54 protein-coding genes and 1 pseudogene (1 of these 55 running past the window's edge) are annotated in these 55,746 nt (G+C 63.6%); 27 read left to right on the top strand and 28 right to left on the bottom strand.

The genetic code is table 11. From position 1 onward, the window contains the following. A protein-coding gene (locus UP06_RS16755) for an indolepyruvate ferredoxin oxidoreductase family protein (protein ID WP_045004247.1) crosses the window boundary here: on the bottom strand, positions 1-610 show its 5' end (the start). It extends 2,840 nt beyond the left edge of the window; only the first 610 of its 3,450 coding nucleotides appear in the window; it begins with the start codon at positions 608-610; its stop codon lies off the left edge, out of view. A 152-nt stretch (positions 611-762) separates the two neighbouring features. Between UP06_RS16755 and UP06_RS16750 the strand changes: the two genes are divergently transcribed. After that, a complete protein-coding gene (locus UP06_RS16750; protein ID WP_045003947.1) occupies positions 763-1,218 on the top strand; it encodes an Lrp/AsnC family transcriptional regulator in 456 nt (151 codons plus the stop codon). Between the two features lie 115 nt (positions 1,219-1,333). On the opposite strand, the gene UP06_RS16745 is transcribed toward UP06_RS16750, so the two are convergent. From UP06_RS16745 to UP06_RS16735, 3 genes are read right to left on the bottom strand one after another with little or no spacing between them, the layout of a single operon-like run. Continuing rightward, positions 1,334-2,119 (bottom strand): fumarylacetoacetate hydrolase family protein, encoded by a 786-nt coding sequence (locus UP06_RS16745; protein ID WP_045003946.1) that lies wholly within the window; start codon positions 2,117-2,119, stop codon positions 1,334-1,336. Between the two features lie 16 nt (positions 2,120-2,135). Beyond that, positions 2,136-3,503 carry an LLM class flavin-dependent oxidoreductase gene (locus UP06_RS16740; RefSeq protein ID WP_045003945.1) on the bottom strand — a complete coding sequence of 456 codons (1,368 nt, stop codon included), beginning with the start codon at positions 3,501-3,503 and terminating at the stop codon, positions 2,136-2,138. An 18-nt stretch (positions 3,504-3,521) separates the two neighbouring features. Beyond that, positions 3,522-4,574: an Ldh family oxidoreductase gene (locus UP06_RS16735; protein WP_045003943.1), complete on the bottom strand. Its 1,053-nt coding sequence runs from the start codon at positions 4,572-4,574 to the stop codon at positions 3,522-3,524. A gap of 306 nt (positions 4,575-4,880) precedes the next feature. Here UP06_RS16735 and UP06_RS16730 point away from each other — a divergent pair, with 306 nt between their 5' ends. Next, positions 4,881-8,996, top strand: coding sequence for a bifunctional diguanylate cyclase/phosphodiesterase (locus UP06_RS16730; protein WP_045003942.1), 4,116 nt, complete (start codon positions 4,881-4,883; stop codon positions 8,994-8,996). On the opposite strand, the gene UP06_RS16725 is transcribed toward UP06_RS16730, so the two are convergent. The 5 genes from UP06_RS16725 to UP06_RS16705 all read right to left on the bottom strand — a co-directional run bounded on the left by UP06_RS16725 (position 8,970) and on the right by UP06_RS16705 (position 14,711). Then, positions 8,970-9,311 (bottom strand): hypothetical protein, encoded by a 342-nt coding sequence (locus UP06_RS16725; RefSeq protein ID WP_045003941.1) that lies wholly within the window; start codon positions 9,309-9,311, stop codon positions 8,970-8,972. The two genes, UP06_RS16730 and UP06_RS16725, sit on opposite strands and share 27 nt — an antisense overlap. 222 nt (positions 9,312-9,533) lie before the next feature. Next, positions 9,534-10,526 (bottom strand): UDP-glucose 4-epimerase GalE, encoded by a 993-nt coding sequence (galE, locus tag UP06_RS16720; RefSeq protein WP_045003940.1) that lies wholly within the window; start codon positions 10,524-10,526, stop codon positions 9,534-9,536. Positions 10,527-10,543: 17 nt separating this feature from the next. After that, on the bottom strand, positions 10,544-11,350 hold the full coding sequence (locus UP06_RS16715; RefSeq protein WP_045003939.1) for a WecB/TagA/CpsF family glycosyltransferase: 807 nt from the start codon (positions 11,348-11,350) through the stop codon (positions 10,544-10,546). Continuing rightward, on the bottom strand, positions 11,343-13,625 hold the full coding sequence (locus UP06_RS16710; RefSeq protein ID WP_045003938.1) for a GumC family protein: 2,283 nt from the start codon (positions 13,623-13,625) through the stop codon (positions 11,343-11,345). The genes UP06_RS16715 and UP06_RS16710 overlap by 8 nt, the downstream gene beginning before the upstream one ends. 297 nt (positions 13,626-13,922) lie before the next feature. Continuing rightward, positions 13,923-14,711 carry a class I SAM-dependent methyltransferase gene (locus UP06_RS16705; protein ID WP_045003937.1) on the bottom strand — a complete coding sequence of 263 codons (789 nt, stop codon included), beginning with the start codon at positions 14,709-14,711 and terminating at the stop codon, positions 13,923-13,925. A 418-nt stretch (positions 14,712-15,129) separates the two neighbouring features. On the opposite strand from UP06_RS16705, the gene UP06_RS16700 reads away from it, so the two are divergent. After that, the gene (locus UP06_RS16700) at positions 15,130-16,158 is read left to right on the top strand and encodes a glycosyltransferase family 2 protein (RefSeq protein WP_045003936.1); all 1,029 of its coding nucleotides are present in this window, start codon (positions 15,130-15,132) and stop codon (positions 16,156-16,158) included. 18 nt (positions 16,159-16,176) lie between these two features. Here UP06_RS16700 and UP06_RS16695 read toward each other — a convergent pair whose 3' ends face one another. Beyond that, positions 16,177-17,148: a glycosyltransferase gene (locus UP06_RS16695; RefSeq protein WP_502691558.1), complete on the bottom strand. Its 972-nt coding sequence runs from the start codon at positions 17,146-17,148 to the stop codon at positions 16,177-16,179. A 237-nt stretch (positions 17,149-17,385) separates the two neighbouring features. On the opposite strand from UP06_RS16695, the gene UP06_RS16690 reads away from it, so the two are divergent. The 4 genes from UP06_RS16690 (at position 17,386) to UP06_RS16675 (ending at position 22,110) form a co-directional block, all read left to right on the top strand. Further along, entirely contained in the window at positions 17,386-18,453 is a 1,068-nt protein-coding gene (locus UP06_RS16690; RefSeq protein ID WP_045004245.1) for a glycosyltransferase, read from the top strand. A gap of 39 nt (positions 18,454-18,492) precedes the next feature. Further along, positions 18,493-19,845, top strand: a complete 1,353-nt coding sequence (locus UP06_RS16685; protein WP_045003934.1) for an O-antigen ligase family protein — start codon at positions 18,493-18,495, stop codon at positions 19,843-19,845. Positions 19,846-19,995: 150 nt separating this feature from the next. Then, positions 19,996-21,144 (top strand): GNAT family N-acetyltransferase, encoded by a 1,149-nt coding sequence (locus tag UP06_RS41550; protein ID WP_045003933.1) that lies wholly within the window; start codon positions 19,996-19,998, stop codon positions 21,142-21,144. Positions 21,145-21,225: 81 nt separating this feature from the next. Continuing rightward, positions 21,226-22,110, top strand: coding sequence for a protein-L-isoaspartate O-methyltransferase family protein (locus tag UP06_RS16675; RefSeq protein ID WP_045003932.1), 885 nt, complete (start codon positions 21,226-21,228; stop codon positions 22,108-22,110). A 61-nt stretch (positions 22,111-22,171) separates the two neighbouring features. On the opposite strand, the gene UP06_RS42435 is transcribed toward UP06_RS16675, so the two are convergent. From UP06_RS42435 to UP06_RS16665, 3 genes are all read right to left on the bottom strand, one after another. Beyond that, positions 22,172-22,306: a hypothetical protein gene (locus tag UP06_RS42435; protein WP_283806033.1), complete on the bottom strand. Its 135-nt coding sequence runs from the start codon at positions 22,304-22,306 to the stop codon at positions 22,172-22,174. A gap of 115 nt (positions 22,307-22,421) precedes the next feature. After that, entirely contained in the window at positions 22,422-23,021 is a 600-nt protein-coding gene (gene wrbA, locus UP06_RS16670) for an NAD(P)H:quinone oxidoreductase (RefSeq protein ID WP_045004243.1), read from the bottom strand. Between the two features lie 46 nt (positions 23,022-23,067). Beyond that, the gene (locus tag UP06_RS16665) at positions 23,068-23,766 is read right to left on the bottom strand and encodes a pirin family protein (RefSeq protein WP_045003931.1); all 699 of its coding nucleotides are present in this window, start codon (positions 23,764-23,766) and stop codon (positions 23,068-23,070) included. A gap of 111 nt (positions 23,767-23,877) precedes the next feature. Between UP06_RS16665 and UP06_RS16660 the strand changes: the two genes are divergently transcribed. After that, positions 23,878-24,813: a LysR family transcriptional regulator gene (locus UP06_RS16660; RefSeq protein WP_045003930.1), complete on the top strand. Its 936-nt coding sequence runs from the start codon at positions 23,878-23,880 to the stop codon at positions 24,811-24,813. Between the two features lie 130 nt (positions 24,814-24,943). After that, a complete protein-coding gene (locus UP06_RS16655; RefSeq protein WP_197087277.1) occupies positions 24,944-25,438 on the top strand; it encodes an REP-associated tyrosine transposase in 495 nt (164 codons plus the stop codon). Between the two features lie 104 nt (positions 25,439-25,542). Here the strand turns inward: UP06_RS16655 and UP06_RS16650 are convergent, their stop codons facing one another. Beyond that, positions 25,543-25,800 carry a hypothetical protein gene (locus tag UP06_RS16650; RefSeq protein ID WP_045004242.1) on the bottom strand — a complete coding sequence of 86 codons (258 nt, stop codon included), beginning with the start codon at positions 25,798-25,800 and terminating at the stop codon, positions 25,543-25,545. A gap of 162 nt (positions 25,801-25,962) precedes the next feature. Here UP06_RS16650 and UP06_RS16645 point away from each other — a divergent pair, with 162 nt between their 5' ends. Then, positions 25,963-26,946: a tripartite tricarboxylate transporter substrate binding protein gene (locus tag UP06_RS16645; RefSeq protein WP_045003928.1), complete on the top strand. Its 984-nt coding sequence runs from the start codon at positions 25,963-25,965 to the stop codon at positions 26,944-26,946. A 95-nt stretch (positions 26,947-27,041) separates the two neighbouring features. Then, complete coding sequence (locus UP06_RS16640; RefSeq protein WP_045003927.1) at positions 27,042-27,380, top strand: hypothetical protein; 339 nt, start codon at positions 27,042-27,044, stop codon at positions 27,378-27,380. Positions 27,381-27,459: 79 nt separating this feature from the next. Here UP06_RS16640 and UP06_RS16635 read toward each other — a convergent pair whose 3' ends face one another. Genes UP06_RS16635 through UP06_RS16625 form a run of 3 tightly spaced genes read right to left on the bottom strand, consistent with a single transcriptional unit; the run spans position 27,460 to position 29,605 of the window. Then, complete coding sequence (locus tag UP06_RS16635; protein WP_045003926.1) at positions 27,460-28,296, bottom strand: adenylate/guanylate cyclase domain-containing protein; 837 nt, start codon at positions 28,294-28,296, stop codon at positions 27,460-27,462. A gap of 55 nt (positions 28,297-28,351) precedes the next feature. Next, positions 28,352-28,819, bottom strand: a complete 468-nt coding sequence (locus UP06_RS16630; protein WP_045003924.1) for a YbaK/EbsC family protein — start codon at positions 28,817-28,819, stop codon at positions 28,352-28,354. 21 nt (positions 28,820-28,840) lie between these two features. Then, positions 28,841-29,605: a haloacid dehalogenase type II gene (locus UP06_RS16625; protein ID WP_045003922.1), complete on the bottom strand. Its 765-nt coding sequence runs from the start codon at positions 29,603-29,605 to the stop codon at positions 28,841-28,843. A 535-nt stretch (positions 29,606-30,140) separates the two neighbouring features. Between UP06_RS16625 and UP06_RS16620 the strand changes: the two genes are divergently transcribed. Together UP06_RS16620 and UP06_RS16615 are read left to right on the top strand one after the other, a co-directional pair. Beyond that, a complete protein-coding gene (locus UP06_RS16620; RefSeq protein ID WP_045003920.1) occupies positions 30,141-30,737 on the top strand; it encodes a superoxide dismutase in 597 nt (198 codons plus the stop codon). Between the two features lie 14 nt (positions 30,738-30,751). Beyond that, positions 30,752-31,396 carry a hypothetical protein gene (locus UP06_RS16615; RefSeq protein ID WP_045003918.1) on the top strand — a complete coding sequence of 215 codons (645 nt, stop codon included), beginning with the start codon at positions 30,752-30,754 and terminating at the stop codon, positions 31,394-31,396. Between the two features lie 58 nt (positions 31,397-31,454). On the opposite strand, the gene UP06_RS16610 is transcribed toward UP06_RS16615, so the two are convergent. Beyond that, the gene (locus UP06_RS16610) at positions 31,455-32,339 is read right to left on the bottom strand and encodes an amidohydrolase family protein (RefSeq protein WP_045003916.1); all 885 of its coding nucleotides are present in this window, start codon (positions 32,337-32,339) and stop codon (positions 31,455-31,457) included. Positions 32,340-32,637: 298 nt separating this feature from the next. On the opposite strand from UP06_RS16610, the gene ykgO reads away from it, so the two are divergent. The 3 genes from ykgO to UP06_RS16595 all read left to right on the top strand — a co-directional run bounded on the left by ykgO (position 32,638) and on the right by UP06_RS16595 (position 33,950). Beyond that, positions 32,638-32,763, top strand: a complete 126-nt coding sequence (gene ykgO, locus UP06_RS16605) for a type B 50S ribosomal protein L36 (protein WP_006611362.1) — start codon at positions 32,638-32,640, stop codon at positions 32,761-32,763. Positions 32,764-32,868: 105 nt separating this feature from the next. Continuing rightward, complete coding sequence (locus tag UP06_RS16600) at positions 32,869-33,507, top strand: tetratricopeptide repeat protein (protein ID WP_045003910.1); 639 nt, start codon at positions 32,869-32,871, stop codon at positions 33,505-33,507. A gap of 182 nt (positions 33,508-33,689) precedes the next feature. Continuing rightward, on the top strand, positions 33,690-33,950 hold the full coding sequence (locus UP06_RS16595; RefSeq protein WP_045003908.1) for a hypothetical protein: 261 nt from the start codon (positions 33,690-33,692) through the stop codon (positions 33,948-33,950). On the opposite strand, the gene UP06_RS16590 is transcribed toward UP06_RS16595, so the two are convergent. Continuing rightward, positions 33,947-34,129, bottom strand: a complete 183-nt coding sequence (locus UP06_RS16590; RefSeq protein ID WP_045003906.1) for a hypothetical protein — start codon at positions 34,127-34,129, stop codon at positions 33,947-33,949. The genes UP06_RS16595 and UP06_RS16590 overlap by 4 nt on opposite strands. 318 nt (positions 34,130-34,447) lie before the next feature. On the opposite strand from UP06_RS16590, the gene UP06_RS16585 reads away from it, so the two are divergent. Then, positions 34,448-35,404, top strand: a complete 957-nt coding sequence (locus UP06_RS16585) for an alpha/beta fold hydrolase (RefSeq protein ID WP_045003904.1) — start codon at positions 34,448-34,450, stop codon at positions 35,402-35,404. On the opposite strand, the gene UP06_RS16580 is transcribed toward UP06_RS16585, so the two are convergent. Beyond that, positions 35,401-35,712: a HigA family addiction module antitoxin gene (locus UP06_RS16580; protein WP_045003902.1), complete on the bottom strand. Its 312-nt coding sequence runs from the start codon at positions 35,710-35,712 to the stop codon at positions 35,401-35,403. The genes UP06_RS16585 and UP06_RS16580 overlap by 4 nt on opposite strands. A gap of 79 nt (positions 35,713-35,791) precedes the next feature. After that, positions 35,792-36,187 carry a cytochrome c-550 CycA gene (cycA, locus tag UP06_RS16575; RefSeq protein WP_045003900.1) on the bottom strand — a complete coding sequence of 132 codons (396 nt, stop codon included), beginning with the start codon at positions 36,185-36,187 and terminating at the stop codon, positions 35,792-35,794. 253 nt (positions 36,188-36,440) lie between these two features. On the opposite strand from cycA, the gene UP06_RS16570 reads away from it, so the two are divergent. Further along, complete coding sequence (locus tag UP06_RS16570) at positions 36,441-37,934, top strand: FAD-linked oxidase C-terminal domain-containing protein (protein WP_045004241.1); 1,494 nt, start codon at positions 36,441-36,443, stop codon at positions 37,932-37,934. Between the two features lie 8 nt (positions 37,935-37,942). After that, positions 37,943-39,115 carry an acyltransferase family protein gene (locus tag UP06_RS16565; protein WP_045003898.1) on the top strand — a complete coding sequence of 391 codons (1,173 nt, stop codon included), beginning with the start codon at positions 37,943-37,945 and terminating at the stop codon, positions 39,113-39,115. Between the two features lie 59 nt (positions 39,116-39,174). Here UP06_RS16565 and UP06_RS16560 read toward each other — a convergent pair whose 3' ends face one another. Next, positions 39,175-39,507, bottom strand: a complete 333-nt coding sequence (locus tag UP06_RS16560) for a putative quinol monooxygenase (RefSeq protein WP_045003895.1) — start codon at positions 39,505-39,507, stop codon at positions 39,175-39,177. A gap of 211 nt (positions 39,508-39,718) precedes the next feature. Here UP06_RS16560 and UP06_RS16555 point away from each other — a divergent pair, with 211 nt between their 5' ends. The 4 genes from UP06_RS16555 (at position 39,719) to UP06_RS16540 (ending at position 44,152) form a co-directional block, all read left to right on the top strand. Continuing rightward, entirely contained in the window at positions 39,719-40,969 is a 1,251-nt protein-coding gene (locus tag UP06_RS16555) for an FAD-binding protein (RefSeq protein ID WP_045003893.1), read from the top strand. Continuing rightward, positions 40,966-42,288 (top strand): glycolate oxidase subunit GlcF, encoded by a 1,323-nt coding sequence (glcF, locus tag UP06_RS16550; RefSeq protein ID WP_045003891.1) that lies wholly within the window; start codon positions 40,966-40,968, stop codon positions 42,286-42,288. Before UP06_RS16555 ends, glcF begins: the two co-directional genes overlap by 4 nt. Positions 42,289-42,357: 69 nt before the next feature. Next, positions 42,358-42,726, top strand: coding sequence for a hypothetical protein (locus UP06_RS16545; RefSeq protein ID WP_045003889.1), 369 nt, complete (start codon positions 42,358-42,360; stop codon positions 42,724-42,726). 418 nt (positions 42,727-43,144) lie between these two features. Beyond that, complete coding sequence (locus UP06_RS16540) at positions 43,145-44,152, top strand: TorF family putative porin (RefSeq protein ID WP_045004240.1); 1,008 nt, start codon at positions 43,145-43,147, stop codon at positions 44,150-44,152. Positions 44,153-44,435: 283 nt separating this feature from the next. Here the strand turns inward: UP06_RS16540 and UP06_RS16535 are convergent, their stop codons facing one another. Beyond that, a complete protein-coding gene (locus UP06_RS16535; RefSeq protein ID WP_045003888.1) occupies positions 44,436-46,199 on the bottom strand; it encodes an ABC transporter ATP-binding protein/permease in 1,764 nt (587 codons plus the stop codon). 317 nt (positions 46,200-46,516) lie between these two features. On the opposite strand from UP06_RS16535, the gene UP06_RS16530 reads away from it, so the two are divergent. Together UP06_RS16530 and UP06_RS16525 are read left to right on the top strand one after the other, a co-directional pair. Then, a complete protein-coding gene (locus tag UP06_RS16530) occupies positions 46,517-48,181 on the top strand; it encodes an L-lactate permease (RefSeq protein WP_045003887.1) in 1,665 nt (554 codons plus the stop codon). A gap of 141 nt (positions 48,182-48,322) precedes the next feature. Beyond that, entirely contained in the window at positions 48,323-48,721 is a 399-nt protein-coding gene (locus UP06_RS16525; protein WP_045003886.1) for an META domain-containing protein, read from the top strand. Between the two features lie 152 nt (positions 48,722-48,873). Here the strand turns inward: UP06_RS16525 and UP06_RS16520 are convergent, their stop codons facing one another. The 3 genes from UP06_RS16520 to UP06_RS16510 all read right to left on the bottom strand — a co-directional run bounded on the left by UP06_RS16520 (position 48,874) and on the right by UP06_RS16510 (position 52,425). Continuing rightward, complete coding sequence (locus tag UP06_RS16520; protein ID WP_045003885.1) at positions 48,874-50,085, bottom strand: hypothetical protein; 1,212 nt, start codon at positions 50,083-50,085, stop codon at positions 48,874-48,876. A 252-nt stretch (positions 50,086-50,337) separates the two neighbouring features. Then, entirely contained in the window at positions 50,338-51,966 is a 1,629-nt protein-coding gene (groL, locus tag UP06_RS16515; protein WP_045003883.1) for a chaperonin GroEL, read from the bottom strand. Positions 51,967-52,128: 162 nt separating this feature from the next. After that, a complete protein-coding gene (locus UP06_RS16510; RefSeq protein ID WP_045003881.1) occupies positions 52,129-52,425 on the bottom strand; it encodes a co-chaperone GroES in 297 nt (98 codons plus the stop codon). A gap of 319 nt (positions 52,426-52,744) precedes the next feature. On the opposite strand from UP06_RS16510, the gene UP06_RS16505 reads away from it, so the two are divergent. Beyond that, the gene (locus tag UP06_RS16505; protein ID WP_045003879.1) at positions 52,745-53,266 is read left to right on the top strand and encodes a hypothetical protein; all 522 of its coding nucleotides are present in this window, start codon (positions 52,745-52,747) and stop codon (positions 53,264-53,266) included. Between the two features lie 164 nt (positions 53,267-53,430). Here UP06_RS16505 and UP06_RS16500 read toward each other — a convergent pair whose 3' ends face one another. Then, a complete protein-coding gene (locus UP06_RS16500) occupies positions 53,431-54,216 on the bottom strand; it encodes a protein phosphatase CheZ (RefSeq protein WP_045003878.1) in 786 nt (261 codons plus the stop codon). A gap of 313 nt (positions 54,217-54,529) precedes the next feature. Here UP06_RS16500 and UP06_RS16495 point away from each other — a divergent pair, with 313 nt between their 5' ends. Beyond that, positions 54,530-55,330: a L,D-transpeptidase gene (locus UP06_RS16495; protein ID WP_045003877.1), complete on the top strand. Its 801-nt coding sequence runs from the start codon at positions 54,530-54,532 to the stop codon at positions 55,328-55,330. Positions 55,331-55,395: 65 nt separating this feature from the next. Here the strand turns inward: UP06_RS16495 and UP06_RS42100 are convergent. Then, positions 55,396-55,746: pseudogene (locus UP06_RS42100) on the bottom strand (DUF2076 family protein); the annotation flags it as partial.

Below are 55,746 nucleotides of genomic sequence, written 5' to 3'. Positions count from 1 at the left end.
TGAAGCCGATCCACATGCCGGAGAAGCGGCTCAGCGCGTAGCCATATTCGCCGAATGCCAGATATTCGTCGACGCTTGCGGGATGCAGCGTCGGCATGAACCAGCTCATGAAGGCTACGTCGGACTGGTGCGGCATCGAGGACGAGACGCAGCCATGGTCGTCGCCGGCGACCACCAGCACGCCGCCATGCGGCGAGGAGCCGTAGGCGTTGCCGTGCTTCAGCGCATCGCCGGAACGGTCGACGCCCGGCCCCTTGCCGTACCAGAGCCCGAACACGCCGTCGACCTCGCGATCGGCTTGGGTCTCGACTTGCTGCGAACCGAGCACGGCGGTCGCGGCGAGGTCTTCGTTCACGGCCGGCAGGAACTCGATTGCGTCGCGCTTCAGCCGTTCCTTGATGCGCCACAGTTCGAGATCGATGCCGCCGAGCGGCGAGCCGCGATAGCCGGAGATGAAGCCCGCGGTATTGAGGCCCGCAGCACGGTCGCGCCGCGCCTGGTCGAGCGCGATGCGGACGATGGCTTGGGTGCCGGTGAGGAAGACGCGGCCTTCCGCGCGGTCGTAGCGGTCGGAGAGCTCGTAGGTGTCGAGTGACGGAATGGCGTCCATGCGGACCTCGCGCGGCATCCTGCCGAATAGGCGAAGGTTAGGCCGCGGGCGCTGGTAGGTCTTACCTATTCATCCCGATCTAAGCGCCATTTCGGTAGAATTTTGCGAACATGTTCGTTCTGCGGTACATTCTATCGGATTGAGGGGATTTCATGATTGAAGACCAGGACGCGCGGATTCTCGCTTATCTCCAGAAGGACGGCCGCGCCACCAACCAGCAGCTTGCCGACGAGGTCGGCATGTCCACCTCCGCCTGTTGGCGCCGGGTGCGCGCGCTCGAGGAGACTGGCGTCATCCGGGGCTATGCCGCGCTGGTTACGCGCGAGCAGGCGGGCTTTACGATGTCGGCTATCCTCCATGTCTCGCTGGAGCGGCACGACGCCAAATTCGTCGACGAGTTTGTGTCCCGGGTCACCAAACGTCGCGAGGTGCTGGAGTGTTTTGCGACGACTGGTGATGCGGATTATCACTTGCGTGTCGTCGTGCAGGACATGGCGGCCTACAACAGGTTTTTGGACGAGTTCATGTTCCGCATTCCCGGCATCCGCTATGTCCGCAGCAACGTGGTGCTGAAGGAGATCAAGACCAGTGTGGCGCTGCCGTTTTAAGACACGGGAAGTGCTGTAGGGTGGGCAAAGGCGCGTAGCGCCGTGCCCATCATCTTGCCTCGATTTGCGAAAGCGGTGGGCACGCTTCGCTTTGCCCACCCTACGGCAGCGACAACTACTGCCTCTCCCGCACAAACCTGTTCCGCAGCGTGCCGACACCTGTGATGTCAATCTCCACGACATCGCCATGCCTGATGTCCGGCGAGGCGCCGTCGGTGCCCATCCAGATCACGTCGCCCGGCCATAGCGTGAAATACTTGGTCAGCTCGACCAGGAACGGTACCACCCCAAAGATCATGTCGTTGGTGTGGAAGCGGTTGGTTTCCTTGCCGTTGACCCGGACGATGGTCTCCATCTTCGCAAGATCAGCCTCGGTCTCGATCCACGGGCCCATCGGCTTGAACGTGTCGGCGTTCTTCGAGCGCCAGAGGCTGCGATCGGCCTTCTGCCAGCTGCGCTCGCTGACATCGTTGCCGATGGTGTAGCCGAACACACAATCCATGGCGTTCTCTTCGGTGAGATGCTTCACCTTCTTGCCGATGACGACGGCGAGCTCGCCCTCGTAGTGAATCTTCTCGGTCGCGAAGGACGGGATCACGACGTCCTCGTCATGCGCGATCAGCGCGTTCTGGGCGCGATAGCCGATCTCGGGCCTATCGGGCACGGCCGGCACTTCGCCGCGCTTGTCGGCAGCCTCCTTCAGGTGCTTCAGGTAGTTCAAGCCGACGCAATAGAAGGTGCGCGGGATCAATGGCAGCTCGATCTTGACCTGCGACAAGGGAAGCGTGCGCGAAGTGCGCTGCCATTCGCCGAAGGGATCGCCGTCGATCGCGACCACCTGATCGCCCTCGACGAGGCCCCAGGAGGTCTTGCCCGAAGCGGTGAATGTCAGCCAGCGCATGCTCTGTCCCCCGTTGTTATTCCGCGGCATCGCGCGGCTGCACTTTCCACGCGCCTGCGGCCGGCCGTTTTAGGCCGATATTTTCGCGCAGCGTCTTGCCGCGATAGTCCTTCTGGAACAAGCCGCGGCGCTGCAATTCCGGCACGACGTGTTGCACGAAGTCGGCGTAGGAGCCGGGCACATAGGTCGCGGCGATGACAAAACCGTCGCAGCCGCGCTCGACGAACATCTCTTCGAGCTTGTCCGCGATCTCCTTGGGGCCGCCGACCATCGCGTCCTGCACCTGGCCGCGGCCGGAGAAGGTGACGAAGTCGCGCGCGCTCGGATTGCTCTTGCCTGAATTCTTCAGTACGCCGTCGCGGATGCCCAAAATGCCCTGCATGCTCTTAAGTTCTTCCGTCGTCAGCGGCTCGTCGAGGTCCTTGGAGGCGAAATCGTAGTTGAGCGCTTCGGCGAGCAGCGACAGCGCGTCAATCTGGAGCGGCAGCTTGTTGATCAGCGCCATCTTGTCTTCGGCTTCCGCGTTGGTCGCGCCGCAGACCGGCGTCGTCAAATTGCAAAGGCGCATTTGGTCCGGATCGCGGCCGGCTTTGGCGGCCTCGTTGCGCACGGCGGCATAGCCTTCCTTCGCCGCAGCGAGATTGCGCGCGGCGGTAAAAATCACTTCGCCCCAGCGCCCGGCGAAGCGCTGGCCGCGGCCCGACGCGCCGGCCTGGATGATCACGGGATGGCCCTGATCCGAGCGCGGCACGGTGAACGGACCGCGTGACTTGAAGGCTGGGCCTTTGTGATCGAGCCGTTTCACCTTGGCCGGATCGGCAAAGCGGCCGCTCTTTTTGTCCATGATCAACGCGCCGTCTTCCCAGGTGTCCCAATGGCCGAGCACGACCTCCATGAACTCGTCGGCCTTGTCGTAGCGGGAATCATGTTCGGGATGAGAGTCACGTCCCATGTTGAGCGCCTCGCCGTCGTTGAGCGAGGTGACGACGTTCCAGCCGGCGCGCCCACCCGACATCAGATCGAGCGTGGCAAAGCGGCGGGCGACGTCGAACGGTTCGTAATAGGTGGTCGAGCAGGTTGCCCCTAAGCCGAGCTTGTCGGTGACCAGGCCCATCGTGGTGAGCACGATCAACGGATCCATCTTCACGCAGCGGATGCCGTATTCGACGGTGTGGGCGTGGTCGTTGCCGTAGCGGTCGGGCATCGCCAGGCGGTCGTCGAAGAAGGCCATGTGAAACTTGCCGGCTTCGAGGATTTTCGCGATCTCCTGATAATAGTCCGCCGACATCGAATCGTCGCGCGAGTCAGGATGCCGCCAGGAGCTCGGCAGATTGGTGCAGTTTTGCGCCTGAAGGAAGCCGACCAGTACCATCTGCCGCGTCATGCTGTTCTCCAAATTCCATCAGGCCAGATCGAGGATTGTTTCGAGCCTGTACTCACGCGCCAGCGAGCGCAACTTCTCCCAAGTCGCATCCTCGATCTCGATGCCGTCGCGCAGACGTTGCTGCTCGCGCACGCCCTCGATCTCGCCGGGATAGTAGACGCCCTTGCTGCCCTCGGACGGCGGCGTTGATTTCAGATAATGCGCGAATTCGGTGACCTCGCGCTTGAATTCCTTCAGCGGGCGGAACGCCGCGACGTTGAACACCGCCATGAAGCAGCCGTCATTGTGCCGGCCGGTCGGCTCGACCCCGAAGCCGAGCCCGGTGAGCAGGCCGCAGAGCACCTCGACCATCGCGGCCAGGCCGCTGCCCTTGTAGCCTTCGGTGCCGCCAAGCGGCAGCAGCGCGCCGCCCTTGCGGTATTGGGTCGGGTCGGTGGTGTGCCGTCCCTCGGCATCGATGATCCATCCGGTGGGAATCTCCTCGCCGCGGGCGACCGCGAGCTGGATCTTGCCGGCCGCAACCGCCGATGTCGCCATGTCCAGATAGAACGGCGATTCGAGATCGGACGGCACCGCGATCGAGATCGGGTTGGTGCCGAGCCGGGCCTCCTTGCCGCCGAATGGCGCCACGTGCTTCGGCGAGCGGCCGGAGTCCGCCGTCGCGATCCCGATCATGCCTTCGCGCATCGCCATCAGTGGATAGGCGGCGAGGCGGCCGACATGGCTTTGCCGGAACACGGTGCAGGCGGCGACGTTCGCCGTCTTCGCCTTCTCGATCGTCAGCGCCATCGCCCTGGCGTTGACATGGAAGCCGAACCCCCAATGGCCGTCGATGACGGTCGTGGTCGGCGATTCCTGGACGATCGACCATTTGGCGCCGGGAACGATGTGTCCGGCCTTGATACGGTCGATATAGGTGGGAACCGCGATTACGCCGTGGGAGTCGTGGCCGGCGAGATTGGCGTTGACGCAACCGACGGCGACCGCGTCGGCTTCTTCCTCGGAAGCTCCGGCGGCGCGGAGCAGTGCAGCGCTGACGCGCGTGAGGCGGTCGGCCTTGACGATCGGCATGGCGTTCCCTCAGGTCATCGCCCTTGATGGACGTTGCTGGGAGCCATCGTCTCAAAGCCCCGCGCCGATATCAATCTCCCGTAAACCAATACAGGGCTGCAAATTCGTAAACAGAACGCGCCTTTCGTCGAACGACCATGCGTCCTGGCATGCCGCACGGCGGGATTCCCGACAGTTTTTGGTCTGTCGTTCGCAGCTCGTTCACTGTGATCGGCGGTTTCCACCGCGCAATAACGACCATTTAGGCGATCACCGTTCATAACGCGACCCGGGATAAAACGGCAGAAATGCCCGGGAGTTGAGATCGTGCAGACGACCCTCGCGCGCACCTTTGCAGCGTTGAGTGCCATCAACGAAGCGATCCTCTACGCGAAATCGCCGGACGAGCTGTACCAAAAGGTCTGCGACGCCGGGTTTGCGAGCGGGGACTTCATGGCGGTTGCCGTGTTCCTGGTGGAGCCGGACGGCCGTCGGCTGCGCTTTGCCGCCGGTTGCGGCGAGGACGTGGCGCGGCTGAGCGCGATCGAGATCACCGTTGAAGCGGGCACGCCGGAAGGCGCGGGCGTCGGCGGCGAGGCGTTTCGCAGCCAGACGCTTTGCATCAGCAATGACTATTTGAACGATCCGCGCTCGCTGGCGTGGCGCGAGGGCGCGGCGAAGGCTCATATCGGCGCGGCGGCGGCGCTGCCGCTGCTCTGCAATGGCGAGAGCGTCGGCGTGCTGTTCGTGACCCGCAGTGAGGCCGGCTCGTTGAACGAGCAGATGGTATCGCTGTTCGAGCGTATGTCGGCGAACATCTCCTACGCGCTGGACAATTTCACGCGTGAAACGGCGCGCCAGGTCGGTGAGCGCGCGACGCGGCGGCTCAACCGCATGTTCGGCGCCATCAGCGCGACCAACGAGGCCATTCTGCACGCCAAGACCGAACTGGAATTGTGCCAGCGCGTCTGCGATGCCGCGGTCTACTGCGCCAAGTCGCTTGCCACGTTCGTTCTGCTGCTCGAGCCGGACTCGCACTGGCTGAGGCCGGTCGCCGCGACCGGACAGAACCTCGACCTGATCAGACAAGCGCGTTATTCGATCGACCCGGAGAATCCCCACGGCACAGGTATTGTCGGCGAGGTCTTCCGGACGCAGAGACTGATCGTCGAGGACGACCTCGTCAATCGAATCAAGGGAACGGCGTGGGAGCAGGCGAACGTCGACGCCGGTGCGGTGGCTTGCATGGTCGCGCCGCTGGTCAAGCGCGGGACCAGCGTTGGCGTGCTGTTCTCATTCGTCAGCAAGTCATGGGCGAACGACGAGGAGGTCGTCGCGCTGCTGCTTCGCATGACGGAGAACGTCTCCTTCGCGCTCGAGAACTTTGACCGCGAAACGGAGAAGGCCAGGATCGCCGAGGAGGAGGATCGCCTCGCGCGCATGTATGCGGCGCTCAGCGCCACCAACGAAGCCATCCTGCGGGCGCGCTCGCGCAGCGAATTGTTCGACCTGGTGTGCGAGGCGACGGTCGAGGGCGCCAAGTTCGCATCGACGTCGATTGCGCTGGTCGATCACGATGCCGAGCTGCTCCACGTGGTTGCCTGCTATGGTCCGAACAAGGAGCAGGTGCGCCGCTTCAAGCTTGCGACGACCGACAAGGTTCCGGAAGGACGGGGATTGACCGGAACCGCATTCCGCACGCGGCAGCCCTGCGTCAGCAACGATCTGTGGGCCGACAAGCGCATGAAGCCGTGGCGCGAAGGCGCGCGTCGGGACGGCATCGCATCGGCGGCGGCCTTGCCGCTCTTCAACGGCGACCGGATCGAGGGCGCCTTCCTGTTCCACTCGTTCCAGCGCGATACTTTCACCCCCGAATTCGTCGAGCTCCTGCAGCGATTGCAGGCGAACGTGGCCTTTGCGCTGGCGAATTTCGACCGCGCGGTGGAGAAGGCCAGAGCCGACAAGCAGCGAAGCCGGCTGAGCGGCATGTTCGAGGCGCTGAGCGCGACCAATGAAGCCATCATGCGTGCCAAGACGCGGGATGAGCTGTTCGAGGCCGCATGCGAGGCCTCCGTGCTGGGCGACATGTTCGCCTCGGCGACCATCGCAATTATGGACCCGGACGGCGAGATCGTCCGCGTCGTCGCGGCCAAGGGGCGCATGCATGATCGCATGGTCGGACGGACCTGCGTCATTTCCGCCGACCATCCCGAAGGGCAGGGAATCATCGGAACGTCGCTGCGTTCCCGGCAACCCTGCATCATGAACGACTATCTCAGCGACCCGAGATCCGAGCATTGGCGCACCAAGGCGACGGAAGACGGCACGCGTGCGGCTGCGAGCTTTCCGCTCATGCGCTCTCACGGCGAGCCCCGCGGCGTCCTGTTGTTCCTGGCTCCCGAAGAACACACATTCACGCCCGATCTCGTGGAGCTGCTCGGGCGCCTCGCGGAAAACGTGTCGTTTGCGCTCGACAATTTCGAGCGTGCCGAGGAAAAGGCCCGCACCGAAGCGCAGAAGGAACGCCTGACGCGCATGTTCGCGGCGCTCAGCGCTACCAATGAAGCGATCGTCCGGGCCAAGTCGCGCACTGAATTGTTCGATCTCGTGTGCCAGGCCGCGTCCACCGGCGGCAAGTTCACTTCGACGACCATTGCGCTCGCCAGGGATGACAGCGATCAGCTCGAGATCGTCGCGGCGGCGGGGCCGTCCGCCGAGACCACGAGGAACGTGCGTCTCTCCATTGACGCTGATCGGCCCGAGGGCCGCGGCATGAGCGGCACGGCCTTCCGCACCCGCCAGCCCTGCATCAGCAACGATTATGTCAACGACCGCCGCGTCAGCGCCTTCCATTCCGTCCTCCAGAGCGACGGCGCGCGCTCCGGTGCGGCGTTCCCGCTGGTCACGCATGACGAGTCCGTCGGCGTGATGATCTACATGTCGACCGAGCAGGACACTTTTACGGACGAGTTCGTCGAGCTGTTGCAGCGTCTTGCCGGCAACGTCTCCTTCGCGATGGAGAATTTCGATCGGGCCGACGAGAAGAAAAAGGCCGACGAGCGCATCGAATATCTCGCCTCGCACGACAGCCTGACCAATTTGCCGAACCGCGAGACCTTCAGCAGTCTCTTGCGCGAGGCGATCGACATCGCAGAGCGCCATGACCACCGCTTTGCGGTGCTGTTCATTGATCTCGACCGCTTCAAGGTCATCAACGATTCGCTCGGCCACGAGGCCGGCGATCTGCTCCTGCTCGAAGTGGCGAACAGGTTGCGTAGCGCGCTGCGGGCTAGCGATGTGGTGGCACGGCTGGGTGGTGACGAGTTCGTGGTGATCCTTGACCAGTGCGGCGAGATCGACGACGTCCAGCGCATCTCGACCGAACTGCTCGCGGCGCTCGGCAAGCCCATGGAACTGGCCGGCCACGAGTGCCACAGTACGGCTTCGATCGGCATCGCGATGTATCCCGCCAACGGCGCCGACGCGCAGACGCTGACCAAGAACGCCGACATGGCGATGTATCTCGCCAAGGAAGATGGCAAGAACGGCTATCGTTTCTTCTCCAAGGAAGTGACGACGCAGTCGATCGAGCGGCTGTCGCTCGAGAGCGCACTGCGCCGGGCGCTCGAGCGCGAGCAGTTCTCGCTGAACTATCAGCCCAAGGTGGACATGGCGACCGGCCAGATCACCGGCGTGGAAGCGCTATTGCGCTGGACGCATCCCGATCTCGGCAGCATCTCGCCGGCGCAGTTCATCCCGCTCGCCGAGGAAACCGGCCTGATTGTGCCGATCGGCCGCTGGGTGGTGAAGGAGGCCTGCGCGCAGGCCATGGCCTGGCAGCGACGTGGCCTGTTGCCGGTGTCGATGGCGGTCAACCTGTCGCCGCGGCAGTTTGTCGACGAGCATTTGTTGCAGGACGTCGACGAGGCGCTGGCGGCAAGCGGCATGTCGCCGGTGCTGCTCCAGCTCGAAGTCACCGAGAGCATGATGATGCGCAATGTCGGACGTGCGCTCAAGGTGCTCGACGCGATCCAGAGCCGTGGCATTCGCTTGGCCATCGATGATTTCGGCACCGGCTATTCGTCGATGTCGCTGATGAAGCATTTCCCGATCGACACCATCAAGATCGATCGCTCCTTCGTGCGCGACCTGCCGCAGGATTCGGAGGATCAGGCGATCGCGCAGGCGATCATCAGCATGGGCAAGGCGCTCGGCATGACCGTGGTGGCCGAGGGGGTCGAGAACGCCGAGCAGGAGGCGTTCCTGCGCACCCATGGCTGCGACGAGATGCAGGGCTTCCTGATCTCCAAGCCGGTGCCGGCGCCGCAGATGGCCGAGCTGCTGCGGCCGATGGTGCTGCCGGTCGCTCCGCCGCTCCAGCCGGAGACTGATCCGGCCGTCAACGAAGCTGTGGCGCTACGGCTGAAACGCGCTGTCGTCTGACGGCTGCGCGAGCAACTCACGAACGTCGTCTTCCTTGATCTCCGCCTTGCGCGGAAAATCATCCGGCCAGGTCGGCGAGGTTTGCTCGGCGAATAGCGTGAGAAGGGCATGCGTACCTTCGGCAAAGCTCGAGCCGTCGCCCAGGCCCAGCTCACAACACCATGCGTGTCGCATCGGCTCTTGCGCGTCGCACACGGCCATCGCGGGTCCCCACCACCAGGCCGGCGCCGGCGAGCGTTCGTCCTCGGGCACGGCATGCCAGAGGACGAGCTCGTCCATCACGCGCTCGAATTGCAGGCTTGCGGCCTGATGCATTCGCTCCGTGCTCCTTGGGCCGCGCCTGAAAGCAGGCCGCGCGCGGATTAGATCGTGGCCTTCGCTGTGAAGAATCGGCTCGCGCTATTGGCTGAGCTACACGTGCCGCTTCCATCGGCGGCCGTAAGAGCAATATGCGGCGCTCGGGACATTCGCCGGCGCCGACTGTGACAACCTCTTTAGCCCCTCAGGGGCCTGACCGGCAAGTCGTAATACGGGTGCCTAGCGCGACCTCAGCGGATGCGCCTTCTGGTGCCAGGCCCAGGCGGTGCGGATCACGGTCGGCAGGTCGGAATGGCGCGGCACGAAGTTCAGCACTTTTCGCGCGGCGGAGGCGTCGGCGACGAGATAAGTGGGATCGCCGGCGCGGCGCGGCTTGATGGTGTGCGGCACCTCACGCCCGGTCTCCTGCCTGATCGCGGTCAGGATCTCGCGCACCGAAAAGCCGGAGCCGGTGCCGAGATTGAAGCTGCCGCCGGCGTGTCCCTGTTCCAGCAGCTTCAGTGCCGCGACATGCGCCGCGGCGAGATCGGTGACATGGATGTAGTCGCGGATCGCGGTGCCGTCGGGGGTGTCGTAATCGTCGCCGAACACGGCGAAGTCGACATGGCCCTGCAACGCCATCATCGCGCGGGGAATGAGATGCGTCTCGTTGTCACGCAGCTCGCCGATGCCGCCGGCGGGATCGGCGCCGCTGGCATTGAAATAGCGCAGGCAGAATGCGCCGAAGCCATAGGCCGCGCGGTAATCGGCGAGCATACGCTCGATCATCCACTTTGACGCACCATAGGGATTGATCGGCGCGCAGGGAAAATCCTCCGGCAGTTCTTTGGAATCGGCGTTGCCGTAGACCGCGCCGGTCGAGGAGAACACGATGCGCTGGCAGCCTGCGTTGCGCATCGCCTGCAACAGCGACAACGTGCCCTGCACATTGTTGATGTAGTATTTCTGCGGATCGGTCATGGACTCGCCGACGAGGCTCGCGGCCGCGAAGTGCATCACCGCCGTGATCTTGTGGTCGGCAAAGGCGCGCGCCAGCGTCGCGCCGTCGAGCAGGTCGCCGGTCACCATCTCCCCGGCAACGAAGCTGCGATGGCCTGTCGAGAGATTGTCATAAACGACGGGCTGGTAACCGGCTGCGGCCAGGGCGCGGCAGGCATGCGATCCAATATAGCCTGCACCCCCTGTGACGAGGACAGTCGGTCGATCAGTCATGTCGTGTTCTACTCTTCTCAGCGATTGAAGGGCCGGTTACGGCTGAAGAGAAGATAGATCGCGCGGGGGTTAGTGGTCAAATAGCGCCAGAACAAGCGCCGCGGCTCCAGCCAGGTGCGCCAGGCCCATTCCAGCCCGAGCTTCTGCATCCATTGCGGCGCGCGAGAGCGGCTTCCCGATAAAAAATTGAACAGGCCGCCGGACGTCTTGATGACGCCAACATTGGTCAGCAGCGGCGTGTATTCCTCGACGAAGGCCTGCTCGGAGGGAACGCCGAGTGCAACCCAGAGATAGTCAGGCGCCAACGCATTGATCTCCTCGACCTTGGCGCGCAGCGCGTCGCCACGGAGATAGCCGTGGCTGTATCCGACGATCTTGAGCTTCGGATACAGGTTCTGGACTTTCTTGACAGCCGTGGCGTTCTCCTCCTCGCTGGCGCCGAGCATGTAGAAGGAGCGGCCGGCAGCTTCCGCCTTGCGCGCGACGATATGGAACAGGTCCGTGGTCGCGACGCGTTCCGGCAGCGGAAACCAGGATTGCAGTTTTGAGGCCGCCACAAGCGGCTGGCCGTCGGCGTTGATCAAATCGGCGGCGCGGAACAGGCGCTCGGTCTGCGGCTCGGTCGAGCAGCGTGCCAGCACCTCGCCGTTGGCCGAGGTCAGGTACAGCGGGCGGCCGATGCGATGACGCGGGTCGGTGGCCTCGATCATGAAATCGGCAGTGGCTTCCAGGTCGAGCGCGGCCATGCGAAGGCCGCCGACGGTGATCCGTGGCACCTCGGCGGTTGCGGCCCGCCCTTCAGGATTGACGCGGCGCTCAAGCATATTGTTTGCCTCGCTGGCGCATTTGGGCTGCGGGAGTGAGCTCGTCGAGCATCACGCCGACGAGCTTGCGCTCGGCGCCGCCCAGCGCGGTCAAGATTTCTTCCATGCTGTCGTTGATGTCGAGGCTGGTCGGCAGCACCGCCACCAGCGCATCGGCACTGTCGAGCAGCTTGCGGCCGGCGGCCGAGAACGGCATCGCCGGGCCGTCGAGAATGACGAGATCATAGCCGCCGGCAGAGCGCGCCTGTGCGATTGCCTTGCGGATGGCGTCCGTTGCCTTGCCCGCATCGCTCTCGGCCGCCGGCAGCACGGAGATGCCGTTGACGGTCTTGATCTCGCGCGCGGCGTTGCTGCCGATCGAGAGCCAGCCGAGCTTGCCCGGCTCGCTCTTGCCGGGGCGATTGACCTTGTTCGAGATCGTGTGCGCCTGATGGTCGGCGTCGATCATCAGCACGCGGCTGCCGTCGCGCGCCGCCGCAAGCGCAAAGTTCAGCGCGGTCACGCTGCGCCCGACGGTCTCGCCGGCGCCGACCAAGGCGATCACCGGCATCGCCTTGCCGCCGGCGCGCCGTGCCACCGCGGCGCGCATGTCGCGCAAGGCGTTGAGCAGCGTCGTCAGCGGAAATCCGGGGCGCAGTGTCGGCCAGCCCAGTCGGGTGAGGTCGACACCGCCGCCGGTGGCGAGAATGGCGCCGAGCGTGCGGATGACGTCGGCCTCCTGGAGGCGGGCGATCAGCGGCTTTTCGACCAGAGAAAGCGGCGGAGGAGGTGCGGCGGTTTCCGGTCGCGTCCTCGATACTTCCGGCTCCGGCGTGCGCTCGCGGCGGCTCGGTTCGGGGGCGGTCGCGCCGACGAACAGATGCTCGGCCGCGACAAACCAGCAGGCGGCCGCGAGCCCACCGAAGACGACGCCGATCATGGCGAACAAGCTCATCGCCGGCGGGAACGAGCGCCGCTGCGGCACGGTGGCTTCGCCGATGACGCGGGTCGCCGAGGTGTTGAGCGTCTCCTGCTCCTCGGTCTCGCGCGAACGCTTGAAGAAAGACTGGTAGACGTCGCGGCTGGCATCGACCTCGCGCTCGAGCTCGCGCAGGCGCACGGCGGCCTGGCTGAGCTGGACGCTTTGCCGCTTCTGCGCCTCCAGCGCCCGGTTGAGCGAGGCTTCAAAGTCGCGGGCGCGCGTCAGGTCGTTCTTGGCCGACTGGGCGAAGCGGTCGACCTCCTCGCTGATGACGCGTTTGATATCCTCGACCTGCTTCTCGGTCTGACGCAGCGCCGGGTGCCGTGGCCCAAGCTCGGCGGTCTGCTCCGCATATTTCTTGCGGGCATCGGCATATTGCGCGCGCAGGTTTGCAATCGTCGGTGATTGCAGAACCTCGGCATTCGCACCGGCATCCGCCGCCGTGCGCCGGCTCGCCTCGATCTGGTCCAGCCGCGCCTGCGCATCCATGGTCGCCGCGCGGGCCGCGGAAAGCCGCTGGTTACTGGAGGAGAGCTGCTGGTCGCTGATCAGCGCGTCCTGGGTGCCGACGAAATTGTTCTGGGCCTTATAGGTGGCAAGCACGGTCTCGGCGTTGCGCAGCCGTTCGCGCAGCTCCTTCAGCCGGCCGGACAATTCACTGGTAGCGCGCCGGGCGGCCAGAGCCTGCGAGTTGCGAGACTCGGTGAGGTAGGCGTTGGTCAGCGTGTTGGCGAGCATCGCCGCTCTCGCCGGATCGGTCGACCAGACCTCGATGTCGACGATAAAGCTCTTCTCGGTCTTGCGGATGGTGATGTGCCTGTTCAGCGCGTCGAGCGCCGCAAGCTGCACGTCCTTGACGTCCGCGGCGGAGGGCGCGCGGGGTTGGAGGCCGATCAGGCCAAGCAGCGAGGACATCGCGCTCTTGCCGTCACCGCCGCCGAATTCGGGATCCTTGTCGAGATTGGCCTGCTCGATGACCCGCAGCAGCACGCTGTTGGAGGTGATCAGGCGTGCCTGACTCTCCACCATCATGGACATGCCGGAGAGGTCCTGCGCGCGCGGCGTGAGCTCGCGATCGACGAGCTGGAGCTCGCGCGGATCGACATAGAGCTGGGCGGTCGCGGTGTAGCGGGGCGTCAGGCTCTTGCCGATGGTGACGGCAAGGCACGCGCCGATCAGGGCCGCGGCGGCAATCGCGATCTTGCGCCGCCACAGCAGGCTGACGAGCTCCAGCACGTTGAAGCTGGCGTCGGACCTCCGCTGCTGCGGGGCCTCCGACCTGCTCCGGTCTATCGGCTGGTTATAGTCAAGCATGATCCCCAGCTTCCATTCCAACTACCGCGGGCTGAGGGGCTACTCTTCGCTCTACGCCACGCACCCGGGATATAGGTGCCCAATCAACGCAACAGGGAAAATTAACCATACTCACTGAGGGACTATTCACCGAAATGGCAAACAAAGCGTTTAAGTGCACGCTGCGGTTGGCCGCGTCGTTGTGACGCTTTCGATGCGCCGATCCCTCGATGATTAACGAATCGTTACCGTGCATGCCGCCCGGCATGCGCGCGTCCGGCCTCGTAGCGTGACGGCCGGGCTGCACGCGCAGGGCCATTAGCGCTTCCGCAGGATGACGTGATAGTCGCCGCGGCGAACGTCGGTGCCGCGCGGGAGCACGGCGTTCAGCACCGCGGCGCCGATGTCTACGAGGGCGGCGACCAGCGGCTTGCGCTGGCGCATCTCGGGATAGCGCGGGCTCTCGACCTCGCGGCGGTAGATCGTATCCAGGCCGTTGGCTGCGGCAAACGCTTCGAGTTTCGACAGCGTCACCAACGGATGGAAGACGGTCGGGAACGGCGCCTCTCCGGGCCGGCCGGCGGTCTTGATGCCGCGGATGTTCCGATAGAACCAGACATGGAACCAGTGCGGCGAGTATTTGGTGACGACGCCGGACAGCGAGCGCGGATTGGGGGCACCGATCAGGATCATCCCGCCGCGCTTGAGCGCATCGCGGAAGTTCAGAAGCGCCACCGCGACGTCGGGCAGATGCTCGATCACGTTGTAGCAGATCACGATGTCGAAGGTGTCCGGGCCGAAGCGATAGGTCTGCACGTCGCCGAGGATCGCTTCCTGCGCGTAAGCGTTGTTGCGGATCTGGTCTTCGTCGATGTCGACGACAGTGACATGGCTGCGGCCGAGCACGTCCATGGGCAGGAAGCTCGACGAGCCGCCGCCGGCCTCGTAGATCGCGAGGGGACCTTGCGGCAGCTCGCGGCGCAAGACCTCGTGGATGGCAAGCAGGCTGTCACGGGCTTCGCCGGCGACCAGGTCACGCAGTGCCTGGGTCTGTACCGGGGCCTGAGTCCGGGCTGTCGCGAAATCGATCGTGGCTGGCTTGCTCATGTTTTTCGACCGCACATGTTCGACTCAAATTTACAGGAATAATCCCGCATCTCCGAGGAGCAAATCTGATGCCGCTTGGTGTCACCGGTCACGGTGCTTACGGCTGGGTTAATGCGTCCATGCGTTAACTAAAGCATCGCTACATCGTGCCGTCGCTGGCGCGTTGGACCACGAATTGCAGTATCACACGTGAAGAAATTCGACTGGAAAACACGCAAAAGCGGTTAAGCGCATGATGGGACGTCTGCATTGTCGGAACACTGGCGCATGGCGCGGCTTTGCCGCCGAAGCCGGCCGCCCATTTCGGGACATTTGCGTCGCAGCACTGTGCCGTTGCGAGACGGCCGATCCATGCAACCGGCGCAAAGCCTTTTTCGGCGAAAGGCCTTTTCAACATATCTCAGGCATCTAGATCGTCATGACGCTGATCCCGACAGACCTCACCGCCAGCCGGATCTCGGATGCCGTGTGCGATCCCAACCGTGAGATCGCCGCGAGCTCGCGCGTCATCGACCTGTCGGTCGGCATCGTCGTCTGCATTCCCTGCTTCCGCCGCCCGCAGCATCTGCGGCTGACGTTGGACTCGCTCGCCAGCCAGCGCACCCCGCGCTCCTTCGCGGTGGTCATGGTCGAAAACGACGCAGCCGGGCGTGAGAGCGCACCAGTTGCAGCGGAGTTTCTCGTCACCGGCAAGCTCCAGGGCGTCTGCCTGGTCGAGAAGCAGCAGGGCAATTGCCACGCAATCAACGCCGCGTTCGAGACGGCGCAGGCGCTGTTTCCCGCCGCGACCCGCTTCCTGATGATCGATGACGACGAGATCGCCTCGCCCGACTGGCTGGAGCTGATGGTTCGCACCGCGGAGGCAACTGGTGCCGACGTGGTCGGTGGACCGGTGCTGCCGGTGTTCGACGATGGCAGCCAGCCCTGGCTTTCGCGTCATCCTGCCTTCTGTCCGGCCTACGACTACACCGGCGCGGTGCCGCAGATCTATGGCTGCGGCAACTGTCTGATCACGCGCGCTGCATTCGATCGGCTGGGCAAGCCCGCCTTCGATCTCCGCTTCAATTTCCTCGGCGGCGGCGACTGCGACTTCTTCACGCGCTGCCGCAATGCCGGCATGACATTCCACTGGACGGCGGAGGCCGTCATCACCGAGACCGTGCCGCAAAACCGCACCAGCTTCAGTTGGATCGCAAAGCGTGGCCTGCGCATCGGTGCGATCAATTATCGCGTGCAGTCCAAGGCTGCGCAAAGTGCGGCGGCGCGGGCGCGGGTGTTTGCGCAGATGATCGGACGGCTGCCGCTGTCGCTGGTTCGCTCGGCTCGCCTGCTGAAATCGTCGAAAGCCGTTATCGCGATGCATCCCATGATGGTCGCGCTTGGTGCTGCGTTCGCCGCATTCGGCGTCGAGCCAAAGCCCTATGAAGCCTCGAAGATCGTCTCCTGACGCGCTAACGTCGGGCGGCTAGATTCCGAAATAGGACAGGGCGATCTTGATCGCGGACCGCGGTGTCGCTTTGAGCGATCGCCGCGCGACCATGCCGAGATAGGCGAGGGCGTCGCGATACCTGCCGAAGCGGACCGCCTGTGTCGCCGAATAGGTCACGAGATGAATTTCGGCCGCCTGCCGCAGCCGGGGCACGGCGTCGGCGGGCAGCTTGGTCAGGATCAAGTCATCGCTGAAGATGCGCGTGACCGCCGGGAAGAAATCCTGCGGCGTCCGCACCGCTGCATTCATGGTGTTGGCCGTGTGCAGGCGATAGTCGAGCAGAAGTTTCGGCACGAATGCGAACTCGCCGAGCGCGGCGAGGCGGCACCAGCAATGCCAGTCCTCGCAATATTGGAGCGAGACGTCGAAGCCGCCGGTTGCCCGGAACGCATCAGTGCGCACCAGCATGATGCCGCCATTGACGATGAAGTTGCCGCTGGCGAGCCGCTCGAGCACGTTGCCTGACGGCTTGCGGCGTCCCTTCAGGAGATCGCGCCGGCCGATCGGCCGGCCCGCACTGTCGATCGTGTTGTAGTCACCATAGACGAGGATCGCGTGCGGCGCGGCCTCGGCTGCCGCCAGCAGCGTCGTCACTGCGTCCGGCCGCAGGCGGTCGTCGGCATCGAGGAAGATCAGCCAGTCGCCGCGCGCGCGGCGTGCGCCGAGGTTTCGTGCGGCCGAGACGCCAGCGGCATCATTCATCATCAGGCGCAGCCGCGGATCGCGGATGGCCTGCACGAGTGCGATGGTGTCGTCGCTCGAGCCGTCGTCCACGACGATAATTTCGTCGACGCCATTCTGCGTCAGCGCGCTGTCGATGGCTTCGCCGATATAGGCCGCCGCATTCTTGGCCGGGATGACGACGGAAACCACAGGCGGCGTCGCGCGCGCGTCCGTCGCCGTGAGCGCGGCGGTCGGTGCTTCGAGCATGGCGTCGGCTATGGTCAAACGATGGCTCGTCTTTAATGATCTGTTAACCAGGCTGCTTTCGAAGCCGGCAATCCGCAGTCCTGGCTGACGCGGATGATACCCACATAACCGTCAAATCGTTGCTGCGAAGGCCGGAGCGACCGCGGTTTCGTAGATTAGCGTTAAGCCTGTGACGTTAAGTCTGTCGCAGCTTTGAAGAGGTGCGACAGCCGGTCTCATGCGAGAATGTAGACCTGATTGCCGCGGATGGACCCAGTGCCCGCAAAGACATTCGACTACGATCCCGACGCCATGGTTCTGAACCTCTTCTACGAGGACAAGGACGATCGCTGGTTTCCCGGCGACCGGCATCTGCGGCGCATGGCGCGACGCATGCTGTTCGGCGAGCCGCGCATGAGCGGACAACTTCGCGTGTTCCTCAACCTCTGTGCAGGGCTCGACCGGCTCGGCATCCGCTACCGCGTCAACGACTACAGTTACATCGCGCGGCATCCCGAGGAAGTCGCCTGCATCATCGGCCGCATCTTCCTGCTGGATAAGTTCGCCTGGAAGAACCCGATCCTGCTCGGGGTCGCCGCCCATAATCATCCGCTCGACGATCCCGACCTGTTCAAGCGGCTTCCGGTGAAGAAGGTCGTGGTACCCGGCCCGTGGTATGCCGACATGTACCGGCCGTATTGGCCCGACACCGAGGTCTGGCCGACGGGCATCGATACCGATCTCTGGGCGCCGTCGCGTCCGTCGCAAAAGACCGTCGACGTCCTCATCTACGACAAGGTCAGCTGGGATCGCGACCGCTATATGCCGGAGTTGATCGAGCCAATCCGCGCACGGCTCATCGAGGAGGGCCGCTCGTTCACCGAGCTGCGCTACGGCAGCTACAAGGAGGAAGACTATCAGGTGGCGCTGGCGCGTTCGCACGCGATGATCTTCCTGTGCCAGAACGAGAGCCAGGGCATTGCCTATCAGCAGGCCCTGTCCTGCGGCGTGCCGGTGTTCGCCTGGGATCCCGGCGGCCCCTGGCGGGATCCCGACTACTATCCACATCGCGTCCAGTTCGCGCCGGTGTCCTCGGTGCCCTATTGGGACGACCGCTGCGGCATCAAGTTCGCCGACTGCACCGGCTTCGAAGCGCGCTGGGGGGATTTCTGGGCCGGATGTGCCGCGGGCAAATTCGATCCGCGTGGCTATGTGCTGGACAATCTCACGCTGGAACGGCGCGCGCTGCAATATTACGAAATCGCGCGCAGCGTGGCGCGGCAGCAGAAGGTGCCTGCCGCCTCCGGCATGGTGGTTGACGGATGGTTAACGGGGATGGGTTAGACCCGGGGCGTTCCTACCATCCCATATCGGCCTTGAGGCATGGATCGCAGCGCCGCAGACATGACTGACGTCGAGGCCCGATCGTTCGGACACGCAATACGTGACGAGCTTGCGACGCTGAACGTTATGCAGATGGCGCGCTGCCTGGTCGCGATGGTGGCCCTGCTGCTGGTGCTGGTGACGCTCAATCCCTTCCCAGATCTGCGCAGCGAGGACGTCGCCATCGTCGGCAGCGGACGCATGGCGCTGGACTACATCACCTTCGGCCTGTTGGCCGCAGTCGCGGTGCTGTTCGCTCTCGCCACCGATGCACTCTCGCTGAAGACCTTCGTCACCCCGCTGCATCTCTGCTTCGTCGGCTGGATGCTGATCAATGTCGTCTTCTCCGAGAGCCGCGAGGTCTCGATCCAGCGATTCGTGCTCGCCGCCAGCGTGACCTCGCTCGCGGTGCTCCTGCCGCTGCTGCCGCCGACGCAGCGGAGCTTCAATTTGTGCCTCGGCGGCGCCGCGCTCGTGCTGCTGGTGCTGTGCTATCTCGGCGTGGTCCTCGCCCCGCAATATGCGATCCACACCGCGCTCGATATCGCCGAGCCGATGCTTGCCGGCGACTGGCGAGGCACTTTTGGCCACAAGAACGGCGCTTCGCCGGTGATGACCATTTTGGTCTATGTCGGCATTTACCTCAGCGCCGTCGGCTCCTTCGTGATGGGACCTGCGATCGCGGTCCTTGCCGGCATCTTCCTCATCTTCACCGGCGGCAAGACATCGTCGGTGCTGTGTCTGGCCATCTACGCCCTGGCGTCGCTGGTCTACGTCACGCGGAGCCTGTGGCTGAAGCGGATCATCTGCTTTGCGCCCCTGATCGTGATGAACCTGTTGACGGTCGGCAGCGTCGCAAGCCCCGCGCTGTCATCCATCACGCGGCTACTGCCGGTCGATCCGACCTTCACCGGCCGCTCCGACATCTGGGAGTTTGCGCTCTCGGCCGTGGCGGAAAAGCCGATCATCGGCCACGGCTATGCGGCATTCTGGGACGACGTCAGCGAGCGGCAGACCGCCAAGGGCGCCGAATGGGCGGTCTCCGCGGCGCACAGCCACAACAGCTATCTCGATCTCGCCATCACCATCGGCCTGCCGGGCCTGCTGCTCGTCATCCTGATCTTCGTTCTTGCGCCACTCCGCAATTTCCAGGCGACCCAGGCGCACAACCGCAGCAATGCGCTGGGCAAGCTGTTCCTGACCATCTGGCTGTTCGGCCTGTATTTCGGGACGACCGAGACCTTCCTGCTCGAACGGCAGAATCCGGTCTGGTTCATGTTCGCGCTTGCTGTCGCGGGACTGCATTTCCTAGCCAGGTTCCAATGCATCGCGCAGATGGAACCCGATCGCTGACAGCTTGTCGCAGTCGCGCGTTCCAAATCGGGACATGAGAGACATTGTGCGCGCAGTGACGGTATCGGTAACGATAAGCAGCGACGTAACTTGTGGTCTGCGACAAAACATAATCTATCTGGAAATGTTCAGTAACTGTATGCCCCGCGAATGGCGTTTGTCAGCCTCGAGCAACTAAACGATCGGGTGTCCTCCAGCACGTCGGGAATCTCAGTCGATTTCATGCGTGACTGGCGACGGGCCGGGTTGCGCCTAAACGCGGGCCATCGCACCGCTTTCCAGCATGGTTACTGGCTCGACGCCTGGTACGAGGCGTTTCACGGCGTCCCGCCGTTGATCGCCGTGATCTCCGATGCCACGACCGGCAAGGACATCGCGGTGGTGCCGATGATCAGCCACACCAGGCGCGGCATCCGTGTCGTCGAGTTTGCCGATCTCGGGGTCTCCGACAACAACGCGCCGATCCTGGCCTGCGACGCCACGTCCGACACGGCCGGTGCGGAGGCGATCAGCGCGGCGCTGGTCGATGGCTTGCGCGCTCTGCCCGATCGCTTCGACGTGCTGCGCCTGAAGAAGATGCCGGCCCATGTCGGCGGCAAGCCGAACCCGCTGCTGGCGCTTGGCCGTCCCGGATCCTGCTCGCTCAACGGCAACCTCGTGCTGACGGGCGACGACTATGCGGACTACCAGGCGTCGATCAAGCGCATGCAGATGCCGCGCTGCTGGCGCGTGTTCAGCCGCCATGCCGGCGCGCGGTTCGAGATTGCCACGGATGCCGCTCGCGCGCACGAGCTTCTCGACGTGATGGATGTCCAGCAGCAGGAGCGCATGCAGAAACTCGGCTCGCGGTTTGTCCTCAACGACGATGCGCATGCCAGCTTCTACCGCGACGTGGTGCGGCAGGGGGTCGCGGAAGGATATGCGATCGTCTCGGCGCTCGTCTGCGACGACGGCATCGTGGCCACCACGCTCGGCGTCAGATACGGCGCGACCTATTTTCTGTTGCGCATCGGTCATGCCGGCAAGCCGTGGGCGAGTTGCTCGCCGGGGCTGCTCGTGACCGAGCGCACCATGGCGGCGCTGCATGAACAGGGCGTGCGGCGCTTCGATCTCAGCATCGGCAACCACGACTACAAGCGCCGCTTCGGCGCCGAGCCGGTCCCGCTGACCGATGTCAGTGTCGCGCTGTCCTGGCGCGGACTGCCTTACGTGTTGCGCGATCATGCCGCGCAGGGACTGCGGCGCCATCCGAAGCTCGCGGCCTTTGCCGCACGCGCGATGGGCAAGGGCGCACGTTAAAGCGCGCGGCGCCCTGGTTGCAGCGGTTACTCGCATGTCGCAATCGTTGTGCTATCGTCGCCTCCGCAGCCCGGAGGCGACATGGACGATCGTTCGGACAAATATCGCGCGTTCTATGCGCAGTTGATCTGCGCCGCGGCCAAGACCACCGATCCCCGTATCGAGCAGGCGTTTCGCAACGTGAGGCGCGAGACCTTCGCGGGCCCCGGGCCGTGGTCGATTTCGTTCGGAGGGCATCCCTATGTCGTGACGCCCGACGATGATCCCGCCTTTCTCTATCAGAACGCGCTGCTGGCTCTGGATCCGGAGCGCGGCGTCAACATAGGCATGCCTGGCGCGCACGCTTATTGGCTCAGCGGCTGTGGTGTGAAGGAAGGTGAGACCGTGCTCCAGATCGGCGCGGGCACCGGCTACTACACCGCCATTCTCGCCGCGCTTGTCGGTCCCGGTGGTCGGGTCTATGCCTATGAAATCGACGAACGCCTGGCGGCGCTCGCGCGCGAGAATTTGAAAGACATCGCTGAGGTCGAGTTGCGCGAGCGCTCGGGCATCGCGTCTGATCTTCCCAGCGTCGACGTGATTTATGTCTGTGCCGGCGCGGCGCAGCCGGCCATGGAATGGCTCGCGGCGTTGCGACCCGGCGGCCGGCTGATATTTCCGTTGGCGCCGGAGGGTGTGCTCGGCGGCATGCTGATGATTACGCGCCCAAACGAGGGTACGGCCTGGCCGGCCAAATTCTTGGGGCGGGCCCAGTTCATCGGCTGCGCAGGACTTCAGGATGCGGATGCCGGCCGGCGGTTGGCCGAGGCTTTCGCCAAAGGCTGGGAACGTGTGCAGTCGCTGCGGAGAGGGGACGTGCCCGACGACACCTGCTGGTTTGCCGGCGACGGCTGGTGGCTTTCAACTGCACCCGCCTTGGCGCCGCCGGTCGACCTACCACCGCACGCGGATCTCACACAGGCCTAAAGCATGATCCGGAAAAGTGCGCCGCGGTTTTCCGAAAAGATCATGCTCAAAAAATAGCGCCTCACGATCCCGTGCATCCGGCGCAATGAAACCGGCCGCGGGAGGCGCGGAACAGGCTGCGGCAATACCAGCGGCGCGTCAGCGCCTGGACCGGCCTGCGGATCATCTGCGCCATCAAGAGAATTTCGAAAGCCATACGCGTCGCTCCTGCAACGATAGATAGGGCGGCATTCCCGAACGAGAATGCCGCCCAAATCGCATCAGCCATGCAGAGGATCGCGAAGCTTAATAGTGAACCTTAGCCTTGAAGCTTAACCGTGCAGCTTCTTGGCCGTCTCCGCGATTGCGCGCCCCTGATAGCGCGCTCCCGCGAGCTCGTTGGCGCTCGGCTGGCGGCTGCCGTCGCCGCCGGTGATCGTGGTGGCGCCATAGGGTGCACCGCCGGTGACTTCGTCGAGCTTCATCTGGCCGGCAAAGCCGTAGTTCAGGCCGACGATGGTCATGCCGAAGTGCAGCAGGTTGGTGATGATCGAGAACAGTGTGGTCTCCTGGCCGCCATGCTGGGTTGCGGTCGCCGTGAAGGCGCCGCCGACCTTGCCGTGCAGCGCGCCCTTCATCCAGAGGCCGCCAGCCTGGTCGAGGAAGTTCGCCATCTGCGAGGCCATGCGGCCGAAGCGGGTGCCGGTGCCGACGATGATCGCGTCGTAATTGGCGAGATCCTCGATCTTGGCGATCGGCGCGGCCTGATCGACCTTGTAGTAGGAGGCCTTCGCGACTTCGGCGGGAACCAGCTCGGGCACGCGCTTGATGTCGACGGTCGCGCCGGCTTCGCGCGCGCCTTCAGCGACGGCGTTGGCCATCGCTTCGATGTGGCCATAGGCGGAATAATAGAGGACGAGAACTTTGGTCATGGTGGTCTCCATTGGGATTGAGCGAGATGATGGGTTGCTTGGATCGTTACGCCGCGTCGACGAGCACGAGCTCTGAATCTTCCAGGGCCGTGATCTTCAGCCTGGCCTCGCCGCGGATTGCGGCGCCGTCGCGGGCGTTGACGCGCACGCCGTTGATCTCGACGGCACCTGCGGCCGGCACCAGATAGAGGTTCCGTGACCTCTCGGGCTCGTACTCCGCGCTCTCGCCGGCCTTCAGCGTGGTGGCGAGCACGCGCGCATCGGCGCGGATCGGCAGCGCGTCCTTGTCGTTCGCGTCGCCACTGGCGATGGTGACGAGCTTGCCCGAGCGGTCCGCCTTCGGGAACGGCTTTGAACCCCAGGTCGGGTGGCCGCCGCGCGCAGTCGGCTCGATCCAGATCTGGAAGATCCGAGTCTTGGTCGGCTCGAGATTGTACTCGGAGTGACGGATGCCGCTGCCGGCGCTCATCACCTGCACGTCGCCCGCCTCGGTGCGCCCCTCGTTGCCGAGGCTGTCCTGATGGGTGATCGCGCCTTCGCGCACATAGGTGATGATTTCCATGTTGGCGTGGGGATGAGCCGGAAAGCCGCTGTTCGGCGCGATCTCGTCGTCGTTCCACACCCGCAAGGCGCCGTGGCCCATGTTGCTCGGGTCATAGTGGTCCGCGAAGGAGAAATGATGCTTCGCCTTGAGCCAGCCGTGGTCGGCGCCGCCGAGCTTGTTGAAAGGTCTGAGTTCGATCATTTGCGTAATCCTGAATGTCTGATGACCCTTGGATAAGCCTCCGCCTGTGGTATAGAAATAGAAACTGTTGAAACACATTGTTTCCTTAAACATCCTAATTGGTCGGCTCCCATGGCAAAACTCCCGGATTTCGAGGCGCTCGCGATTTTCGCAAAAGTCGTGGAACTACGGTCGTTTGCGGCGGCCGCGAGCGAGCTTGTGATGTCCAAGGCGACGGTGTCCAAGGCGGTGACACGGCTGGAGGAGCGGCTCGGCGCTCGACTGTTCAACCGCACCTCGCGCCGGCTCGCGCTGACCGATGCCGGGCACAAGCTTGCCGAACGCGCGACGCGCCTGCTCTCGGACGGCGAGGCGGCGGAGAACGAGGCGCTGGCGCAATCGGTGGCGCCGCGCGGGCTGGTGCGGCTCGCCGTGCCCATGACGTTCGGCATCAAGGCGGTGGCGCCGCTGTTGCCGGAGTTTTTCGAGACCTATCCGGAAGTCTCGGTCGATCTGCATTTGAGCGATGCGACCATCGACCTGATCGGCGAGGGCTTTGACATGGCGGTGCGGATTGCGCGGCTGCCGGACTCGTCGTTGATCGCGCGGCGGCTCTTCACCATGCCGCGCTTCACGGTGGCCGCGCCGTCTTATCTCAAGCGCCACGGCCGGCCGACACATCCGATGCATCTGGCCGAGCACAAATGCTTCAGCTACGCCTATCTCACCACGCCCAACATCTGGCACTACACCAATGCGGCCGGCGAGCAGGCCAGCGTGCGGCCGGGCGGCCAGCTCCGCGTCAACAATGGCGAAGCGGTGATGCCGACGCTGATCGCCGGCCTCGGCATCGCCGAGCTTCCGGAATTCATCGTCGGTGACGCCATCGCCTCCGGCGAGGTCGAAGTGATCCTGAAGGACTGGAAGCAGGCCGAAGGCGCCGTGCATCTGGTGACCCCGCCCGGCGGCCCGCGCCCCGCACGCGTCGAAGCGCTCGGTGATTTTCTCGCGGCGAAGCTGCCGGGAACGTGCAAGCGGCAGCCGAAGAAGGGCGGGAAGGCGGGGTAGATCCTTTGGTGGGCACGGCGCTTCGCGCCTTTGCCCATCCCACAAAATCTCGCTAGTCTATCGTCCGCGCAAGCTGCCGTAGGGTGGGCAAAGCGAAGCGTGCCCACGACTTTGTCTGAGGGAATCGCAAGTGTCTCGATATCGGCGGGCACAGGGAAGGATGTTCTTCTTCACCGTCGTGCTCGCAGATCGATCGAGCACGTTGCTCGTCGATCAAGCTGATCGCTTGAGACGAATCTACCGAGCCGTCTTTGAGCGCCAGCCATTCGAGACCGTCGCAATCTGTATCTTACCAGACCACCTCCATGCGATTTGGACGTTGCCGGAGGGCGACGTCGACTTTTCATCGCGTTGGAATCAGATCAAAGGCGGATTTTCGCGTGGCTTGCAGGCCGGGCCACCCTCAATGAGTAAATTGAAGAAGCGCGAGAAAGGCATCTGGCAGCGCCGTTATTGGGAGCACGCGATCCGCGACGACACGGATTTGGAGCGTCACGTCGACTATATACATTTCAATCCCGTGAAGCATCGCCTCGTCGCGCGCGTGAGCGATTGGTCTCTCAGCAGCATTCATCGCTACGTCGATCAGGGCATTCTCCCAGCGGATTGGGGAGGGGATATGTGAGACATTGCGGGGCATTTCGGCGAGTGATGGTGGGCACGGCGCTTTGCGCCTTTGCCCACCCTACGGCATCTCGCCTATCTCAAATTCACCCGCGCCGCATCTCGTTAGGACACCTTCACGCCGTTGATCGCGACTATGCGCAAGTCTGGCTTCAGGGTCTCCTCCAACTGCGACTTCAACTCATGAACACGCGGGTCGGTCGAGCGCGCCGCGCAAACCGCGTATTGATGGACGGATTGCGCCAGGGCATGCCGCGCTTCCGGCGTTCGTGTCACTTCTGGCTTTGAAAGCCGCAGGACGATCGCGGCGAGATTCACCAGCATCTCGTCCAGGGCGACGTCGATGGTTGCTAGTTTTCCCATAACGCACTCCCATGGCACACTCCCTTGGGAGGGCAACAATGGCTCTGGGGATGCGTTCCAGACCGGGGCGAACATGGCTAACGCTTCGTAAACGGCTTGTTCTTGCCGATCGCGACGCTAGGCTGGGAGCGAAACAAGAAAAATCGGGGGGAGAGACCTGCCATGGATCGACGCGATGTCCTGCGCGCCGTTGCCGCACTGCCGCTGTTGCCCGCGTTGCCGAGCGCAGCATTCGCCCAAACCTATCCCATTCGCAACATCACCATGATCGTGCCGTTTCCCGCCGGCGGCCAGGCCGATCTCGCGGCGCGCCCGGTGGCGCAGGCGTTGGAGCGAATCCTGGGCAAGGCCGTCATCGTCGACAACCGCGCCGGCGGGGCCGGCGGATCGGTCGGCAATGCTGCGGCGGCGCGCGCCGAACCCGACGGCTACACGCTGCTGATGACGCTGTCCTCGCTCGCGGTGCTCCCCGAGGCCGACCGGCTGTTCGACCGTCCGGTCGCCTATGAAGTCTCGCAGTTCATGCCGATTGCGCGCGTGCTCGCTGATCCTACGCTGCTCGCGGTGCCGGCCTCGGCGCCATGGAAGACGGCGCAGGATTTTGTCGAGGACGCGAAGAAGCGTCCGGGCCAGATCACCTATGGCTCGTCAGGGCCCTACGGCACGCTGCACGTAGCGATGGAGATGTTTGCGAACAGCGCCGGTATCAAGCTGCTGCATGTGCCGTTTCGCGGTGCGGGTCCCGCGCTGACCGCTTTGCTTAGCGGCACCGTGCAGGCAATTGCGGCGGCACCCGGCACGCTGAAGCCGCAGGTCGACGACGGCAAGCTGCGCGTGCTCGGCAATTGCGGCGCGCAGCGTATCGCGAGCTTTCCTGATACCCCGACCTTCCAGGAGCTCGGCTACAAGGATGTCGAGATGTACATCTGGGCCGGACTCTTTGCACAGAGTTCTCTTCCTGCGCCGATCGCGAGCCGCCTGCGCGAGGCGATGGGCCAGGTGATGACGAGCCCGGATGTGCTCAAGACCTTCGATGCCTCGGGCAGCCTCGTCGCCTATCAGGATGCGCCGGCGTTCTCCGACTTCGTGGCGACCGACAGCGCGCGGCTGATCGCAGCGGTCAAGAAGATCGGCAGGGTCGAATAGATTTCGGTCGCATCTTCACATTTTTTTGTTTAGCCAGAACCTGACCGCGTCTCATTGATTGAAGACAATTCAAGAGAATCGAGAAGGACCGGGACATGCGAACAGAGCGAATTGCGCTGGGGCTGGCGCTTGCGGTTGGCGGCATGGTCGCGCAAGGCGCGGCCTTTGCGCAGGAAAATCGCGGCACCGTCGAGCAGCAGATGGCCTGCACGCCGGATGTCTGGCGTTTGTGCAGCGATCAGATTCCGGATGTGAACCGCATTACGGCTTGTTTGCAACAGAACACGCCACAACTCTCCTCCGCCTGTCGGGCGGTGTTCCAGTCCAACAATCAGATGCCGCCGCCGCAGCCCGTCCCGCGCGGCCGGGCAGTGCCGCCGCCGCGCTATAACGCGGCGCCACCGCCGCCGCGACCTGACGATGACGACGACTGAAGCATGATCCGGACCCGAAGGGCCGCGTTAGCGTAAAGTGCGCAGCGGTAGGCGCGAAGATGCGCTCGCACCACCTCGTTCAGCGCTCCCCCTTGCTGTCCGACTCAGGTCGATGTCGGAGCGCTGTCCGCAACAGGGCACCGAAGAGTATTGCTGCGACTGGCCAGTGGAACCAGATCTTATGCATGCCGGTGAAAACGTTGATCAGAATCAGAAAGGTCGACACGGTGAGGGCCGCTGCAACCGGGCGGGGCAGCTTGGCCAGCCAATCCGAGACGGCACCCATCCACGAGGATGGCTCGTGCCCGTCGCGGTGTACGGCGCCAGTCTCTGAACCCGCAACTGCGCCCTGAGTCTGGCGTTCGCCAGGCGGAAAGCTCCTTGCTTGAGCCGTTTGGCCGCTCATGGTCACACGATAGCTGGTCATGGGAGCAATGTTTTTCATTGGACGCTGGCCGAGACAGTCGAAGCCAACAGATAATTTGTTGTGCACTTGATCATAGGCGGAGCTGGAGATGACGATGCCACCGGGTTCGGCAAGTTCTTGCAGACGCGCCGCGATATTGACCCCGTCTCCATAAAGATCGGAACCATCCACCATCACGTCGCCGAGATTAACACCGATGCGAAAACGCATCGGTGGAGGTGGGTCCGAATCCTGGTTGGAAAGCTCCTGCTGAATCTCGACCGCGCATTGCACGGCCTCGACGACGCTGGCGAACTCGGCGATCACGGCATCGCCCCAGGTATTCACGATGCGGCCGTCATGACGCTGGACCAATCCCGCAATGGCCGTGCGGTAGCGGCGGAGCGTCTCCAACGTTCCCGTCTCGTCTGCCTCCATGAGGCGAGAATAGCCGTGCACATCAGCGCACAGCACGGTGGTCAGTCGTCGTTTCACCTTGTCGTCGGTCATGGTTCGTATCGTAGCCTTCCTGACAGGCAAATGCATCAGGCATCCCGCTGCTGCCTTACGCCCTGACCTCGCAGACATCGACCCACTCGGCAGCGGTCAGCTCGGCCATCCGCTCCGGCGTGATGCGCACGGCGCTGTGGGTCGAGCCTGCGGCCGGCACCACGACGTCGAACGCCTTCAGCGAGACGTCGCAATAGACCGGCAGCGGCGACTTCAGCCCGAACGGGCAGACGCCGCCGACCTCGTGGCCGGTGATCTCGGCGACCTCTTCCAGCCCCAGCATCTTCGGCTTGCCGCCGAACTGTGCCTTCACCTTTTTGTTGTCCATGCGCGACGTGCCGGCGGCGACGATCAGGATCACGCGCTCGCCGACGCGCAAGGACAGCGTCTTGGCGATCATGCCGGGCTCGACGCCATAGGCTTCGGCGGCAAGCGGCACTGTGGCCGAGCTGATCGGCGATTCCATCACGGTGATGTCGGGGGCTTTCTCGGCGAAGAAGGCGCGAACGGATTCCAGGCTCATTCCAGTCAGCTCATGCAAGTCTCACGGGCGGGCGACGATCCCCGGGTCATCCCTAGAGATGATCCCGGGTAGCTCGGACAGCGCGCGGACGCGATGATCCGGCGCAAATCCGAGCTCATCCATCTGGGTGCGGATCGCCTTGAACATGGTGAGCGGTGCCACGAGTTCGTTCTCGACGCAAGCCAGCGCCATCGCCTCGGGCGTCACCCGTTCGATCCAGGCGACGTTCAATCCGAACGACTTTGCGCCCGCGACGTCCCACGGATTTGAGGAGACGAACAGAACCTCGTTCGGCGCGGTGCCCAGCACTTCGCCGATCAGTTCATAGGCCTCGGGGCTCGGCTTGAAGATCTTCTTTGCATCGACGCTGATGGTGGCATCGAGCAGGCGATCGAGACCGCTGTTGCGCACGAGCACATCGAGCATGTCCGGGCTGCCGTTGGAGAGGATGGCAAGCTTGTGCGGCTTCAGCCCGGTGAGCGCGCCTGTCGCGTCCGGATAGAGATCGAGATGCAGATATTTCTCGATGACGCGCTCGAATGCGTCGCCCTCATAGGTAAGCCCGAGGATGCGCAGCGTATAGGCGAGCGAGTCGCGCGTGACGGCAGAAAAATCCTGGTAGCGCCGCATCAGCGAGCGCAACCAGGTGTATTCGAGCTGCTTGATACGCCAGACCTGCGTGATGATTTCGCCATAGCCCGGAAACGCATCCTCGGTGATCTCCGCGACCGACTGGATGTCGTAGAGCGTCCCGTAGGCGTCGAAGACGACGGCTTTGAGGCTCATTGGCTCGCTCCTTTGGGATCTTTGCGGGGGCGCACGGACAATACCGAAACGGCCCGGTGCGCGACAAGGTCGGAACCTTCTTCAAAAAATCGTCACCCCGTCGACCTCGCGCAGCAGATTGACACTGCCGCCGGCAGGCGTTTAATTCGGGGCACGGGGATTTGCGATCTCCCCGCGAGGCGACATGCCCAAGTATCGCGTCCTGATCACCAAGGACGCTGCATGTCTTCTTTCATCTCGATCTCATCAGAGAAATTGTCCCGTCAATTGGTGCCGCCAGCGCGCCGACCCTCGTCGATGTCCGTATCGACGAGGGCCGCGCGGTCTATTTGCGCACGCGACAAGACGGCGAGCACCAAGAGCTAGCGAACACACGGGGCACGTTGGGGACGACAATCAAGTGGAGGACTCCATGACCACGAATACCGACCGCCGAGACTTCATTAGGGGCGTGGGGGCCGCCGCGGCATCGACCGCAATACTCGCGGGGACGCAAGCCCTTGCGCAAGCCAATCAGCCAACAGGAGCCAAGCCAATGACATACCAGGCCAAGCCGATGCCGTTCGATCCGAAATCCATTGCCGGCATCTCGGAGAAGGTGCTCGTCAGCCACTACGAGAACAACTATGTCGGCGCCGTAAAGCGACTCAACGCGATCGGAACGCAACTCGCCGAGCTTGACTTCGCGAGAGCTCCGAACTTCGTCATCAACGGCCTGAAGCGCGAGGAACTCGTCGCGTCAAACTCGATGATCCTCCATGAAATCTATTTCGACGGGCTCGGCGGTGCCGGCAAGCCGAGCACACCACTTGCCGACGCGATCGCGCGCGATTTCGGCAGCATGGAGCGGTGGCGCGCGGAGTTCTCCGCCATGGGCAAGGCCGAAGGCGGCGGCTCCGGCTGGGTGATTCTTTCCTACTCGCCGCGCGACAAGCGGCTGGTCAATCAGTGGGCCGCCGACCACACGACGACGCTGGCCGGCGGACGTCCCGTGCTGGTGCTCGACATGTATGAGCACGCCTATCACATGGATTATGGCGCCGCGGCCGCGAAATATGTCGACGTCTACATGGAAGCGATCAAATGGGACAACGCTGCAACACTGTACGATCAATACAGGCGGGAAGCTTAGACGTTGTGCAAAAAATGAGCGTGGCGTTCTTGGGGGCGGCGTTGTTCCCATTGTTGGTGGAAGGAAATGCGATGGCAGAAACTGTAAATTTTGACAACGCAGCAACCGGCGCAGCGCCCGAAGGCTGGACTCTGACGATGACGGGTCGTGGCCAGCCCAAATGGACGGTCGAGGTGGAGTCGACGGCGCCAAGCAAGCCGAATGTCCTGAAACAATCCGGTCAGGCGACGTTTCCAGTGGCGCTCAGGAACGGCACCAGCATCCTAGACGGGTTCGTCGAGGTCAAGTTCAAGGCGATTGCAGGTTCCGAGGATCGTGCGGCTGGTATTGTCTGGCGCGCAAAGGATGCCGACAGTTACTATGTCGTGCGGGCCAACGCGCTTGAAGACAATGTTGTGCTCTACAAGACGATCAAGGGTGTTCGCAGCGCGCTCAATATCGTCGGCCGGAAAGGCGGCTATGGCGTCAAGGTATCGGTGCCACCAGGTCAATGGCATTCCCTACGTTGCGAATTCGCGGGAAAGCTATTCAAGGTGACGTATGACGGCAGGCCGATGTTCGAGGTCGAATCGATCAGGGACGCCGGCATGATCGGCTTGTGGACCAAGGCCGACAGTGTCACCGTATTCGACGACCTGACATACGGTGCGCTGAATTAGGCTAACGTCGGCGTAGGCGTCGAAGGCGACGGCTTTGATCGTCACGCTGACCTCTTCGTTAGATCCCCAGCAGCTTGCGCGCGTTGGCCTTCAGCACCTTCGGCCGGATTTCGTCACGGATGTCGATCTTGGCAAAGTCCGACAGCCAGCGGTCCGGCGTGATCACCGGCCAGTCCGAGCCGAACAGCATCTTATCCTGGAGGATCGAGTTGATATAGCGCACCAGGATCGGCGGGAAATATTTCGGCGACCATCCGGAGAGGTCGATATAGACGTTCGGCTTGTGGGTCGCGACCGACAGCGCTTCTTCCTGCCAGGGGAAGGAGGGATGGGCGAGGATGATCTTGAGGTCGGGGAAATCCGCGGCCACATCGTCCATGTACATCGGGTTGGAAAATTTCAGCCGCATCCCCATGCCGCCCGGCATGCCCGAGCCGACGCCGGTCTGGCCGGTGTGGAACAGCGCGATCGCGCCGCCATTGTTGATCTCTTCGTAGAGCGGATAGGCCATGCGGTCATTGGCGTAGAAGCCCTGCATGGTCGGATGGAATTTGAAGCCGCGGACGCCGTATTCCTCGATCAGCTTGCGTGCCTCGCGCACCCCGAGCTTGCCCTTGTGCGGATCGATCGAGACGAAGGGGATGAGGACGTCGAGATGGTCGGAGGCGATCTCCAGCATCTCCTCATTTTTGTAGCGGCGGAAGCCGGTCTCGCGTTCGGCATCGACCGGAAAGATTACGGCCGCGATGTTCTTCGAGCGGTAATACGCCGCGGTCTCCGGCACGGTCGGCGGATGCTTGTGCGGCGACTTGAAATAGTCCGCCATCTGGGCCTGGAAGTCGTCATAGCCGTCGTCGGGATGGGTGCCGCAGGGCTCCTCGGCATGGGTGTGGATGTCGATGGCGACGACGTCGTCGATATTGGGCAGCTTCAGCTTCGGCATTGGTTTCCTCCCGACCGGTTGCCAAATTGATTATATCATATAACGAATTTAGCAAGGCGTCGTCGCGAGCTGGGAAAATGGCCGATCCGGCCGCTTTCTACTGTGCATGGGGTTGTTTTCCAGAATTTAGTCGGCCGGGGGCGGGGCAGTTAACATTGACATCCGGTGCTCCCATGCCTTAAGAACCGCCCCGTCCCGGGCGGTCGGTCCGCCAGCGGGAAAAATCTCATTTTGCCACATTCGCGCGTGCCGAAACGGTAGTGCCGAACACGGCCTTTCGAACGTTCAGGATTCTGCCATGAAGGTCCGTAACTCGCTGAAATCGCTGCGCGGTCGCCATCGCGCCAACCGCCTGGTCCGCCGCAAGGGCCGGGTCTATGTGATCAACAAGGTGCAGCGCCGCTTCAAGGCTCGCCAGGGCTGATTGCCCTCGCGGACGCCTTGCGCGCGCCCCGCAAGACCACGGTCTCACACGAGTTTGACGCCGCCCTGCTTTGCAAGGGCGGCTTTGCGCGTTTAGACTTCGACCATGGCAGTGAGATTCCTTTTCGCGCGCACCCTGTGTCTGGCCCTTGTTCTGGGAACCGCCGGCGTCGCGCCGGCCTTGGCGCAGGACGCTCCAGCCCCGCAGGCGAAGCAGCAGAAGAAGCTGCCCGAGGCGCCTGCCAAGCTGCCCAAGGTCGATCGCACCAAGAATCTCGATTTCCTGTTCGGCGCGCTGAAGGCCGCGCCTGACGAGGACAGCGCCAAGCATGTCGAGGCGCGAATCTGGGCGATCTGGATCCAGACCCCGAGCGACACTGCGGCGCTGTTGATGGCGCGGGCCAAGGCCGCGGTCGACGCGCAGAAGATCGACATCGCGATCAAGCTGCTGGATGCCGTCATCAAGCTCAGGCCCGACTACATCGAGGCCTGGAACCGGCGCGCCACGCTCTACTACATGCAGAACGACTATGGCCGTTCGCTCGCCGACATCCAGCAAGTGCTGATCCGGGAGCCCCGCCATTTCGGCGCGCTCGCGGGCCTCGGCATGATCATGCAGGAGGTCGGCGACGAGAAGCGTGCGCTCGAGGCCTATCGCAAGGCGCTCGCCGTCAATCCGCATCTCGACAAGATCCCCGACCAGGTCAAGTCGCTGACCGAAAAGGTCGAAGGCCGCGACATCTAGAGCACGATCCGGAAAAGTGTGTAGCGGTTTTCCGAGAAGATCGTGCTCAAACAATAAGTGACAACTCGATCATTTTTCGAGCGGTTGCGGCGCGCGGGGATTAACCACGATCACATGGATCACGCTGCGCGGGCTATTGTCGGCGCGCCAGCAGGCCTACCTGCATGGCAGGAGCACATGCTATGACGCGTTTGATCTTTGCTTGTAGCTTGCTGTTGGCGTCGGGGACGGTGAGCCTTGCCGACGGAATGTTCTGGGTGGTCGGCAATCGCGCCACCGGCAAATGCAACATCGTGACCAGCAATCCGGTCATCGACGGCAACATCTGGTTCGGCGACGGTCCCTACAAGTCCAAGGACGATGCCAAGCTCGCCCGCTCGACAATCCGTGCCTGTCCCGCGCCCACCGCCGACGAGCAAAAGGCCGAGGACGGCACGAACTAGTGCAGGGCGCTGCCGCCGCGCTCAGTGAGGCCGTGATCGGCCGCCGCGGCATACGCCTTGGCAAGCTCCGTCTCGAGATGCTCGTTGATCAGGAGCAGCGCCCGCACGGCACCGCGCAAGTCGCCGTTGCAGCTCGCGACGATCTCGTCGATTGCAGTCTCGTTCGATCTGAAGCTCATCGAAAATCCTCCGGTTCAAACCAGGACAAATCCTGCCGGTCTTTCCCGCGTCCCTGGGGTTGCGAGGAGGATCGGCGCCCATCCGCGCCTAGATGGCGGAACCGACCGTGGCGATTATAAGGAAGGTGCGATGACGGCCGCATGAAGCTGGTCCGAGGCTTGCGTGCCGACGAGTGGTGCCGTTGATTTCATTGCGTTTTTACGGATTTAGATTATGCACATATCCACAGCCCCGGCGTTATCAGTGGCCCGCGCAGCGAAACTGCCGGCCGCCAGACCCGTAGCTGCGATGTGCCCTGGATTGCCCGGACTCTCTCCATGATCGTGATGTCAGTCGTGACGGCGCTGGCTTTGCTGGCGCTGGTCACGCAGGCCGGAATCGTTGCCGTGCAGCGCGCCTTTCCGCCGCAGGGCCGGATGATCGAGGTCGAGGGCGCGACGCTTCACGTCGTCGATATCGGCCCGCGCGATGCGGGCCTGCCGATCGTGATGCTGCATGGCGCGAGCTCCAATCTCGAAGTGATGCGGCATCCGCTCGGCGAACTTCTCGCCAGGGAGCATCGCGTCATCCTGATCGACCGTCCCGGTCATGGCTGGAGCACGCGCGCGAGACGGCAGGATTCGACGCCGGAGATCCAGGCGCGGATGATCAATGATGCGCTCGGCAAGCTTGGCATCGATCGCGCGATCTTCGTCGTGCATTCCTGGAGCGGTGCGCTCGGCGCGCGGCTCGCGCTCGATCATCCCCGCCGCGTCGCCGGCCTTGTGATGCTGGCGCCTGTCACCCATCCCTGGCGCGGCGGCGTCGGCCGCTACAACGAGATCATCGCAACGCCATTGATCGGTCCGCTGCTCGCCTACACCGTCACGCTGCCGTTGGGGTATTTCATCGCCGAGGCCGGTGCGCGCAACGTCTTCCTGCCGCAAATCATGCCGGACGGCTTTGTGCAGGACTCCGCGACGCCGCTGCTGCTGCGTCCGCGCGAGTTCATCGCCAATGCCTACGATCTGGTGACGCTGAAGGCGTCGGTGGCCGCGCAAGTCTCGCGCTACGGCGAGATCAAGGCGCCGGTCACGATCATCGCCGGTGAGCCCGACAAGACGGTGAAGACCGACATTCACGCGCGCCCGTTCGCTGCGATGGTGCCGAATGCCAAGCTGATCGTGCTGCCCGATCTCGGCCACATGGTGCAGAACGCCGTTCCGGATCTCGTGAAGACCGAAATCGAGACGATGATCGGTCAGATCGTTCCCCTGAAGGCGGTGAGCGGCTAGGCGGCCTTCTTTGCGATCGGCTTGGCGCGCTCGATCCGTTTGCGTTCGCGCGGCGAGTTCATGGCATCCCAAAGATCGGTGCGGCGCTGGACGTTCAGCCAGAAATCCGGGCTATTGCCAAAGACGCGGGCGAGAATGAGAGCCGTTGCAGCGGTCACGTTCCGGCGATCGTTGCAAAGCTCATTGACGTGCTTGCGCTGCACACCCATGGCCTCGGCCAGGGCTCCCTGGGTCAGACCAAGGGGGACGATGAATTCCGCTGTGAGGATTTGTCCGACAGTTGCGGGTCTGCGCTTGCTCCACAGCATAGCTTCACCTCGATCGATCGGAACGCCGCAAACTCAGCGGGGTTGGGCGGCCGCCGATTAGCGGCCGCCCCTTGCCCGCCTACTGCTTGATCTTCCCGTCCTTGTCGAACTGCGACACGTAGGTCCAGAGGTTGTTGATCTCCGTCTCGTTCTTGATGCCGGCGAACGCCATCTTGGTGCCGGGGATCTTGGCCTTGGGGTCCTTGATGTATTCCTTGAACTGCGCCTCGCCCCAGGTGATGCCGGAATTCTTGTTCGCGTCCGAATAATTGTAGTCCGGCGCGGTGCCGGACTTGCGGCCGTCGAGGCCGTTGAGCTCGGGGCCGACCTTGTTCTTGGCGCCTTCGCCGATCGCGTGGCAGGCCAGGCACTTGTTGAACGACGATTTGCCGGCCGCGGCATCCTGCGCCATCGCGGCGGATGCTGTGGCAGTGACGGTGAGGATCATCAGCGCGCCAAAAGTCAGTTTTTTCATAGGGTGCTCTTCGTCTCTTTCCCGGTGGGGCTCTTATCTGGTCGGCAAACGTCGGACCTGCCGTTTTTGGCATGGCCCGCTCGGCTTGGACAAGCCACGAAACCATGACAGGTTTCATGATGTCCTACTTGTCCCAGAGCGAACTCGCCCGGGATCGCCACTCCGACTCGGGGATGGCCTACCCAAACCACCGCGGACGTGGTTGATTTGCCGCAACAAATCGATCATGCGGCGCAAGCCGGAAGGATATGTTATGGCCATCATGATGCCGGCAGCCGACCAGGCCGTGCTTGCGCGCCGCGCTGAGATCGTGGCTGCATTGCGCGCGATCGTGCCCGGCGAAGGCGTGATCGACAGCGCCACCGAGATGCGGGCCTACGAGTCCGACGGGCTGACCGCCTATCGGCAGCCGCCGATGGTCGTGGTGCTGCCGGATACGACCGAGCAGGTTTCGCTCGTTCTGAAATATTGCGCAGGGCAGGGCATCAAGGTGGTGCCGCGCGGCTCCGGCACGTCGCTGTCCGGCGGCGCGCTGCCGCTGGAAGACGGCGTGCTGCTCGGCCTCGGCAAATTCAAGCGCATCCGCGAGATCGATTTCGACAACCGCGCCGTGGTCACCGAGCCCGGCGTCACCAATCTCGCGATCAGCCAGGCGGTCGCGCATGCCGGCTTCTATTACGCGCCCGATCCGTCCTCGCAGATCGCCTGCTCGATCGGTGGCAATGTCGCGGAAAATTCCGGCGGCGTGCACTGCCTGAAATACGGCATGACCACCAATAACGTGCTCGGTTGCGAGATCGTGCTGATGAGCGGCGAGATTTTGCGCATCGGCGGCAAGTCGGCGGAAAACTCCGGCTACGATCTTATGGGCGTCATCACCGGCTCCGAGGGCCTGCTCGGCGTCATCACCGAGATCACGGTGCGCATCCTGCAAAAGCCGGAGACGGCGCGCGCGCTGATGGTCGGGTTCGCGCAGGTCGAGGCGGCCGGCGAATGCGTGGCCCGCATCATCGGCGCCGGCATCATTCCCGGCGGCATGGAGATGATGGACAAGCCCGCGATCCATGCCGCGGAGGCCTTCGTCCATGCCGGCTATCCGCTCGATGTCGAGGCGCTCCTCATCATCGAGCTCGACGGTCCCTCCGTCGAGGTCGACGAGCTGATCACGCGTGTCGAGACGATCGCAAACGGCTGCGGTTCGACCACCTGCCAGATTTCGACCTCGGAAGCCGAGCGCAATTTGTTCTGGGCCGGCCGCAAAGCGGCGTTCCCCGCCGTGGGCCGCATCTCGCCCGACTATCTCTGCATGGACGGCACGATTCCCCGCGGCGCGCTGCCGAAGGCGCTGGCGCGCATCCGCGAGCTCTCGGAAAAATACCAGCTCGGCTGTGCCAACGTGTTTCACGCCGGCGACGGCAATCTGCACCCCCTGATCCTCTACGACGCCAACAAGCCCGGCGAGATCGAACGCGCCGAAGCGTTCGGCGCCGACATCCTGCGCGCCTGCGTCGAGTTCGGCGGCGTTCTCACCGGCGAGCACGGCGTCGGCATCGAGAAGCGCGACCTGATGCCGGAGATGTTCAGCGAGATCGACCTCAACCAGCAGCAGCGGCTGAAATGCGCCTTCGATGCGCAGGGCCTGCTCAACCCCGGAAAGGTGTTTCCGACCTTGCACCGCTGCGCCGAGCTCGGCCGCGTCCATGTGCACGCCGGCAAGCTGGCGTTTCCGGATATCCCGCGGTTCTGAGGGCCGGAATGTCCGGCATGGTGGATGTTGCGATAGGTGCCACGGACGAAGCGCCAACCAAGTCGCGAACGAAATCGCGGCTCCTGTTCATCGACAACATCCGCTGGTCGATGATCATTCTCGTGCTGAGCATGCACGCCTGCGACACCTATAGCCCGTTCGGCAATTGGTACTATGTGGACCGCCAGGCGATCGGCTTTGGCGCGGCGCTGGCCTTTGGCATTTACCAGAGCTTCCTCCAGGCCTTCTTCATGGCGGCGCTGTTCTTCATCGCCGGCTATTTCGCCGCCGGCGCCTTCGATCGGAAGGGATTTTCGCGATTTGCGCGTGACCGGCTGGGCAGGCTGGGCTTGCCGACCTTGCTCTACATGTTCGCGATCGGTCCGCTCACGCAGTATTTTCTCTCGCGGACCTGGGGCAATGGCGGCTTCGGCCATCAATGGCTGACCCATCTCAGGGACGGCGAGTGGCTCTCTGAAACCGGGCCGATGTGGTTCTGCGCGGTGCTGCTGCTGTTCTCGCTTCTCTATGGCCTGACCCGCCAGGCCGGATGGCGGGAGCCGCAGGTTGGACTGCGCGGTTCGGCGATCGTTCTATTTGTTGCAGCTATGGCGGCGGCCACCTTTGCCGTTCGCACCGCGATCCATGCCGATGCCTCCGTGCTCAACGTTCACCCCGGCGACATCCCGCAATACGTCCTCATGTTCGCAGCCGGCGCCTTCGGCTATCGCGGCAATTGGATGCTTGGTGTCGCCGAGCGGTCCTGCATCCGGTGGGGATCGCTTGCGCTGTCGCTCTCCGTGCCGCTGTTCGCGGCGCTGGTCGCGTTCGGCGGCGGCTTGAGCGGCGATACGACGCTCTATGCCGGCGGCTTCAATCTCGTCAGTGCCGGAAAGTGCCTGTGGGAGGCGCTGGTCTGCGTCGGCATGGGTCTGTTGATGCTGGCTGTCTACCGCCGCTACTTCGATGCGCAGGGACGGGTCGCCAAATGGCTCTCCGACAATGCGTTCGGGGTCTATCTGATCCATCCGCCGATCCTGATCGGCTTCGCCCTGCTTCTGCACGCGGCGCCGATGGGCGCGATCGCAAAGGTGTCGCTGTTGACGTTGCTTGCGGCCGCCGGCAGCTTCGCAGTGTCGGCCTGGATTATGCGCAAATCGCCGCTGCGCGCGATCATCTAGCACCAGGCACCGCGGCTCGAGCCGCGGTGCTTGGGCCGACAAGGCTTACATCACAAGGCCTACATCAATGCGTATTGCGTGCGCTCGCGCCGTGCCAGCAATGGCAAGGCCTGACCGGCGATGTAGGTCTTGAAATGGGCGCTCTCCTGATGCGCCTTGAAGGCGGCTTCGTCGCGGAACAGCTCGTAGAACAGGAACTGGGCCGGATTGTCCTGGGCACGGCTGATCAGGAACAGTTTCACGCCCGGCTCGCTTTGCGCTTCCGGCAGGAAGCCGCGCAGGATCTCGGCGACCCTGTCGGCCTCCTCCAGCTTGGCCTCCCATTGCGCCACGACCAGAAGGCCGCTGCCGCTGATCGCTTCATCGATCGTTCGCTGGTTCTGTTGAGTCATGATGGAACTCCCTTTCCGCATCGCCCCGCGGTCGCAACGGGCGCGGGGACAATTCGATCAATAGCGAAATTTGAAAGAGAATGGTTCGATGGAGATCGAAGTGAGGATGTCGCGGTGCTCTCTGACCTTCATGGTGAGGAGGCCGCCGACGTGTCGCTGCGAGGCGTCGGGAAATTTGATTTCCGCCTCGAATTTCGCTACCGCCTGATGGGTGGATACGCTCAAGGTACGTGACGCCAAAGACGTCGAAGAGGTGGTGCGCGCGGCGATTGCCAATGAGCAGCCGCTCGAGATCATCGGCCATGGCAGCAAGCGCAGCATTGGGCACACGATGGCGACCAACGCCGTGCTCGATCTCTCCGCGCTGAGCGCGGTGACCTCCTACGAGCCCAATGAGCTGATCGTCACGCTTCAGGCCGGCGCGCCGGTCGCCGACGTACTTTCGCTGATCGATTCCAAGAACCAGCAATTCGCCTTCGAGCCGATGAACACCGCGCCGCTGCTTGGCACGCCGGCGCTCGGGACCATCGGCGGCATGATCTCGGCTGGCCTCGCCGGCCCGCGACGGATCAAGGCGGGTGGGGCGCGCGACCATCTGCTGGGAGCGCATGCCGTCTCCGGCTTTGGCGACAGCTTCAAGACCGGCGGCAAGGTGGTGAAGAACGTCACCGGTTACGACCTCTGCAAGCTGCTGGCGGGGTCCTGGGGCACCCTGTCTGTCATGACCGAGGTTACGTTGAAGGTGATGCCCAAGCCGGAAGCCGAGCGGACGCTGCTGCTCCCCGGGCTCGACGATGCCGCCGCCAACAAGGCGATGACCGCGGCGCTCGGCTCGCCTTTCGACGTCTCCGCTGCCGCCCACCTGCCGAAATCGGCATTCCGGTCCAGGACCGACGGACTTACCGACGGATTTGGCGATATCGCAGGCCAGGGCGAGGCGCTGACCTTGCTGCGGCTTGAGGGCATCACCGCCTCCGCCACCCACCGCGCCGGCTCGCTACGCGAATTGCTGGCGCCGTTTGGAACCGCGACCCTGATCGAGGACGCGGCGTCGTCGGCGCTGTGGGCCACCATCCGCGATGTCCTGCCGTTCGCGGCCAGCGGCGCGCTGGGCGCCTGGCCGGTGTGGCGGATCGTCTGTCCACCGGCGTCAGGTGCGGCACTCGGCGCGCAATTGGTGCGCGAGACCGGCGGCGACGTCATCTACGATTGGGGCGGCGGCCTGATCTGGGCAGCGCTGCCACCGAAGGGCGATGCGCATGCGCCAAGCGTGCGCCTGCGCACCAACGCCGTCGGCGGGCATGCCACGCTGATCAGGGCGGCCGAGGACGTCAGGCGCAATGTCGATGTGTTCCATCCACAAGCTCCGGGCGTCACCGCCCTGAGCGAGCGGGTCCGCGCCGGCTTCGATCCAAAAACCATTCTGAACCGGGGACGGCTGACGCGGGGCACTGCGGCATGAAGACCGAATTCTCACTCGCGCAGCTCGCCGATCCCGACATCGCGGAAGCCGACAAGATCCTCCGCGCCTGCGTCCATTGCGGCTTCTGCACCGCAACCTGCCCGACCTATGTGCTGCTCGGCGACGAGCTCGATAGCCCGCGCGGTCGCATCTACCTGATCAAGGAAATGCTGGAGAAGGACCAGGCGCCGACCGCCGAGGTGGTCAAGCATGTCGACCGCTGCCTGTCCTGCCTTGCCTGCATGACGACCTGCCCGTCCGGGGTGAACTACATGCACCTCGTCGACCAGGCCCGGGTCAGGATCGAGCAGCGTTATCAGCGGCCGCTGACCGAGCGGTTGTTGCGCCAGGTGCTGGCCTTTGTCCTGCCCGACCCGCAGCGGTTTCGCATCAGCATGCAGCTCGCGCGGCTGGCCCGGCCCTTGGCTGTCTTCCTGCCCACCCCGCGGCCATCAGCCACGCCCGGCCTGATCCAGCGGATCAAGGCGATGCTGGCGTTGGCCCCGAACCGGCTGCCGCCGCCGGGCCCCGCCGCCGGCAGCGTGTTCGCGGCGCTCGGCAAGAAGCGCGGCCGGGTCGCGCTGCTCCAGGGCTGCGCCCAGCAGGTGCTGGCGCCACGCATCAACCAGGCCGCCATCAGCCTTCTCACCCGCCACGGCATCGAGGTCGTGCTGGTCAAGGACGAGCAATGCTGCGGCGCGCTCACCCATCACCTCGGCCACGACGATGATGCGCTGGCGCGGGCCCGCGCCAATGTCGCGGCGTGGCAGAAGGAGGCGGCAGGCGAGGGGCTCGACGCCATCCTGGTGACGGCGTCCGGCTGCGGCACGGTGATCAAGGACTACGGCTATCTCCTGCGCGAGGATCGCGCGCTTGCCACTGACGCCGCGCGGGTCTCCGCGCTCGCAAAGGACATCACCGAATACGTCGCCGCTCTCGGACTTGCACCGACGACGCGACAGGACAACATCGTCGTCGCCTATCACTCCGCGTGTTCGTTGCAGCATGGGCAGAAAATCACGGGCCTTCCGAAAGAATTGCTTTCCAAGAATGGATTCGTGGTGAAAGATGTGCCCGAGAGCCATTTGTGTTGCGGTTCGGCGGGGACCTACAACATTCTCCAGCCCGACCTTGCGGGCAGGTTGCGCGATCGCAAGGTCGCCAACATCGCGAGCGTCAAGCCGGACATGATTGCCGCGGGCAATATCGGCTGCATGGTGCAGATTGCCAGTGGCACGTCAGTTCCGGTCGTGCACACGATTGAGCTTCTCGATTGGGCTACGGGCGGGTCGCGGCCGGCATTGAATTCGTCGAGCTGAGCTTTTGTCCCGGGGTGACGGCCGAAGATGCCCGATCGACCATTGTTCGGCGGCAACAGGAGGACCACGATGGCGAAAGCGAAGAAGAAAAAAAGCAAGAAGGCCAAAAAGGCCAAGAAGGTTGTAGCGGCGAAGAAGGCGACGAAGAAGAAGGCTGGCAAGAAGTCCGCCAAGAAGGCGGCGAAGAAGTCGGCAAAGAAATCTGCCAAGAAGGCCGCACCGAAGAAGGCTGCCAAGAAGACGGCGAAGAAGGCTGCGGTGAAGAAGGCGGCGCCGAAGAAGACCGCGAAGAAAGCGGCACCGAAGAAGGCGAAGGCAGCTCCCGCGCCGAAGCCGGCAGCTCCGGTGGCGGCGCCGGCTCCCGAGCCGGCAGCCGAGACAAGCTGGGCGATGCCTTCGTCTTCTGCGGAACCGACGCCGGCCGAGGGCCAGAGCTAGGTCAAGATCAGGCCAAGGCCTGGCTGGGTCCAGTCCCAACCACGATTTGACGGTTACGAAGGCCGCAGCGGTGACGCTGCGGCCTTTTTGCATCGCCGTTACGGCCTGCCGGCGGCTGCCGTTTTTTGAGTCATTTGATTCGTAGCGCGCACGCCTCGGGACCGCAGGCCTGCGTAGAATTCCGGCCCCTCTGTGCACTTTGAAGTGAAAATAATGTGATCGAGAAGCAACACCGTCCGACAACCTTTCGTGGAATCGTCGGAACGCCTAAAAAGTCGGCAGATGCCCGTGTTTTTTGCTTCACGGTTCACGTCCCTCAATCCAGATTGCCGCTGTAACGAGATTTGCAATCAGGTCGGGTGTTTCGGGGGGCTTCCGGAACTCGACCGGGGTCTAAGAACTGGTGATGGGGATCGAAATGAAGAAAGTGGCTTTGTTGGCAACGGCGCTGGCAATGGTGGCGACGGGTTCGGCTTTCGCGGCTGATCTGCATGTGAAGGCTCTGAAGGCTCCGCCGCCGCCCGCGTTTGATCCTTGGGATATCGCCTTCGGCGGCGCGATCATGAACGACTACATCTTCCGCGGCGTGACCCAGTCGAACCACAAGCCGTCGGTCGCCGCCTATTTCGAGCCCCGCTACAACGTCACCAAGGATCTCCAGCTGTACGCCGGCGTGTCCGCGGAGAGCATCTCCTTCGCCAACCGCGCTGCGGCAGAGGTCGACATCTACGGCGGTATCCGCCCGACCTTCGGTGCCTTCGCCTTCGATATCGGCATTTGGGGCTATCTGTATCCGGGCGGGAGCTGCGCCGACAACACCCTCACCGGCGGCATTCCGGGCGGCAACGTCTGCGGAATCAGCACGACCACGATCTTCCTCGCCGACGGCAACGTCATGAAGAAGGACGTCAGCTTCTTCGAAGTCTACGGCAAGCTGAACTACACCATCAACGACAACTGGGCGGTCGGCGCGACCGAGTACTACTCGCCGAACTTCCTGAACTCGGGCGCTTGGGGCAACTACGCCTCGGTGACCGCCAAGTATACTGCACCGAGCACGATTTTCGGCTCCTCGGGCGTCGGCCTGTACGCGTCGGGTGAATTCGGTCGGCAGTGGTTCGGCACCTCGGACGCCTTCTACGGCACCGGTGTCGGCACCGTTTTCGCCAACGGTATCCCCTACAAGGACTACTACACCTGGAACATCGGCGTCGGCTTCACCTACAAGGTGTTCACGCTGGACCTGCGTTACTCCGACACCAACCTGAACAAGGGTGATTGCAACGCCTTCACCAGCGCCTTCAACGCGACCGGCACGACCAGCGTCACCCCGATCAACCCCGGCGGTGCTGGCTCGAACTGGTGCGGTGCGGCGGGCGTTGCCAAGCTGTCGTTCGACCTGACGGCGATGAGCAACCTGAAGTAAGTTTCTTCCGGAACGACTTGACGAGGGCGGCAGAGCAATCTGCCGCCTTTTTGCTTTGTCCGCGAGACTTGTGGGCTTTGCTTCAAGCGCTCTTGTTGGCAGGGCTATCGCAAACGCCGCGAGTTGGGCGTCTTCGGTGTCGTAGGTCTCTCCACAAACTGGTCATGCCCGGGCTTGTCTCGGGCATCCACGTTCTTGGGCACCGTGTGCGCGGGTTGCGCGTCGGTGGCCGGGACAAGCCCGGCCATGACGATGTGGGACCGCTGTGCCCAGAGTCCGCCTCTCAGCGCACCGCGCTCGGTTCGGGCTGGGCCGGCTTGCCGGCATCGCCGAGGACGTGGATATCGCCGTCCTCCACCATCGTCACCTTGCGGGTGTGGAAGGCATCGAGCGTCGAACGGTGGCCGATCGAGACGATGGTGGCTTGCGGCAGCTTCTCCTCCAGCAGCCGATAGAGCCGGGCCTCGGAGGGCTCGTCGAGCGAGGCGGTGGCCTCGTCCAGGAACAGATAGTCCGGCGCATGCAGCAGCGCGCGGGCGAGCCCCAGGCGCTGCTGCTCACCGAGCGACAGCATCCGGTTCCAGTGGCCATCCTCGTTGAGCCGCTCGGCGAGGTTAGGCAGGCCGACCGCCAGCAGCGCGTCCTTGATCTGCTCGGGCGCGAAACTACCGCGCTCGGCAGGATAGACCACGGCATCGCCGAGCGGGCCGATCGGGAAATAGGGGCGTTGTGGCAGCATCATGAGCTTGGCCTTCCCGGGGACGGCGATGCTGCCCGTGCCGAACGGCCAGATGCCCGCGACGGCGCGGAACAGCGTCGATTTGCCGGAGCCGGACGGCCCTGTGACCAGCACCCGCTCGGAGGGGCGGATGGCGAAAGCGTCGACCGAGACCAGCGGCTTGCCGTTGGGCAATTTCACCAGCAACTGCTCGAGCGCGATTGCCGCGCCGCCAGCGGACGGCGCGAGGCCGATGGTCGGCTCGTGCTCGGCGAGATGAGCGGCGGAGCTGACCGACATCTCGAAGCCGTCGAGACGGGCGACCACCGAGCGCCACTCTGCGATCGTGCGGTAAGCTGTCACGAAGAACGACAGCGCATCCTGTACGGTGCCGAATGCCGAGCCGGTCTGCATCATGTCGCCGAGCTGGATGCTCTTGGCGAAATAGGCCGGAGCCACCACCACATAGGGAAAGATCACCGCGGCCTGCCCATAGCTCGCAGTGAAGGTGGTGAGGCGCTTGGTCCGGCTCATGATCGCGTACCAGTTCTCGATCACGGATGCGAAGCGGCGCAAGAGTCCCTCGCGTTCGGCGCTCTCTCCCTTGAGCAGAGCGATCTGTTCGGAATTCTCGCGCACCCGCATCAGGTTGAAACGGAAGTCTGCTTCATAGCGCTGCTGCTCGAAATAGAGGTTGATGAGCGGTGCGCCCACCCAGTGCGTCAATGCCGTACCCAGGATCGCGTAAGCCAGCGCACACCAGACCAGGAAGCCGGGAATGACGAGATCGGTGCCGAAAATATGCAAGGGCGCCTTGTTGGACAGTCCCCACAGGATCACCATGAACGACGCCAGCGTAACGATCGACGAGAGCAGACCCAAACCAATGCTGAGTGTCTGCTCGACGAAATTCTTGACGTCATCAGTGATGCGCTGGTCGGGGTTATCGGCCGCATCGCCCTTGAGCTGCATCCGATAATGCGTGGCGTCTTTGAGCCATTCACCGAGATAGCGTCGCGTCAGCCATTGCCGCCAGCGGATCTGAAGCCACTGGTTGAGGTAGAGCTTGTAGACCTGGAGCGCGATATAGATGGAAGCGAGGATGAGGAAGATCCAAATCTCCCTGACGAAATTATCGAGCTCATACCCCTGAATCGCGTTGAAAAACCGGTTCTGCCACTGGCTGAGCAGGACATTGACCGCGACCAGCACCAACTCCATCGCGATCACCGCGGCCAAGAGGCCACGGCCAGCCCATTTATCCTCCGATCGGAAATAAGGACCGGCGATTCGCCAGACGGTCGCGAGCGTGGCGCTGATGTTCTTCACAGAGCTTTGTCTCCTGCGGGGATGTGCGCAAATGCCTGGAGCCAAATGGCTGAGGCAATGGCGGGAATAAGCGCGCTTAGACTAAAGTCGCAAGTTGTGCAATTTGCGTTGGCTTGTCGCGGCTTGCAACCCTAGCATGGGCTTTAACGGCGCGGGGTGGGGGCCTCCGGGACTTCGCGAGCTTGTGAGCGGGCGGGAACAGCCGCATTCGCAAGTCGTTCGCTTCAGGTTCAAAGGCACACTTCACCACCACGCCAGGCAGGCTCCGCCGTCCACGCTGGCCGGCCTGCCACATAAACGCGTGGGGGAGGAAGACCATGTGGAATCAAGTCTATGATCCGCTGAACAGCCCCGTGCTGTCGACGATCGCGGCGGCGGTGCCCGTGATCACGTTGCTGGTCCTGATCGCGAGCGGACGCGTTCAGGCTCACATTGCTGCCGTCATTGCGGTGATCGTGACCAACCTGATCACCATTCAGGTGTTTGGCATGCCCACGGGCATGTCGATCCGCGCCTCGATCCTCGGCATCGTGACCGGCTTCTTTCCGATCGGCTGGATCGTCCTCAATGTCATCTTCCTCTACCAGGTAACGGTGGCGACTGGCCGCTTCGAGCTCTTGAAGCGTGCGGTCGGCGGCGTCACCGAGGACCGGCGGCTGCAACTTCTGCTGATCGCCTTCTCCTTCGGCGCCTTCTTCGAGGGCGCTTCGGGCTTCGGTACGCCGGTGGCGATCACCGGTGCCGTGCTGATCGGCCTCGGCTTCTCACCGCTCGCGGCCTCCGGCCTGTCGCTGATCGCCAACACCGCGCCGGTCGCCTTTGGTGCGCTCGGCACGCCGATCCAGGGCCTCGCCTCGGTCACCGGGCTCGATCCCTACATCCTCGGCGCGATGGTCGGGCGGCAACTGCCGATCTTTTCGCTGATCGTGCCGTTCTGGGTGGTGTGGGCGTTCGCGGGCTGGAAGGGCATGAAGGACGTCTGGCCGGCGATCCTCGTCACCGGCGTGTCGTTCGCAGTCCCGCAATTCGTGATTTCCAATTTCGTCAATCCCTGGATCGTCGACATCGGCGCGTCGCTGATCTCGATGGGCGCGCTGATCCTGTTCTTGAAAGTATGGCAACCCCGGCAACTCTGGCTGTCGCCGGCGCTGCGCGGCCGCGACGAATCGACCGCCACCATGGCCGCGGCCAAGCCGCTCGACAAAACGCCGCTGACGCAGGGCGAGCTGTTCAGCGCGCTGCTGCCGTGGATCATCGTCTGCATCGTGATGCTGATCTGGGGCAACGGCGGCTTCAAGACCTGGGCGAACTCGATCTTTACCTGGAACTATCCCGTTCCCGAGTTGCACCAGATGATCAACAAGGTGGCGCCGGTTGCGGCTAAGCCGACGCCGGAGGGCGCGGTGTTCGGCTTCACCTATTTGTCGTTCACCGGCACGGGCCTGCTGATCGCGGCGATCATCTCGGGCTTCCTGATGGGCGTCGGGCCCGGCAGGTTGCTGGTGGAATATGGCCGCACCATTCGGCTCTGCGCGATCTCGCTGATCACGATCTCGGCGATGCTTGCGATCGGCACGCTCACGCGTCTGTCCGGCGTCGACGCGACGCTCGGCTTGGCGTTCGCCGCAACCGGGGTGCTCTATCCCTTCTTCGGCACGCTGCTCGGCTGGCTCGGTGTGGCGCTGACGGGATCGGATACGTCGTCGAATATCCTGTTCGGCAACCTCCAGAAGATCACCTCCGAGCAGCTCGGCCTGTCGCCGATCCTGATGGCGGCGGCGAACTCGTCCGGCGGCGTGATGGGCAAGATGATCGACGCGCAATCGATCGTGGTCGCGTCCACCGCCACCAACTGGTACGGCCACGAGGGCACGATCCTGCGTTTCGTGTTCTGGCACTCGATCGTGCTGGCCTCGCTGGTCGGCGTGTTCGTGACGTTGCAGGCCTATGTCTGGCCGTTCACGGCGATGGTCCTGAAGTAGCGGGCGACGCCCAGTTTCGACGCAAATCCCCGCGGGGTTGCTCGTTCCCGCGGGGATTTTTGCGACTTGAATCGACGAACCTTCTCAAAGGCTTCGCCGTCTTATAGAAGACCCGGAAAATCGGGTTGGTCGAGAGGTCTCATGGTTTCGTTCAAGCGGATGGTATGTGCGGCGGCCGCGGTGCTTGCGATGTCCACTGTCGCGTGTGCGGAAGAGGGCTTCCCCTTCGGCACCGAGATGACATTGGAGGCGGTGCCGCAGTCCGGCTCGAAACGGATCCCGAACATCGAGATCGGCGACAATGGCGAGGTCGTGCTGGAGCTCTGGTGCAAGGGCGGCAAGGGCCAGTTTTCCGTTGCCGGCAACACCGTGATCTTCGTCCCCGGTCAGATCCAGGACCGTTCCTGCCCACAGGCAAAGGCCCAGGCCGACGACGATCTCGTCGCGGCGCTCGCAGCCGTCGAGACCTGGAAGCGCCAGGGCGACGTGCTCACGCTGATCGGCCCGAAGCCGCTGCGCTTTCGCGCCAACGGGAATTAGCTCTCTCGCTGTCATTCCCCGCGCAGGCGGGGAATCCAGTACGCCGCGGCTTATCGATTGACGACTGTCGTCTCGGAGTACTGGATCGCCCGCCCCAGTGCGCAAGCGCGCACAAGGCGGGCGATGACAGAGACCTGAGTTTGGCGATCAGCCTACTTCCACACCGACTTGTCGGCGTCCCAGCGCTGGCCCTTCAGCTCCTTGGCCAGCGCCTCGACCGAGCCGTTGTCGTCAGCCTGGTCGCTTTCCTCGTCGGCTGCCGCTTCGTCGGACAAATTGAGCTTTGCGCCGGTGCTCTCATCGGTGGTCGTGGTTGAGGGGTTGCCGATCCAGAGCATCAACTTGTCGGTCGTCCCCGGCTTGTCGGCGGAGACGAGGGCCGCGACCTCGATCGTGTCGGTGAGTTCGAGCGCCGGGAAATCCTGGTTCGGCCGCTTGAAGACGAGCTTGAGCTTGCCGGTGGCGGGGCTGAAGTTTTGCGAGACCGGCTTGGCCGCGAGCGTCCTGCTCAGCACGCCCGCGACCGCGGTCGCGAGCTTGTCACGGTTGATCTTGTCGCCGTCGCGCCAGTCGGCTGCGGCGATGCGGATGGAGCGATCCATCTCGGTCATCCCGGAGGTCCAGCCGGCGGCGGTGACGCCCGGCGTCGCCTTGAATTTCGCGAGCAGCGCGGCCGCGCGCTCCGGATCGACCGACATGTTGATGGTCTGCTCGCCGGCGCGCAGCGCGTCGCAGCCGACGGTCAGGCTCGCCAGCGTCACCTCGATGTCCTGACCCCTAAGGCTCTTCAGGAAGTCGGTCGCCGCATCCAGCTTGACCTTGACCGCGATTGCTTCCGGCGAGACTTCGGTAAAATCCTTCGGCTGCGGCGTGATGCCGTCATCGGTGGTCTGGTTGTCCAGAAATTCCTTCTCGCTGAGATCGGAATTGTCGGGCGAGGCGACCTCGGTCATGACCTGGCCGATGCCGATCTGGCCGCGGAATTCGAAGGTGTCGCCGGTCGGCTTGCGCGCGAGCTTGACGGTGACCGGCGCCTTCTCGCCAAGGCTCGAGGTTGTGCCGGTCAGCGTCTGGCCCGCGACCTGGAGATTGACGACGAAGCGGTCCTTGCGGTCGGAATTCTTGGCGACGGGGTAGCAGACGTCGAGCACGGCCGCCGTGACGATCTTGCCGGACCGCGTCTCCTTCAGGATCACGTCGGCATTGCCGTCCATCAGTCCGTCGATCGAGGTGAAATAGCGCGTCTCCGTGCCACCGGGCGCCGTCGCCTTTGGCGACAGCTTCATCTGGGCGGAGGCGACTTCGGGCGAGACGGCAAGCAGAGCCGCCAAAAGGGCTGTTGAGCAAACCAGAAGCGCGCGCATCGACGAATTCCTCGAGCAATGGAGCATGATTCGGACCCGGAGGACCGCGTTAGCGCAAAGTGTGAAGCGGTTTTCCGAAAGGATCATGCTCAAACAATAGAATCGGCGCCACCGTAGTGGGTTTTGGCCGTCGGTTGAATCGGAAAGCTTGGGCCCAGATCTGTAAAAAACCCAAGTCTGTAAAAAACATAGTCGGCAAAAAAGAAGGCCGCCCGGAGGCGGCCTTCGCAACATTGCATTGGAACGAACGGCCTAGAAGCCGCCCATGCCCCCGCCGCCCGGGGCGGGCGCGGCTTCCTTCTTCGGCGATTCGGCGACCATCGCCTCGGTGGTGACCAGCAGGCCTGCGATCGAGGCGGCGTCCTGGAGCGCGGTGCGCACCACCTTGGCGGGGTCGATGATGCCCTTCTCGACCATGTCGACATAGTCCTCGTTCTGTGCGTCGAAGCCGAAGGTCTCGGACTTGTTCTCCAGGATCTTGCCGACCACGATCGAGCCCTCGACGCCGGCATTCTCCGAGATCTGGCGGATCGGAGCTTCCAGCGCCTTCAGCACGATGTTGATGCCGGCCTGGACGTCGGCATTGGCGTTGGTGAGACGACCGACCGCCTTCTTGGCGCGCAGCAGGGCGACGCCGCCGCCGGGGACGATGCCTTCCTGCACCGCGGCGCGAGTGGCGTTGAGCGCGTCCTCGACGCGGTCCTTTTTCTCCTTGACCTCGATCTCGGTCGCGCCGCCGACGCGGATCACCGCGACGCCGCCTGCGAGCTTGGCAAGACGCTCCTGGAGCTTCTCACGGTCGTAGTCCGAGGTGGTCTCCTCGATCTGCGCCTTGATCTGGCCGACGCGCGCCTCGATGTCGGGCTTCTTGCCGGCGCCCTTGACGATCGTGGTGTTTTCCTTGTCGATCACGACCTTGCCCGCGCGTCCCAGCATCTTCACCGTGACGTTCTCGAGCTTGATGCCGAGCTCTTCCGAGATCAGCTGGCCGCCGGTCAGGATCGCGAGATCCTCCAGCATGGCCTTGCGGCGATCGCCGAAGCCAGGCGCCTTGACGGCGGCAACCTTCAGGCCGCCACGGAGACGGTTGACGACCAGCGTGGCCAGCGCCTCGCCCTCGACGTCCTCGGCGATGATGACGAGCGGCTTGCCCGACTGCACCACGGCTTCCAGCACCGGCAGCATGGCCTGAAGGCCGGACAGCTTCTTCTCGTGCAGGAGGATGTAGGCGTCCTCGAGCTCGGCGGTCATCTTCTCGGCGTTGGTGACGAAGTAGGGCGACAGATAGCCGCGGTCGAACTTCATGCCCTCGACGATGTCGACTTCGGTGACGAGCGACTTGTTCTCTTCGACGGTGATGACACCCTCGTTGCCGACCTTCTGCATCGCCTGCGCGATCATCTTGCCGATGGCGGTATCGCCGTTGGCCGAGATGGTGCCGACCTGGGCGACCTCGGAGGAGGCCGCGACCGGCTTGGCGCGCTTCTCGATGTCCTTGATGACGGCCGCAACCGCGATGTCGATGCCGCGCTTGAGATCCATCGGGTTCATGCCGGCGGCAACCGACTTGGCGCCTTCGCGCACGATGGCCTGGGCCAGCACGGTCGCGGTGGTGGTGCCGTCGCCGGCGAGGTCGTTGGTCTTGGAGGCGACCTCACGCACCATCTGTGCGCCCATGTTCTCGAACTTGTCCTCGAGCTCGATCTCCTTGGCGACGGTGACGCCGTCCTTGGTGATGCGGGGCGCGCCGAACGACTTCTCGATGAGGACGTTGCGGCCCTTCGGGCCGAGCGTCACCTTGACGGCGTTAGCGAGAATGTCGACGCCGCGCAGCATGCGATCGCGCGCGTCTCCGGAAAACTTGACGTCCTTGGCAGCCATGTTCTGCAGTCCCTGTTATTCGCGATGGATCTTGTTTCGTGATGTGTCTTGTGTGTTCGTCGCATCAATTCCGGGACCCGCTAGGGCGAGCCCGGCGGAATGATGGATGCCCGGACCTGATGATCCGGGCATGGCATTCAGCGGCCGTTCAGGCGTCTGGCCTTAGGCCATCACGCCCATGATGTCTGACTCTTTCATGATCAGGAGATCTTCGTTGTCGATCTTGACCTCGGTGCCCGACCACTTGCCGAACAGCACGCGGTCGCCGACCTTGAGGTCGATCGGGATCAGCTTGCCCGCCTCGTCGCGGCCGCCGGGGCCAACGGCGACGATTTCGCCCTGGGACGGCTTTTCCTTGGCGGTGTCGGGAATGATGATGCCGCCCTTGGTCTTTGCTTCGGCATCGATACGTTTGACCACGACACGGTCATGCAGCGGACGAAATTTGGACTTAGCCATGACGTTTCCCTTTGGAGGCTCGGTTTTCCGAAAGCAGCGGAGGTGGGTGAGGGCAGCGCTGCCATCCATCCTCTTGCCGAGGATCGAACAGCGCGCTTAGCAATCGGTCTTCCCGAGTGCTAATAGTGCGCCCGGGAATATGGCTTGGCTGCGATCCTGTCAAGCAAAGGTGGTTAAGCGATTGGTGAGGCGGATATAGGATGATGGCATTGGAAACTCGTTCGGGGCGCCGGCGTATATTAGGACGTCATTGCTCCGCCAGCGGTTTTGCGCTTGGCTGCGGGAGGGGTGCGGCCGTGGTCTTGCTCGGGGGAATGCTATGATCAGTTCAGCTCACGCACGCACGGTTGCCAATCTGGCGGCGGCCTCTTGCCTGGCGCTGCTGCTTGGCGCCTGTGGCGGCGGCTTGAGCCTGCCGTCCTTTTCGTCATCCTCGCCGCCGCCCGCGGCCGAGCCCGGCGTCGGGCCGGAAATGCCGGCGTCGATCCGCGCCGACGAGATCGTCGGCCGCTGGGGGCTCGCCTCGTTCCAGAACCCGGCCGACCGTGCCCGCACCGAGGCGGCCGCCCGGGCCCAGTGCAAGAATCCTTACGTGATCGGCGCCGGGACCTCCGGCGGCGTTGTCATGCATCTGGCCGACCAGGCAACACCGCAGGAATTGCGGCTGAAGGGCTCGCCCGGCGGCAAGAACTATATCGGCCCGTCCGGCCCGACGCCCGGCGAGCAGGACCGCGAGATCGTCTCCTTCGACGGCCGCGTCATGATCACCCGCTTCGTCGACAAGGACGCCGCCACCCGCTACGGCAACATGGTCTACGTCCGCTGCGCGCCCAGGGCGTGATCGGGGTACCCGTCTAACCACTCGTCATTGCGAGGAGCGAAGCGACGAAGCAATCCAGGCTGTCTCTGCGGACGCAGTCTGGATTGCTTCGCTTCGCTCGCAATGACGAACAACAAAAACGCCGGCTCTCGCCGGCGTTTTGCTTTTCCGTATGTCGCGTCCGATCAGTCGAACAGCGCGTCGATGTCGTCCTGCGAGGCGTGGCCGACGTCGCCGGCGAGCTTCGGGCCGTTGAGAAGCTTGTCGTCGTCGCTGCGGGTGTCGACCTGCGCCGGCACGTGCGACTTGATCGCGTCGACGCCGCCCCAGATGTCCATCATCGCATTGATGTGCTGCTCGATGAATTTCATCGTGCCCATGACTTTGCTGATGCGCTGGCCGGTCAGGTCCTGGAAGTTGCAGGCCTCGAAGATCGAGATGACGCGTTCCTGTATGTCGTCGGCCAGACGCTTCTGCTGATCGGCGGACTGGACCTTGGACATCGCACTGGCCGCCTGGTCGATCGATTCAGCGGCTTCGAGGATCTGCTGGGTCGCCTGCTCGGTGCCGCCGACCACGGCGCCGAGCTCGCCATTGACCTTGGCCATTTCGCCGCCGTCAAAGCTCTTGCCGTGCAGCGTCGCGATCTCGCGCTTGGTACGATCGATGGCGTCATGGATGAGGTCGAGCTCGACCTTCAGCTTCTCGCACTGCTCGATCTGAGCCCGGTAGGTCTCAAGCATCGTGCGCGCGTCGGTAAGCTCCTGGGCCGTGGAGGCGTCGATCGCCGCCATGGCTGCGCTGCCGGACAAGGGCGCAGGCGTAATGCCTTTCGCCATCTGTGCGCGGATCGCACGCAGCTCTGCCATGATCTCGCTATGCATCGGCGCTGCCTCCTCAATCATTTCGGGGCTGGGCATCTCGCCGACAATAGCCTCCTCGACACGAAAACGTTTGCGGTGAATAGCCATTAGGAACTCCCCCCACCTCACTCACGCGTCTTTTTAGGCAGAAGCGATTTAACACGGAGTTCACGGCCGGAACTGTTGTGCGGCCGCGCGCGACGCGGTCAAAACCGCCGGTTAACCATGCAATTGCGGTGTTCACCGAAAATAAACGCTGATCGCCAAATTGCCCCTCGCTTGGCGAAATGGTGAATCGAAACGCCGCCTCCGTTTACCAAACAAAACGCCTTTTGCTCTTTATTGACCACGTCGCGAGCGCTGATCAGCAAGCCGCGTTCGACGGCGAATGTAACTAGACGAAACAGTACAGAGTACGTCGATGTTCAAGAAAATGTCTGTCGCGCTGCTTGGCAGCGCTTGCACCTTCATTGCCGGCGCAACCAGCGCCAGCGCCTTCGATAATACGGTGCCGAACGATCCGCCCGCGGTGCTCTATCAGCCGCAGGTGCCGCCAGCGCCGGTGCGTGTCGCCTCCAATGCGAACATGGGCGGCGGCTTCATCGAGTTCCTGTTCGGCGATGGGCCCGGCCGCGGCCCGGCCTATGCTCCGCAGCAGCCGATGTACCAGCAGCAGCCGGGTTATAATGATCCGCGCCGCCTGCCGCCGATGGGCGAGCCGCAGATGCAGGGGGCCGGCCTCCAGCAGGAGGCCGTCGACCCGCGGCAGCGTCAGTTCGATCCGAAATTCGAGAAACAACTTGTTGACTATAGCGGCAAGGAAAGTGCCGGCACGATCGTGGTCGATTCCTCGAACAAGTTTCTCTATCTCGTCGAGGGCAGCGGCCGGGCGATGCGTTATGGCATCGGCGTCGGACGCGAGGGCTTCACCTGGTCCGGCGTGAAGTCGATCACGGCCAAGCGCGAATGGCCGGATTGGACGCCGCCGGCGGAAATGATCGCACGCCGTCCCGACTTGCCCAGGCACATGGAAGGCGGCCCGGAAAATCCGCTCGGCGCGCGCGCGATGTATCTGGGCTCCACGCTTTACCGCATCCATGGCTCCAACGAGCCTTGGACCATCGGCACCAACGTCTCCTCCGGCTGCATCCGCATGCGCAACGAGGACGTCATCGACCTCTACGGCCGCGTCAATGTCGGCACGAAGGTCGTGGTGATGTGAGCGGCTGATGCTCGAAATGAAAACGGCCGCCTCAAGGGCGGCCGTTTTTGTTTGATGGAGCAGCCTTACACGGAATCGTTGCCGCCGTCGTCATTGCCGAAATCGCTGTTGTCGGCCATGTCCACGTTGTCGTCGTAGTTTTGGTGATCGTCGTTCTGATCGTTGTTGTCCCGATCGTTCGACGCCTGATCGGTGAAGCCCCGACGCGAGTCACTGCTGCGGTTCGAGCCGATGTCGTTGAGGCCGGCGTCGCGCGCGAGCGAGCCGCTGGACTGGTCGCTACCGCTCCACGGGCTGCGGTCGCCCGAGGCGTTGGTATCGCCAAAGGCCTGCTGGTGCGATCCGCCCATCATGCCGCGGATGCTCGAGAGCAACAGCGAGCCGCCGACGACGCCGGCTGCCGCCGCCGCTGCCGT

The organism is Bradyrhizobium sp. LTSP857 (assembly GCF_000938285.1).
Taxonomy (GTDB): Bacteria; Pseudomonadota; Alphaproteobacteria; order Rhizobiales; family Xanthobacteraceae; genus Bradyrhizobium.
The sequence above is the reverse complement of the archived record's forward strand: the minus strand, read 5'-3'. Positions and strand labels throughout refer to the sequence as shown.

Excerpts from the sequence above, each read along its gene's own strand:
- cycA (WP_045003900.1), bottom strand. The coding sequence starts at position 36,187 with ATGAAAAAACTGACTTTTGGCGCGCTGATGATCCTCACCGTCACTGCC.
- UP06_RS16540 (WP_045004240.1), top strand. The coding sequence starts at position 43,145 with ATGAAGAAAGTGGCTTTGTTGGCAACGGCGCTGGCAATGGTGGCGACG.
- UP06_RS16715 (WP_045003939.1), bottom strand. The coding sequence starts at position 11,350 with ATGCTTGAGCGCCGCGTCAATCCTGAAGGGCGGGCCGCAACCGCCGAG.
- UP06_RS16705 (WP_045003937.1), bottom strand. The coding sequence starts at position 14,711 with ATGAGCAAGCCAGCCACGATCGATTTCGCGACAGCCCGGACTCAGGCC.
- UP06_RS16710 (WP_045003938.1), bottom strand. The coding sequence starts at position 13,625 with ATGCTTGACTATAACCAGCCGATAGACCGGAGCAGGTCGGAGGCCCCG.
- UP06_RS16525 (WP_045003886.1), top strand. The coding sequence starts at position 48,323 with ATGGTTTCGTTCAAGCGGATGGTATGTGCGGCGGCCGCGGTGCTTGCG.
- UP06_RS42435 (WP_283806033.1), bottom strand. The coding sequence starts at position 22,306 with ATGGCTTTCGAAATTCTCTTGATGGCGCAGATGATCCGCAGGCCGGTC.
- UP06_RS16625 (WP_045003922.1), bottom strand. The coding sequence starts at position 29,605 with ATGAGCCTCAAAGCCGTCGTCTTCGACGCCTACGGGACGCTCTACGAC.
- UP06_RS16725 (WP_045003941.1), bottom strand. The coding sequence starts at position 9,311 with ATGCATCAGGCCGCAAGCCTGCAATTCGAGCGCGTGATGGACGAGCTC.
- UP06_RS16620 (WP_045003920.1), top strand. The coding sequence starts at position 30,141 with ATGACATACCAGGCCAAGCCGATGCCGTTCGATCCGAAATCCATTGCC.
- UP06_RS16615 (WP_045003918.1), top strand. The coding sequence starts at position 30,752 with ATGAGCGTGGCGTTCTTGGGGGCGGCGTTGTTCCCATTGTTGGTGGAA.
- UP06_RS16645 (WP_045003928.1), top strand. The coding sequence starts at position 25,963 with ATGGATCGACGCGATGTCCTGCGCGCCGTTGCCGCACTGCCGCTGTTG.
- UP06_RS16700 (WP_045003936.1), top strand. The coding sequence starts at position 15,130 with ATGACGCTGATCCCGACAGACCTCACCGCCAGCCGGATCTCGGATGCC.
- wrbA (WP_045004243.1), bottom strand. The coding sequence starts at position 23,021 with ATGACCAAAGTTCTCGTCCTCTATTATTCCGCCTATGGCCACATCGAA.
- UP06_RS16745 (WP_045003946.1), bottom strand. The coding sequence starts at position 2,119 with ATGCGCTGGCTGACATTCACCGCTTCGGGCAAGACCTCCTGGGGCCTC.
- UP06_RS16600 (WP_045003910.1), top strand. The coding sequence starts at position 32,869 with ATGGCAGTGAGATTCCTTTTCGCGCGCACCCTGTGTCTGGCCCTTGTT.
- UP06_RS16505 (WP_045003879.1), top strand. The coding sequence starts at position 52,745 with ATGATCAGTTCAGCTCACGCACGCACGGTTGCCAATCTGGCGGCGGCC.
- UP06_RS16685 (WP_045003934.1), top strand. The coding sequence starts at position 18,493 with ATGGATCGCAGCGCCGCAGACATGACTGACGTCGAGGCCCGATCGTTC.
- UP06_RS16570 (WP_045004241.1), top strand. The coding sequence starts at position 36,441 with ATGGCCATCATGATGCCGGCAGCCGACCAGGCCGTGCTTGCGCGCCGC.
- UP06_RS16675 (WP_045003932.1), top strand. The coding sequence starts at position 21,226 with ATGGACGATCGTTCGGACAAATATCGCGCGTTCTATGCGCAGTTGATC.
- UP06_RS16650 (WP_045004242.1), bottom strand. The coding sequence starts at position 25,800 with ATGGGAAAACTAGCAACCATCGACGTCGCCCTGGACGAGATGCTGGTG.
- UP06_RS16495 (WP_045003877.1), top strand. The coding sequence starts at position 54,530 with ATGTTCAAGAAAATGTCTGTCGCGCTGCTTGGCAGCGCTTGCACCTTC.
- UP06_RS16750 (WP_045003947.1), top strand. The coding sequence starts at position 763 with ATGATTGAAGACCAGGACGCGCGGATTCTCGCTTATCTCCAGAAGGAC.
- UP06_RS41550 (WP_045003933.1), top strand. The coding sequence starts at position 19,996 with ATGGCGTTTGTCAGCCTCGAGCAACTAAACGATCGGGTGTCCTCCAGC.
- UP06_RS16565 (WP_045003898.1), top strand. The coding sequence starts at position 37,943 with ATGTCCGGCATGGTGGATGTTGCGATAGGTGCCACGGACGAAGCGCCA.
- UP06_RS16590 (WP_045003906.1), bottom strand. The coding sequence starts at position 34,129 with ATGAGCTTCAGATCGAACGAGACTGCAATCGACGAGATCGTCGCGAGC.
- UP06_RS16580 (WP_045003902.1), bottom strand. The coding sequence starts at position 35,712 with ATGCTGTGGAGCAAGCGCAGACCCGCAACTGTCGGACAAATCCTCACA.
- UP06_RS16640 (WP_045003927.1), top strand. The coding sequence starts at position 27,042 with ATGCGAACAGAGCGAATTGCGCTGGGGCTGGCGCTTGCGGTTGGCGGC.
- glcF (WP_045003891.1), top strand. The coding sequence starts at position 40,966 with ATGAAGACCGAATTCTCACTCGCGCAGCTCGCCGATCCCGACATCGCG.
- galE (WP_045003940.1), bottom strand. The coding sequence starts at position 10,526 with ATGACTGATCGACCGACTGTCCTCGTCACAGGGGGTGCAGGCTATATT.
- UP06_RS16665 (WP_045003931.1), bottom strand. The coding sequence starts at position 23,766 with ATGATCGAACTCAGACCTTTCAACAAGCTCGGCGGCGCCGACCACGGC.
- UP06_RS16510 (WP_045003881.1), bottom strand. The coding sequence starts at position 52,425 with ATGGCTAAGTCCAAATTTCGTCCGCTGCATGACCGTGTCGTGGTCAAA.
- UP06_RS16635 (WP_045003926.1), bottom strand. The coding sequence starts at position 28,296 with ATGACCGACGACAAGGTGAAACGACGACTGACCACCGTGCTGTGCGCT.
- UP06_RS16530 (WP_045003887.1), top strand. The coding sequence starts at position 46,517 with ATGTGGAATCAAGTCTATGATCCGCTGAACAGCCCCGTGCTGTCGACG.
- UP06_RS16610 (WP_045003916.1), bottom strand. The coding sequence starts at position 32,339 with ATGCCGAAGCTGAAGCTGCCCAATATCGACGACGTCGTCGCCATCGAC.
- UP06_RS16545 (WP_045003889.1), top strand. The coding sequence starts at position 42,358 with ATGGCGAAAGCGAAGAAGAAAAAAAGCAAGAAGGCCAAAAAGGCCAAG.
- UP06_RS16660 (WP_045003930.1), top strand. The coding sequence starts at position 23,878 with ATGGCAAAACTCCCGGATTTCGAGGCGCTCGCGATTTTCGCAAAAGTC.
- UP06_RS16595 (WP_045003908.1), top strand. The coding sequence starts at position 33,690 with ATGACGCGTTTGATCTTTGCTTGTAGCTTGCTGTTGGCGTCGGGGACG.
- UP06_RS16560 (WP_045003895.1), bottom strand. The coding sequence starts at position 39,507 with ATGACTCAACAGAACCAGCGAACGATCGATGAAGCGATCAGCGGCAGC.
- UP06_RS16735 (WP_045003943.1), bottom strand. The coding sequence starts at position 4,574 with ATGCCGATCGTCAAGGCCGACCGCCTCACGCGCGTCAGCGCTGCACTG.
- UP06_RS16585 (WP_045003904.1), top strand. The coding sequence starts at position 34,448 with ATGATCGTGATGTCAGTCGTGACGGCGCTGGCTTTGCTGGCGCTGGTC.
- UP06_RS16500 (WP_045003878.1), bottom strand. The coding sequence starts at position 54,216 with ATGGCTATTCACCGCAAACGTTTTCGTGTCGAGGAGGCTATTGTCGGC.
- UP06_RS16520 (WP_045003885.1), bottom strand. The coding sequence starts at position 50,085 with ATGCGCGCGCTTCTGGTTTGCTCAACAGCCCTTTTGGCGGCTCTGCTT.
- ykgO (WP_006611362.1), top strand. The coding sequence starts at position 32,638 with ATGAAGGTCCGTAACTCGCTGAAATCGCTGCGCGGTCGCCATCGCGCC.
- UP06_RS16630 (WP_045003924.1), bottom strand. The coding sequence starts at position 28,819 with ATGAGCCTGGAATCCGTTCGCGCCTTCTTCGCCGAGAAAGCCCCCGAC.
- UP06_RS16740 (WP_045003945.1), bottom strand. The coding sequence starts at position 3,503 with ATGACGCGGCAGATGGTACTGGTCGGCTTCCTTCAGGCGCAAAACTGC.
- groL (WP_045003883.1), bottom strand. The coding sequence starts at position 51,966 with ATGGCTGCCAAGGACGTCAAGTTTTCCGGAGACGCGCGCGATCGCATG.